Below are 57,671 nucleotides of genomic sequence, written 5' to 3' on the forward strand. Positions count from 1 at the left end.
CTAATTTATTTTCCTTTTGGAAATTGCTATTTACAAGATAGATGCCAATGATGATAAACAGTCCGCCAATTAAGAGTGAAGTGTATATCTGTTCACCTAATAGTGCCCACCCTGATAATACACCGAAGAAAGGTGCCAAAAATAAAAAGGCACTTGTTTTTCCGGGATCACTCTTTTGTAAAAGGTAATACCAAACAGCAAATTGCACGATCGATGACATGATACTTAACCATAATAAAATGAACAACGAATTGCCATTCAGTATGAAAAATGGTTTTTCAAGAATAAAGCTGCCAAGTAAAAGCAGTAAACCGCCAAAAAGCATCTGATAGGCAGATAATACCCATGTATCGGAAATCGCCCCCCATTTTTTCGCCAATAAAGTGGAAATCGCCCAGAAAACAGAAGAAAGAATGCCGAAAAGAATACCAACCTTAAATTCAAGTTGCGCTCCCATCGTTATAATTACTCCGACTAATCCTAATAAAACACCAATCCATTGATATAGTTTATAGCGTGTTTGTGAAAAGATCGTACCGAAAACAACAACAAGCAACGGGTTCGTGAATGTAAGAATGGAGGATTCACTTGCTGTAATCGTGCGTAAACTCAGGAAAATGCACCCCATTACTCCGGCTGTTTGAAAAGTGCCGATAATGAGCATTTTTATCCAATCCCCTTTAGAGTTTGGATGCGGTCTTTTTAAAAAGATCACGATCATCGCCATTATGAGTCCGGCAAGTGTGAAGCGTAATGCTGCTAATAATAATGGGGATGAATAAGGTAGACCAATTTTAACTACTGCAAAAGAAGAACCCATCAAAAATGTCGTTAAAAGTATCAACACTGTAAATTTGTAAACATTCATTTTTTTATCTCCTGACATATTTAAATGACCAATCTACAGATATTATAGCCGGTGATTATTTCAGCTCTCATCGAAATATGGAATACAAGTGGATCAAACTTAATGATATCGACATATCATAGGGAATCTTCATAGTTTAATTGATATAAGTAACCTCTTTAAATCATCGTATTCATCTTTGAAATCAACTTAAAAAATAGAGGTAACCTCATCCTATTTTTCATATATTTCTAGAGGCAAATCATCCGGATCACAAAAAAAAGTGAACCTTTTTCCTGTTAACTCATCAACACGGATTGGTTCGACTGGAATGTTTTCTTTTTCTAAATCTTCGATCGCTTGATTAATATCTTCCACTTCAAAAGCAAGATGTCTAAGCCCCCTAGCTTCAGGAAAACTAGGACGATGCGGGGGATCAGGAAATGAGAACAATTCCAGCTGATATTCCCCTCCGACGATTAAGTCCAATTTATACGATTTCCTTTCTGACCGATATGTTTCCTTCTCGATATCACACCCTAAAATATTTACATAGAAGTTCTTTGACTTTTCATAATCGGAACAAATTATTGCTACATGATGAATTTTTTTAACCTTCATTTGTGTCCTCCCTAAGAACATTGATTATTTTTATAAACTAATTTTACCAAAGTTATACATTAATAAAAACTTAGATTTCAGTGCTTCCTTCGGACTCCACTGCACGATACTGGTACATCCATTTTCCTTTCATCGGATATAGGTCTAAACACTACTCCAAATAGATTAATTGCAGCACATAGAAAAATTGTATATTTTAATCATGAAAAATACCCTGACCTTACAGTATGAATATATTGATAATATCGTATAAAAAAATAAAAAGCCCTGTTAACTGAAATTCAGTAACATCAGGCTTGTCAAGATAGTAGCAGAAGACTTTTATCACTCTCTATATACCATTTCGAACAAACTTTTATAAATCTGAACCCCCACTTTTGCCTTCATTTATATCAATCTATTTTACAGCAGGAATTGTTTGTGGATTTTCTGATATGAAATTTTCCCTACCCGATTTCAAGGTCATAAAAGCGATAAAACAAACGACCCCGAATGAAACCAATAACCAAACAGCCCCATTAAACGATCCATCGAAAGCGTCTATGACAAAACCGATCGTTAAAGGAGCGATGAAGCCAGCCACTTGCATCCCTAAATTGACCACTCCCACTGCAGATCCTCCGATTGCTTCCGGTAAATACTTTAGCGGCAGACTAAAAATGATAGTGGATAAGGCTGCGGAAAATATAGGTATAATGGATTGATAGATGATAACTCCCGTTACCGTTTCTGCATGAAACATGAGATACACGAATAACATATGTCCAATCGCTAACAGTTTCTTATCATCCATGATGATGAAGATGGAAAGTGATGAAATATAACCAAACCCGAGAAAAAATGTTCGTTGTATACGAAACATTTTGTAAAGCGCTTTAAAACATCGCGTTTATTACCGTTCTTATGAAAAATATCTATATATCCTTTCTCATCTTTTATAAAACGACCTTATCTAACCAGTTCATAAAGAAGGTACAAAAAGGCATATGTTGGTACATGCAAGGGCTCGATTGCAATAACTCTCCCATTTTCCAATGTGGAGTTATGTCAACATTGGTAGCAGTCTTAAATCTTTATCCCCTATAATAAAGAAAAGCATACCCGAAGGGATATGCTTTTCTTCACCAGTTATCCGTTTTATCTAATAATTGATCAATATCAAATGCATCGAGATGAAATGGAATTGACTCTTCAGCAAGTTCTTCGGTAGCTAAAAGCAATTGGTCAATATCTATTATAGTCAAAAACAATTCGCCTCCCTTTTAATACCTTTACCCTCAAACATTAATAGTTGATGCTTTTGCGGGTATCATAACTACATTTAACATTCATTTAAGGGGCAGCAGTTCACAGGAACTGACAACGCTCTTTGTCTCCAAAGGCTCTCCAGACTAGCCAAAAAAGTAGGTTTTGTTCAAAGGACGAACAAGTACCAAGCTAAGTTTTAAAAGCCTTGTAGGTTAAGCCAAAAAGCAGGAGTACTTCACCATAGTTATATGGCTGTCGATTTTTAACTCGAGTCTTGATAAGTCTGAAGGATTGCAATGGTTGTACTTATATCGTAGATTCTATTATTCATAGCCTTCAGGCTTATTAGTTTGGAACACGCTGCATCTTTCGCCTTTCTATTGGCGTTATACTGCACCAAATCATTTTTAGAATACATTCGGGTAAGGGGGACCTTCCTTGTATTCCAGGAATCAAACTTCCTGGGGACGTTAGAGCGTCCTTATGATGATCTTTTTAAATTCTAGAATTTTGAAGAAATGAATAGCTCCCCTATTTGTAAATATTCATGCACCATAATACATTTCTAATAATTCCCATTATACCGAAAATGAAACTGTATAATTTTACAATTGTATAACAATTATAAGTTAGTATTTAAAGTGGATGTATTGAATCTTCAGTTAATTCAAAATACCTTATGGGTCTTTTTATTTTTGTAAGAATGCTAATAAAATGGAAGGTGCAATTGGATTTATTATTTTTATGGAGCCTTAAATAAAATAACTCACCCGTAAGTTCTATAAGTAAAGTGATTTTTGACCGCTCCCTATTGTGGAAAAAGAACCGGTTGACATAAAACTAATTTCAGGAAGTTTCAACCATATTCTTTTCTGTTTATTACTGGTATAATATGGATGAATTCATTAATGAGAGGAGAGAGGAAAAGATGAATCAACTTGTATTTAAGCAATTTGAGATGACAAGAGAATACTTCATCAAGAATGTAGAATCCGTTCCTAAGGAACAAACCGATAAGCAGCCAGAAGGTTTTAATAACACAATTCATTGGCATACTGGCCACGTTTTGACAATTACAGAACAAACTATGTTTGGTTTCCCGCATGTAACCACTCATCTGCCCACGAATTATATAGAATTGTTTGGGAATGGCACAAAACCAGCTGATTGGCCAGGGAATATACCTGCTATGGATGAGCTGGTTGTACAGTTGAAAGATCAATTAACTCGTTTAAAGCAAATTCCTCCTGAACAGCTAGATCAAGATTTGGATACACCATTCCTAGGTTGTAAGACTGTTAGAGAACTTGCAGGTTTAACATTAATGCATGAAGCAACTCATATGGGGCAAATTCAGGCAATGAAGCGTATGATTGAACATGTAAGTCTTAAAAACTAATTTAACAAAGTGTTATATTAAGATGAAAAAACCAGTCTAATATAGCTGGTTTTTTCTTTTGATATATTTTATACATCATTAGTCTCCATAACATTCTCTATTTTCATTTACTCCACAAACTATGGAACACCCTTATACCCATTTTTATTGAGCTATTCTGCCCCGTTAGCAATCCTGTAGAGCATTAATTATCGGATTTAAAAAACAGAGCCCCTCAGTATGATGAGAGTACACATAAACCAAAACTCATCTAGATAATTATTACTTCAATTAACCTGTCATAAAGTGAAAACTTTTAAAAACGCTCTCACCATAAACGTTCGTTAATGGTGCCTCCTTCTTCAACTAAAGAAGAAGATCAAACACAAATCCCGTATTCAATAAAGTATACGGGATTTTGTTTAAGGTTAACCTTAAGTGAATAATATGACTAGAAAATTCAAATAGTCTAACCCTCTCGTGGCTATCTTAGTCCATATTGACTTGGACTTGCCCAAAACTTTCGAACTTCTGAGTAAAATAACTTGTTGTAAGATCAGAAATATGAACTCCAGTATTCCTTGTTGTATGAATAAAGCGGCCATCCCCTAGATAAATACCGACGTGGGTTATCTCTCGACTTAAGTCTGTATCTCTAAAAAATACTAGGTCCCCTGCCTTTGGTTCTCTGAGTTTCGGCAGCAAGGAATAATAGTCCGCTGCCGAACCACGTTTAAGGGAAATGCCCTGCTCCTTCATGGCCCAATAGATAAATCCGCTGCAATCCATTCCAATCATAGGATCATATTCTCCGAAAACATAGGTAAATCCACGTAGAGTATAGGCATACTTTATGACATCATAAGCTTTATCATAGGAAGCCTCTTGATTTACATAAAATGGATACAGGGGACTGCTGTATATTTGAAGATACTGTCCCTGCATCAAGCTATCAGTTGGTAAAGCGTTACGCTTTTTGATTGTATCCACAGATACACCGTAATTATCCGAGATACTTTTAAGTGTCTCATTATTTTGAACGACATGCTCCCCTTTTGGTGTATACGTTTTATACTCGACTTGGTATTGTGCAAAATATTTTTCTGTAGTAGATCTCACCTGAACTGTCTCTGCTCCGTATCCAGAATTAACGAACTGATTTCCCCCCAGAAAGATCCCTGCGGTCACGGCTTTTGAACTTCCCTTTTCCAGAAAAAATATAATATCTCCAGCCTTAGGTGCATTTGTATCCATTCCTTGCTTATAATAGCCTTCAACTGACAAACGGTCGATAGGCACCTTTTGTCGGGAGAGCACCCAATGAATCAATCCGCTAGAATCAAATCCTTTGATAGGTGTCTCTTCTCCAGCCGTTTTTTTAAATCCTGTAAAAGATTTAGCATAATTCCCAATTTGTTTCCCTCTCTCTGACCACTGATAGTTCGAAGGAGTATAAGCAGTCTGAATGGTTAACTTCTGGCCAATATATAACTTACCATCCGGTAAACCATTCATATTCATTAATTGCTCTGTCGATATATCATAGATCGCTGCAATCGATTCTACCGTTTCTTGAGAGGATACAGTATGCACTCGATCTGCTGCTTCAACTTTTAAGCCAGATAAAAAAGAAAAACTAACCATGCCTAGTAATAAAATCAACATACTACCTAATATTCTTTTCGCCATTAAACCCTTCCTTTATCAACAGATTTTGTTCCTTCTTAAGGAAATCATGTAATAAAATATCAACTTTACAACTTTAACATAAAAATACTATTAATTGGATTTACTTACCCTATTATTATTGAACTAAATATAATTTATATAAAAGGAAGGAAATGGTGTATACACCTACTAAAAGATACCCGGACGTATATAAAAGTTATAGAGAGCTATTAAGCGATATAGATCGTAATCTAATAATACGATTGGCCTTATTTATCTTCTCCCCTGCAACTGCTTGTATCGTTCCTTCTTCCCAAGGAAATGTTTTTAGCATTCCCGGGAATTTTTTCATTATATGCAATAAAAGAGCCCTCCAGTAGAGTTGAGTAATCTAAACCACTCATCTTACAGAAGAAGCTCTATTAATTGGCACCTCAAACCTAATTTGACTGATTGAGAGACCGAGCGAATAATCCTTAAAATTTATACTGCCGTATAACCGCCGTCGACAATTAGGCTAGTGCCAGTAACAAATGATGCATCGTCACTTGCGAGGAAGAGAACGGCTTTCGCCACTTCTTCCGCTCTGCCTAAACGGCCGATTGGATGTAAATCGATCAAACCTTGTCTTATTTCACCTTGTGCTTCGGCAATAAGTGGTGTATCAATATATCCAGGGCAAACTGCATTGACGCGAATGCCATCTTTCGCATAAGTTGCACCTAATGTTTGTGTTAATAGTTTGACCCCTCCTTTAGCAGCAGAATAGGCTGTTACCCCCGGTTTCCCTGCATGGCTATGGATGGAGCCTGTATTGACAATGGCGCCGCCAGTAGATTGTTTTTGCATTTGCTCTATCGCATATTTATCGGATAGGAAGACACCGGATAAATTAATATCAATTGTTTTTTGCCATTGTTCATAACTTAACTCATGGATGTTTCCGTCTCTGGCAATTCCTGCGTTTGCGAACATGATATCCAGTTTTCCATATTTGTTAACCGTCTCTTCGATCATATTCTTTACGTCATTTTCATTCGTCACGTCAGTTTTAACAAAAAGAGTATCATACCCTTTTCCATTTAACTCTTCTGACACCGCTTGTCCATGATCAGCAAAATCGGCAATGACCACCTTTGCTCCTTCTTCTGCAAATAATTGAGCCGTACTTGCTCCAATCCCACTTGCTCCCCCTGTTACGATTGCCACTTTGTTTTCAAGCCTCATCATATTACCAGATCTCCTTTTCTTATTTCTTACAGATTCCTTGAGCACCAGAAATCTCCATCCCTAGAGGTCCTCCCTGGACGACCATTCTTATACAAACAAAAAGCTGATGACAATGTTGAAATAAAATGGCCATCAAATAGCTTCATTCTGTGTTCATACATTTATTTTACTCCTTACAATTTGAATTACTATCCTATAAAGTGCTGTATAATAATAGGGTTAGTTCCCCCTTTTTATAGGGTATTTTGTTTTTAGGAGAAGAAATTCACATGGCTCATCCCTTTCATGCATATGAAGAAATGACATTGCAGCAATTCATATTATTCATTAAAAGTCATAACAAACGGATTGAAGAAAATATTAATATTCATTTGAATCTAGAGCCCTTCATATTAGAACCTGAACGTAAGATGATACAAACATTACTGGAATCATTTTTACTATTTTTATCCGCTCCAAATATCGACGACATAAAAGACACATACGAAGAGCATTTGGATACTTGGCTTCAATCACATTTACCCCTTTTAAAGGATAATCATTTCAGCATGTTCCGATTGATCTTTGAAAAGGCCATCGTTACCTCATTGGTAAACCTGAAACATGCCCAAACCCTTTCCATCCTTATGTTCTTATTATCCATTTTCTCTCATCTCATCCATAGCTATAACAAGTGGACAGGCGACGAACCGGAGCAACACCACAAAACCAAACAAGAGAATGCAGAACTTAAGAGACTGCAGCTACTGGACCAATTAGATGAACTTTTAATTATCTCAGCAGGATTTAAGGATTTTGCTTTTATCCTAAAAAAATGTGAAGAGTTCTTTAACTATAAAAGATGTGTTTTTTATGCTTATATTCCTTGGTCCAATCAATTATACGGCACCATTGGATCCGAGCTGCCAAAAGTTCAAAGCATGAGGGGGCAGCTCAGCTCCAAGCAATCCATGGTGTTCAATTCAAAAAAGCCGGTATTTTTAAAGAATCCCCATAATTACATTAAAGGGGAACATATACAGCTATTTAATCTTTCATCTGTCATCTTTGTACCGATTGTTCATGACCAGCAAGTGTTCGGCTGGCTGACCTTTGATCAATTAGGGGAGGAATTCGATTATTCAATGGATGAACTGACTTTACTTGAACAGGTAGGAAAACGGCTCGGTTTATATTTATCAAGAAAGGATGATGAGGTATCAATAGGTACCGACATACAATTGACGGAACGTGAATCCATGATTTTATATTTGCTGGCTGAGGGCTATAACAATAAAAAAATGGCCGAATTGCTGCAATTAAGCGAGCATACAGTTAGAGATTATGTAAGCAGTTTAATGACAAAGTTTAAAGCTAAGAACCGTACACAGGCAGTCGTTTATGGTTTTCGGTTAGGCCTACTGAAGTAAAGTTGAATTAGTGATGACGATTTGTCTACATTACAGAATCTATAAAGAACCAAAAAAAGACCGAAAAATTTTTTTCGGTCTTTGATCTACTTGAAATTTTCATTTATTACAAAAGAATATTCTTATTTACCTTCACCTTTTTTTTCTGTTTTTCCAGATAAAAACCATCCGCCTATTGCAATAAGAAGCATGACTGACCAAAAGATTATATTCCAAATCGGTCCCTCAACAAAATCGTGAGAAATAATGTGCACGGCTGGATGTGCTAGGGTATGCATTAATAACTTAACCCCTACCCAACCAACGATCAACATGGCTGCCGTTTCGAGGCTAGGCCGCTCCGTCAGTATCTTAACGAAGTATCCTGCAGCAAACCGGATGACGATTAAACCTGCAATGGCTCCTAACAAAATAACAATGAATTTAGCCCCATCCATACCTCCTATATCACCCATTGGTGTATCTGGCAAGGCAATGACAAGAGCGACTGCAGCTAAAATCGAATCAATAGCAAAAGCAATATCAGCTAATGCAATTTGCGCAACGGTCATACGGTAGCTTTTCCCTTTTTTTTCTTTGTCACCGTGGTCCCTTTTTAGTAAATGCTTTAATGAGATGAAAATCAAATATGCTGCCCCAATTGCTTGAACTTGCCATACGTGGAAAAGGTACGAAATGATGAAGATTGCACCAATCCTAAATATAAAAGCCAAAAGCAACCCAATATTAATCGCTTTTTTTTGCTGTTCTTTTGGTAAATGCTTTGACATTATGGCTAAAACCAATGCATTATCTGCAGATAATAAACCTTCTAAAAAAATTAGAATAATTAACACCCATCCATATTCCAATAATAACGATAGTTCCATGATATCCCCCTAAAAGCATGTATAAGAATGCGTATATGACTTCAAACCAACAACACTTTCTCCTCCAATATTGTCCCATCTTATCTACTTCCTTATTCAACCCTTCCGTCCAATTAGCTTCATTAAAATAAGGTACCGAAGCCACTCCCTATTTAAAGCATCCGTCAGCTCTATAATATTCTTTTATGCTTAGACTTCATTCCAATTAGGAAAAGTTAGGATTTACATCTTCGCACTCCGGAAAGAACCAACTCACTTCCTATTCTGCCATTAAATGATATTTCTGTAAAATGTCTTTCGTGATGTTCCTGGCGTCTGCCGATGTACCGGAGATATTCGTTACAAAAACATAGTCACATTCCTTTGTTTCAATAAAACCAACATACCAGCCAATGTTTGGACCCCCTGCCCCGTTTGTCCGTAAAGTGTATAGCTGTCCCCTTCAGTCTGGATCATCATCCTTTTAACGGTTTTCATGACATCCTTATCAAAAGGGAGATTTTCTATGTATAAATTTTCCATAAAGTCCTCTTGTTCAATAGGAGAAATTTTGAGTGAGCTGCTCAGCCAAAACTGAGCAATCCCTCCTCTAATATCTTGGTTGCCATAAGAAATCTTATGAATCCATTCCTCCATTCGACTCTCTCCAATGTCGCGGGCCATTGCTTGATAATACCAAACACCGGAGTTCCTTAAACCGGACCCAAGCGTATGATCCTGGTTCCATATCTCAATTTCCCTTTTCACACCATCCCAATATTTAATGTCATATTCATCCTCGAAGCACCGACCTGCAATCCGATACGTGCATTAGGCACCTTAAAAGTTGATTGCGGCACCAATCTTTGTTCGGCCCGTTCATTATTATAGATAAAAGTCTTACCTTTTTTCACTTCACGTAATATAAAAGTACCTTCACGTTCAGCAAAAAATTCATCGACGTCGAGCTTCTAAATATTGAGTTTATCTTTGGCGGCATTGGCCCCGCTTGGCTGCTGCATGTAAGTAAATAAAACGGAGGCGCCATTAAGTATTAAAAGGGCTGTCAGAAGCCTGCGTTTTTTCAATTTCATCACCTCAAAAAATTTATTTACAATCCTATCCATTCTAGCAGATAAACCCAATAATTTTAAGATTAAGAATTCTCATCTTTACATGCTTAATTTCAAAAAAAGTCACCGCGGATAAATGGAAGGTTGGGAAGAATCATTGTGCCTTATATGATTTAGTTGCAATATTAATCAAATGAATAAAATTAAGGTTTTTCCCAAATAATAGGTAGACTAATTAACAAGGAGGGATTTATATGGATGCTAAGCGTGTAAAGCAGATTCTTTCTTCATCAGCTGACATTGAGGTTAGATATAATGGCACTTCAGTATGGATTGATAATTTAAATGAAGATGGAAGAACGGCTACAGTACATCTAAGAGGCCCATTAGAGGAAAGATCAGACGTAGCAATAGACGAACTTAAAGAAATATAATATCCATTAAAATAAGCTCCTCTGTAATGAGAAGAGCCGAGTTTGTCTACAGTAAATTAAGGATTTGTACAATTTGAACGTTGATTTACTCTCCAGGCATTCGCTTTCCGCGGGCGTTCCGGGAAGCCTCTTCGGCGCCTTTGCGCCTGTGGGGTCTCCCTGAACTCGCTTTTCCCGCAGGAGTCTCACACCCGCTCCAATCCACTTTGTTTTGACCTTTGAAAGAACCCCGTACCTCGTACCTCTTGTATTGAAAAGATCCTTTACTTATTTCAACCTTAATTTTTGACCAATATAAATTTTGTCGGGGTCTTTAATTCCGTTAAGACTAACAAGGGATTTCACCGTTGTTTTATGATTTTTTGCAATGAAGCTAAGTGTGTCGCCTTTTGTTACAGTATAAGTTGAGGTTGTTTCAGTTTTCCATGCACGGGAGTTTTGCGTCCTAAAAGTATTTATTGTATTTGTAAAATCCCTATAGGCTATATTCAAATCCACCTTTGTGCTGATCCCGCTTACCTTACCTGAATCAGAATGCTGCCAAATATCCGTGCTACGTCCCAACGTGCTGTTGTATCTGGCAATCCACAAAGCATAGTTCACCAACCTTGATTCATCTAGGGTATTTTCGAGAAAGTATTTACCAGTATACAGCATAGCCGTATATCCAGCTTCTTCAATAGCCTCCAAAAAAGCGATTGCTGCATCGGTCAGCGTTTTTTTATTTGCCTTTTTTTTATTTTCCTCCAGATCAAGGACAACAGGGTAATTTAAAGCAAAAGAGCTGATAGAATCTAAAAAATAAGCAGCCTCAGCCTTTGCTTCTGAAACAGTTGCAAACTTTGCATAGTGATAGGCCCCGACTTTCAATCCCGCTGCCAATGCTTGTGGTGCATTTTCTTTGAAATAGGATAGCTTGGAATAACTTGTTCCCTCTGTTGCTTTAATGAACACGAACTTCACGTCTGCCTTTGCAACTTCCTCCCAATTAATAGCACCTTGCCAATGTGAAACATCGATTCCCTTTATATATTCCATATTAATGACCTCCTCAAGGAACAACCCTATGGTGGTAAATGTTTATGATTTTCACAGGAAATATTCAGTCCTATTGCCTACCTTATAATAAAATGATTAATTGAGTTAAAACAATTATAAATCTTTTAGTATTATGCCGCTTCCTTTTGTTTTCAATGATCATATTATGCTATACTGATTTTATTAATATCAGAAGGGATGATGGGTGGCCGATGATTAACTAATCTTATTTTTAAAATTTGAAATCACATATTTCAAATCATACGAAATAGGATTAGTCTGCCCATTTTCTATAAATTGTAGAGCTATCATGAAAATAGCTCTTATTTGATAATGCACAGGTACGGCTAATCCTTCCATATGAACTGGGAGGATTTTTTTATTCTCCCTTTAAGGAGAGGATTGATCATAATGAAAGAATTATTAAAATTAACCAATATCAGCTATGAAGTATTGGACCATAACATTTTTGAAAATGTTAATGCTAGTGTTCAACAAGGGGAGATCATCGGTATCATTGGCAAAAATGGTGCCGGTAAATCTACGTTGCTGCAATTAATTAACAATGATTTAGTGCCTGCACAAGGACGAATCCAATGGCTGCAGCAAGACTTGAAAGTTTTTATGGTTGAACAAGAAGTCGAGTCGCATTCTTCAGAAGATAAGACGCCTACCGAAGTTAAATTACTGGATAAAATGCATGTACCAAGCCATGACTTCCTACAATTAAGCGGAGGAGAAAAACTCAAAGCCCGGCTAGCAAAAGGACTTTCTAAAGGTGCAGACCTTTTACTATTAGATGAACCGACGAACCATCTTGATGAGGCCAGTTTAGGATTCCTCAAAGGACAAATTAAAAATTATAGAGGTACCATTATTTTTGTTTCGCACGATCGTTATTTTTTGGATGCTGTTGCAACGAAAATTTGGTCGATTGAAGATAAAAAGCTAATTGAGCACAGAGGGAATTATTCTAGTTATATGGAGGTTCGCAAACAGAAAAGACTTACACAACAACGTGAATATGAAAAACAGCAAAAAATGGTTGAACGGATCGAGGGACAAATGAATGAAATCACTTCTTGGTCAAAAAAAGCCCATTCACAATCGACGAAAAAGGAAGGAGTTAAGGAATACTATCGCGTGAAAGCGAAGCGAATGGATGCACAGGTAAAATCCAAACAAAAGCGTCTTGAAAAAGAGCTTGAAAAAGCAAAAGCTGAACCTGTTGAATCAGAATATACTGTACGCTTTTCAATTAAAACAAAAAACAAGACGGGAAAACGTTTTTTGGAAGTTAAGAATTTAACTAAGACTTTTAGCGGGCGAACACTGTTTAATAACGTCAATTTCACGATTCAGCATGGTGAGAAGATTTCTATTATAGGTAACAACGGCAGCGGAAAGACGACATTATTAAAAATAATTCTTGAACATGAAACTTTTGCGGGCGATGTATGGATTTCACCAGCGGCAAAAATAGGCTATTTGACGCAAGAAGTGTTTGATTTACCACTTGAACTAACACCCGCCCAGCTTTTTCATAAAGATACATTCGAGTCGAGAGGGAACGTTCAAACTTTAATGAAGCATTTAGGCTTCACTGCGTCTCATTGGACAGAACCCATTAAGAATATGAGTATGGGTGAACGGGTGAAGTGTAAGTTAATGGAGTATATATTACAAGAAAAAGATGTGCTTATTTTGGATGAGCCGACAAATCATCTGGACTTAGCTTCACGGGAACAACTTGAAGAAACCTTAGCACAGTATACCGGCACGCTAATCGTCGTTTCGCATGATCGATATTTTCTCGAAAAAACCACAAGCAGCAAACTTGTCATTTCGAATAATCGCATACAAAAGCAATTGTATGAATCATCATCCTCAAAAAGAGATGATTTGGAAGAACTGCGATTAACACTTGAAACAGAAAGACAGGAAGTTTTGGGAAAGCTTAGCTTTATGACGCCAAACGATAAGGCGTACACAGAACTCGATAAGAAGTTTAATGAGCTTACGAAAAAAATAAATGAACTTGGTGACAAATGACTATCAACTGTAACTTAATGTGCTGGATGATAACCCTTAGAATGAATTAGTTCTAAGGGTTTTTAAGATATTACCCTGGCGTCCTGCCAAAGAAGAAAGTACAGTCCCCGAACGTTCAGGAATTTTTCACACCCCTTGGCCATCAAGAACCAGTTGGTTTGAGGTGTTAAAAAGATAATAGTAAATGATTTGATTACAAATTGAGCAGAATACTAATGCCCCTTTGTTAATAAGATTTAATGATGGTTATGTTTTAAGAGGGGGGCTTAGTTATGAGTGAGGACACACAGGAAGATATGAGGAATAAATCAGGAATGTTTGTAGTGCGCTCTTTAGATGAGATTCGTTTTTGGTCTAGAATAATGAAGGAACACTCGTTATTTCTAAGACTAGGTTTTAGATGTGAAGATACACAGCTAATTGAGGAAGCTAATCAGTTTTATCATTTATTTGAACGGATAGAACAGCAATCCCATTCATTTACAAATCAAACTGATCCAGAACAGATCAGGAGATTTAACGCGGAGGTGCACCAAGCTGCTACAGGCATATTTTTATTCAAAAGGAAGGTATTAGGATTGATACTCACCTGTAAATTGCCTGGAGCAAACAACTTCCCACTTTTAGTCGACCATACAAGCAGAGAAGCCAATTATTTTAGAAAACGATTAAAAGAATTAAATGAGGGTAAATTGAAACCACTTGCAGATGCCATCATCAAAGAAAATGTTTTCTTTTTAAGAATAATGGCGGATCATGCAAAATTCATTGGACATCTCCTTGATCCATCGGAAAGAAAGCTGGTGGATATGGCGCGAAACTTTAGTAATGATTTTGATCAATTAGTCTTTCAAGCCGTAGACTTAGAGTCCATGAAACCGCAATCTCAAACGGCCCCTCTTCTGGATCAATTTCTAGATCAGAACCGTGTTTCCGTCGTATCACTTCGAGACTTTAAGAAAACCGCCAGGGATTTAATCGAAGAATGCAAAATCAAGAGCATCATTCATCCACTATTGGCTGATCACGTTTTCCGTGAGGCCGAACGTTTCCTTGAAATCATCGATATGTTTGAATCCCATCTTACAGGTTAAAAAATACAATTAATTAGAGGTTTTTATATTATTGCTATTATGGATTAATAAATTCAAATAAAAATTGGCCCTTCTCGATATAGAGAAGGGCTTTGATATGTAAAAAGTTAAGATTGGGAGTTCACCAATGTTTCAAGTTTCTCTTTATCAGATACAGAAATCCATGGTAATTCCAAATTATCATCATTAATACCAGGTTGGATAACGCGGCTATTTAATAGATCACAAATACAATCATTTATGAATTGGATATCTTGGTCAGATATTTTCCGGTTATATGTTATGGAAGCGGCTCCTGTTTGTTTGGTCATCCCCCCTATCAAGCCTCTTTGATTTAATGAACTCCTGATCACTTCTCTGATAGCCTCTAGACTAGTCAACGGAAATACATCAAGGTGCTTAACAATCATTCTAAAAATATCCTCTCTAGATAAATCCTGTTCAAAATGTTGTCTCAAATAATCCACCCCCATTGGTCAAAACATTCTCCAAATGAAACGTAAAATCCTTCTTTATCCTTAAAAAGGACGATTCACAAGCCCTTTTGAGTGCGCCGCACTGATTCCGAATATAAAAATTAACACAAAAAACCCCGCTCGATTAAGAGAAGGGCTTTTAACAATGGAGGAGTACCACTTAGGGGGTAGTACAATAATATAATTATCGCCAAACGAATACATTTATATTCATTGTTATGCAGCAACAATCTTACCTTTTTTCTTTTAGCATATTTCTACTTTTTCAAGGATGCCAATCATTGTTTGAAATTTGTAATTTTAATTTACAATGGCTAATCTCAATACCAAAATTGCAGGGCGGGCACATGGTGTTATTTCCATTATTCAGAAACCGGAATGAATGGTGCACCTGATATGATATCTTTCCTCCTGCCTCGCCTACACCAGTTCATTCATTTCAGACTGGGCTAATTCACCAGCTGCTTTTACACGAATACGAGTTGCATTCCCAGGCATATAAGCTAAAGGTACATCTTCTATGTCAACAATAACAAGCGTTTGTGGATCGGCTCCTGCACTGATCGCTTCTGACATCGCTATTTCCTTTGCCTGTTCCAATGCTGTTTCCCTTCCTATTTCAGCTAGTGCATATACTTTTTCAATCTGCCCGCTAACCTGGGAGATAGCCGACCCAATGGCATTTGCTACACCTGAATGTAATGGGCGTATGACTTCAGATGAACCTTTTAATTCCTCAGGTAAAAGGATGCTTCCACCTCCAACAAGAATGACAGGCACTGGTGCAGCACTAGTTTTCATCTTGTCAATAGCTTCTTCGACCAGATTGACCATATTTAAATAAACTCTATTTAATAGATCCTTATCAAGGTGAGCCACTTTTGAAGCATCCCCAAGTTCCACTTTTCCAAGAGCCACAGCAACATCCGTTGTTGTTAAAGTATCGCCTCCGAAAATCAAGGATTTTTCTGGCAGTCGGTAACCGACACTGTCTGGTCCAATCGTGAACTCTCCATTCTCTTCTATGCGGATTATTGTGCCTCCTCCAAGTCCAATCGAGATTAAATCAGGCATCCGGAAGTTTGTTCTGGCTCCTCCAATCTCTACTGCCAAAGAAGATTCCCTTGGAAACGATTGAACGAGAACACCAATATCCGTTGTTGTTCCCCCAACATCTAAAACGATTGCATCGGTTAATTCACTCAAATAGGATGCTCCCCTTAATGAGTTAGTCGGACCGCAAGCAACAGTGAAGATTGGGTATTTGACTGCATATTCAATTGACATTAATGTCCCATCATTTTGGCAAAAGAATACTTTTGCCTCAATTCCTTCATTCTTCAGTGCATTGATGAATCCGTCCGCAGTGGTTTTAGCAACATTTACGACAGCAGCATTAAGGATCGTCGCATTTTCCCTTTCCAGTAAACCGACTGAACCAATTTCTGAAGATAAAGAAATGGAGATTTCTTCTCCCAGTACTTCTTTGAAAATTTCGCTTGCTCTTTGTTCGTGTGTTTGCGATACAGGTGAAAAGACAGAAGTTATCGCGATGGAATCCACTTTCCCTTGGATATCTTCGGCAATTTGATACAAATGCGCTTCATCTAATTCAACAATCTCCCGGCCATCAAATTCATGTCCGCCGCGGATTAGGTATACGTGTTTTCCGAGTACTGCGCGGAGGTCTTCAGGTACGCCGATAAGCGGTTTAACCGCTAATGTAGCCGGAGCACCAATACGGATTACTGCGATATTGTTTAATCTCTTTCGTTCAACGATAGCATTTGTACAATGGGTCGTACCCAGCATTGCATATTTAATTTGCTCCCGAGGAACCTTTGCGTCATCGATTATTTTTCTCATTGCTGTATAGATGCCTATGGAAACATCCTCAGTTGTAGGTGATTTCGTTTCCGAAATGACCTGATTATATTGATCTAAAAGAACTGCATCTGTGTGGGTTCCCCCGACATCAATTCCTATTCGATAAACACCCATTAAACTAGCCCTCCTTTTTTCACTAATTCTTCAACAGGAACATAACCGACTTCATAGCCAAAGTATTTTGGACCAACTGCCTCTATTCCCTTTTCCGTTCGCCACTTTGGATGGCATGGCATTCCGATTACCACGCATCTTGCTCCATATCTGATCCCTTCAGTAGTGATCGGCAAGCCTGTTTCCGCATCAAGCACGGCAATCAAATCTGGAGTGACACAAAGCAAGCGTTCCTCTGTCTGTGCAATTAAATGCTCATTTTGGAATCGCACCTCGAGTTTTTCTCCCTTATACTCATTGATTCCCTCAAATGTTGCCACGCCTCTAGCAAATCCCGCCTCTGTCTTGCGGTTGATATCACTCACTTTTCCACGGAACAATTCAAACCCGTCTGCCTTATTCAACACTTCTTTTATTGGATCAACATTATTTTGCTTTGCAAGCCTGATTGTCTTACCAATTTGTTCTTCTAAGCTCAGTATATTTCTAATTCCGCTTTCCTTTATATTCTTTCCTGTCATTGGATAGATGGCTGTCATTGTTGAACCACCCATTTCAATTGTTGCTGCACGGGCAATCCTTTCTGTCCAGACATTGTTTATGGTTGAGAGCAGTGAAGTATTGCCTTTTTCATCAGCAAGAACCATCGGAGTAGCAGCAATTCCATCCAAATAAAAAGTGACCATTTGCAATTCCGGGAATGCTCTTCCCATCCCATCAACATCCACCACAGGCAAGCCAAGCTTTGCAGCAAGTGCAAGGGGCACCATCGAATTCACTCCGCCTGCTTCAATCGGCATCGTTGCAAAAATCTTTTTTCCTAAATAAGATTCGAGGTTTTTAAAAGCGGCTGTTGCTTCTTCACCACTCGGAGCTTTTTCCAACATAACCGTCGGTGCTCCCATCATCGCGGAAGGAACCACTAATGCGTCATCAGGAACTTCATCCACATCCAACAATGTGATTTCCCCGTACTCTTCAATTGCCTGTAAAGCCATTAGCTTACCAATGTAAGGATCTCCTCCTCCGCCCGTTCCGAGTAAAGCCGCACCTACTGCTATATCTTCAATTTCCTGTTTACCTAATCTCCTCATTTTCTTAAAACCCCCATTTTCAAAAAATTATGATGCGATATGATCACTGTTCACTTTTTTCCCTTTAATAGATTTTATAAATAACACACCTGCGTAATAGATAATGCCGCTTATTAAAAGGGAATTGATAGATGGTATGCCAACTGTAATAAAATAACCGCTTGCAAATCCTGCTGCCCAGGCAACTAATGTTACTGGATTCATTTTTTCAGGCTCAGATGGCAATGTTCCTTTTTCCCTGCTCTCATCAAGAGCTTTTCGATACGTCTTCAGTACGAAGTAATCAACCACAATAATTCCGGCTATTGGAGGTATCATGATTCCAAGTAAAACAAGGAAATCTACAAATCTATCGAGAATGCCCATAATGGATAGTAAAGTTCCGATAGCACCAATTACAAGTGTAACGAGTCCTCGATTCATCTTGACCTTAAAAACAGAATCGAAAATATTAGTAAAGCCAAGAGAAGAGGAATATAAATTTACGTTATTAATTTTCACTGTGGAAAAAACGACAACTGCTGCGCCAAGCCAGCCAGACGTTTGTAGCATGATGCTGACAACATCGCTTGTTTTTGCCGCATGGGCCATTAACACAGCGATCATTCCTACACCAAGTTCGCCCACTAGGGTACCAATGGTAGTCATCCAAAAAACATCCTTGCCATTTCGGGCAAACCGACTGAAGTCGGGTGTGATTACGGCACCAATAATGAATCCTCCAGCAACCATTGTTGCACCCACGCCCAGAGAAAGACTCTCTCCCGGAGGCGACGTTCCCATTAAACTGAAAATGGAATGATCACTGAGAACTTGATAGATGCCAATCCCCACCACCAATAGAAAGGCAGGAACGGTAATTTTGGCTGTCATGCTTAATAGTTTAAAACCAAATATAACCAGTACAGTTACGCCTAATCCGGTAATAGCAGCTGCAATGGGAAGGATCAATTTCCCGTCGGTAGCTTCCACCAAACCATTAGCAAAAACAGTGTTCTGCACTCCAAACCAGCCTATTGTACAAAAAGCAATGACCGCGCCAATGATACTCGAACCATATCTGCCGAATCCTGTCCAACGCGACAAAAGACTAGTTGAAAGGCCTTCACGCGCACCGGCATAACCGATTAGAAAACTTATAACTTGTAAAATGACACTTCCAAACATCATGGCCCAAAACGCCTGCCAAAAAGTCATTCCGTATCCTAATGCGGCCCCAAGCATAAATTGAGAAAGTGTAGCTAGGGCACCAACTCTGACAATCATGATATCCCACATTGGCAATCTCGCATTTTGCGGCACTCTGGATAGAGAGTAATCGTCCCCCAACTTTGTATTATCTTCCATAAATTCACCCCTATGAATTATCCTCAGTTTTAGCAACAAACTGGAGATTCCTCTTGCCTCTTTTAAGCTGATGAATAATAATTAACCGAATATTCCGTTAATTTTATTTTGCAGGATTTAACTTATTTCTTTTTCTTAAAAAGTTTATGAACTTTTTACTCTCTGTTTAGAAGGTGGAGTCATGTAGGTCAAGCGGCTTTGTTTAACCCCCATAGCAATTAAAATTTCCAGCATTTTTGTGGCTGCAAATGCGGGATCGATAACCGGAACATCATAACCTTTTTGTCTTAATCGTTCTTGAAGCTCCGCTGCAACACCTATAAAGCCTGTACACCCTAACACTAAAGCATGGGCATTGTCATATTCAATCGCCTTTATCATTTCTTCAAATAACGCACTTTTTAACTTATCCTTGTCTTGAACTTCCAAAACAGGAATATTTACATATCTAATTGAGGCAACATTCCTATCTACACCTAGAGTTTTGCTAATGTTTTCAATCATAGGCACAACATTAGGCAGCACCGTTACAATAGAAAAGGATTTTGCTAATGAGCTCGCAACAAGCATGGATGACTCACATGGTCCAACAACTGGAATATCCAATATTTCTCTTGCAGGCTTCACACCTGGATCTCCAAAACAATCACTGATTACACCCTCATACCCCTCTTCTTCAGCCTGCTTTGCTTTTTCCAGGAAATTAGGTATACAAAGTGCTTCATCATATTCGCTTTCAATTGATTCAGGTCCATAATCAAGGTTGCAAACTCCTACTTCAGTGTTTTCAGAAGCATAAGATTTAATCTCTCTTCTAATTTCTTCATTAAAAATGTCCGATATAACCGGCATGATCACTTTAATTTTAATTGGAATACACTCCTTTGTTTTTATTAGACTGCTGAACCAATTTTATTTCTTTTACATGTTTTTTATTATTTATATCACCCCCTTTTAGGAAACCACTCCATTTATAAATGACTTCACATTTTTATTATTCAAACGGGGGAAATCTACTTCGTTTTATCCCCTCATTGAAAACCATATTTGAAAGATGCTCCTTTTCTCGCCTGTTCATAATAGAGATGAATTCCATATATTCCCTTTACATATTAACCTCCTTTTGGTTATTCACTTTTGGACAGAGGCCCATATTTCCTCCCTATATCACTAAACATGGAACCGATGAATCGATCTGCAATATGAACTTGCTCCATTAAATCTTGTCCCTCATACAAGTTGATGCCCCAGAATAATCCATTCCCGAGTAAAACAAATTGCTTAATGATTTGGTCCACTTCGTCAGTAGAAAGGCTCGGGTAGCTCTGCCTCAATAGGTCCTCAAGTGAACTAACCATCCAATCATTAAAATGCAACAAATACTTTTGTAAATATAATTTAATTTCCGGAATGGGTGACGTAACCAACGATATATACGCCATAGTCCCTTGCTCATCATCTTTGTGATACTTAACAATCCCGTGAAGCATTTCACTAAAAATTTGATCCACAGATCGTGAACTTGTTTCAGCTAAAATTCGTTTCATTTCAGCTAAATGGTTATCAAGTAAATGTTGAAAAGCAGCGATAAATAATTCCTCTTTGTTTTTATAAAAAAAATAAATGGATGCTGGTTTTATTCCCACTTCATCCGCAATTTTCTTCATGGTAGCTCCTTGATATCCATGTAGTGAATAATGCAAAAGAGCTGCATCTATTAATTCTTGCCTTTTCAATTCATCCCCACCTAACGTTTATTAGGTAAATTATAAAGTGTATATTTCAGAAAAACAATAATTTTCTGATTTTTTCTCCTTTGAATAACTAATATTGTGATTACAGTAGTTATAAAGAAAACAACACATTGACCTTTAGAAGGCCTTTAAGTACAAAACTTAGAGTAGCCCAACACTCGTTTTTTTTGTATTACTGGACAAGTTATCCATAATAGCAGTCTGTAGATGGTATCCCATTTCCTCCCTAACCTCTAGATATAAAGCGGATCTCTTAAAAACCCTAATTTTTGAATGATTTACGGTTTTTCTTATGCCTCAAGAGATTCGGCACTGGTCAAAAGAATCCAATCCTTTGGCAACATCGGCACTAGTATGTACTTTTTGTTGTATCTAGATAGCCGATTCATGTTCAAAAATCATTTTGTTTATATTTCCTAATAAAACAAAAAATCCACTTATCATTTAATAATGAAAAATGGATTTTAATAAACTTTTATAAGATTATAGTTATACACCCACATAGTTCGTTTAATGAATTTTTGGAAAAAACTATTTTTCTAATTCAAATAACGAAGCATTTGGCCACAATTTCTTGTCTAAATCATCCAGATAAGGAACCTCTTTTCGCACCTCGGATATAATTGAAAAATCTACATCATGAATTAGAATACTCTGTTCCGATCTTGATGCTTCACATAGGACCTCACCAGTCGGAGCAATAAGTTTACTCTTTCCGCAGCTTCCCTCATTTACCGTGTTTACGCCAAGAATATAAACCGTATTATCGAGTGCGCGCGCAGGAAGTTGAATATCCCATCTTGTTTCTGCTCCGTAACTCCATACTGAAGGAACAATAATAAGTTCTGCACCTTGAAGAGCTAGAATTCGGCTTGGTTCAGGAAATTCAATATCAGCACAAATAAGAACACCTATTTTTCCTTTTGATGTATCAATTGCATGATAGACTTTCTCACCAGGAGTGAATATTTCCTTCTCCCTTCCCCATAAAAATGATTTTCGGTAAGTGGCAATGACTTCCCCTGTTGACTCAATTACAGCTAAGGATATATAAAGGTCTCCATTTTCTCCCTCAACAAATGGTACGATGAGCATTACTTTTAACTCTATTGCGAGCTTTTGAAATAATGAAACGGTTTCTCCAGTCGGAACCTCTTGCAACGATTGGAATTGTTCCTTCGATAAATAGTAACCACTCACCCAAAGTTCAGGTAATACGATTAATTCAGCTCCTTGTTTAGCCGCCTCTTCAACCATTCCTATACAATTTTCAATATTTTTATCCCTTTCTCCAGAGATAGATTGTAATTGGACTGCAGCAACCTTAACCATCAAAAGCACCTCCCTTTTCTACAAATGAAAAACTATCAGATTATTTAGAAACCTGTGTTTAATATCATAATATTTTATTTTTTAAAATTACGCAAATATTATTTCTTTTTACATATTATTTTGAATCTTTTATTTCAAAAAATCTAAAAATTGTGTAAACTATAATCAATCCAGTTTCGGTTTGGGTATATGTAAACTTTTACACAAAATTTTTCAGGGAGGTCTTACATGAAAAAACAACAGAATGAATTAGAACAATCACTCAGTTCTCGTCACATGTCAATGATAGCTATCGGAGGTGTCATTGGTGCAGGTCTTTTTGTAGGTAGTGGTGCTGCTATACATAAGGTGGGGCCTGGCATCCTGGTTTCTTATGTAGTTGCCGGTGTTTTAGTTTTCTTGATCATGAAGAGCCTTGGTGAAATGGCCACTTCCAATCCTTCAAGCGGTTCATTTTCAGAATATGCCCGAGACGCAATTGGCCCTTGGGCTGGAACAACAGTTGGATGGCTTTATTGGTTTCAATGGGTTGTCGTCATTGCCATTGAAGCCATTGCAGGAGCAGCTATCATCAATATGTGGTATCCAGGCATTCCTTTATGGATTCTTGCTTTGGCCTTGACAATCGCACTGACTTTGACAAATATCTATTCAGTGAAGTCCTTTGGAGAATTCGAATATTGGTTTGCCATGATTAAAGTAGCGAGCATTATCGCCTTTTTAATTTTGGGGGTATCTTATATATTTGGATTTTCAGGGGGAACATCGGCGGTTGGAGTATCAAACCTTGTGCAAAACGGGGGATTTTTCCCTAATGGAATAAGTTCCGTTTTTGTGGGAGTCATCACTGTATTTTTCTCTTTTGCCGGTACAGAAGTAGCCACTATTGCAGCAGCAGAATCAAAGGATCCTGTTAAGTCCGTCTCTAAAGCTATCAATAGTACAATATGGCGTGTCCTGATATTTTATGTAGGCTCAATAGCCATAGTCGTGATATTGCTTCCTTGGAATTCTGCTAATGTATTACAGAGTCCATTTGTTGCGGTTTTAGATAACCTAGGTATCCCTTTTGCAGCACACCTCATGAATTTCATCGTATTAACAGCTGTTTTATCATGTCTAAACGCTGGATTATATACTACATCCCGAATGCTCTTTTCTTTAGCAAAAAAAGGGGATGCCCCTAAATATTTTAGCAAGTTGAATAATAAAGGCGTTCCTGCCAGAGCCGTTTTTGCAGCTACCATATTTTCTTATATTGCTGTAGTGATGAGTTATGTTTCCCCTGAATTAGTTTTTCTGTTTCTAGTTAATTCATCAGGAGCGATTATTTTACTAGTTTATTTGGTTATATCCATTTCTCAGTTAAGGATGAGAAAAAAATTAGAAAGAGAAAATCCTGATGCTCTAAAAGTGAAGATGTGGTTGTTCCCATATTTGACATATGCTACAATCCTGGGGATTTCCATCATATTAATTTCCATGGCATTTATCGATTCTACAAGAAGCCAGCTTTATTCAACACTATTACTAACTGGGGTAATCATTGTGTTGACTCATTTTTTTGGAAAAAAGAAAATCAGCAGCGCAGAGGAGAAAAGTAAATTATCCAGTAATTTGCCTCCATTGAAATAAGCTAAGGCAGAGTATTATTGGGGATCAATAAGAAGCCTTACTCTTCCACATTGGAAAAGTAAGGCTTCTTTCTATTGCATTTTCTTTCTTTGAAAAACATCAAAATGACTCCAGATGTCTTCTAAGACTTCCAATCGATCGTGGATATCATCCTGCTTCTCTTTTCCGACAAACATTATTAAAGCATTGATCAAGCTTAATGGTGCAACAAAAGAGTCAATAAAGCTGGGCATTTGACTGGATGCTGTCAACGGAATGTCCGCATGAGGAATAAGCGGTGAGAGTAAATTATCAGTAATGGCAATTGTTGTCGCATTTTTTTCCTTTGCAAATGAAAACATTTGAATGGTACTTTTCGTATATCGATCAAAACTGACACCAATCACTACATCTTTTTCACTTAAATTATATAACTTTTCCGATGAATTCTCTAATGACTGCAGGAGTTCCACATTATTGAGAACTATTTGAAGATAATACTCCAAAAACACACCCAGTGAAGTGGCACTACGGTTTGCGATTACATATACTCTTCTCGCCTGTAATAAGCATTTCACCGCTTCATGGAATGCATCTTCATCCAATTTCTCCATAGTGGATTTTATGTTTGCGATATCATCTTGGAAAACTTCGTATACCCCTGAAGACTCTTTATTGTATACTTTTTGGGACATCTTTAATCGCTCTGTCGTTGTTAGCTGCTGCTTAACAGAATTCTGCATATACTGCTGCATCTCTGGATAGCCTGAATAGCCAAGCGAGGTTGCAAACCGCACAACAGTGGCATCACTGACCCCAGCCATTTTTGCTAATTTTCCAACTGTTAAAAAAGGAACGGTCGTTTGATTCTCTAATATATATGTAGCTATTTTCACGTGGGACTTGCTCATTTCCCCTATTTGTCCAGCGATGTTTTGATAGACGTTTGACATTAAAAAGAGCGCCCCTTTATTTATATTTATGTATTGCAGGAGTATCGTGTATCCCTTTTCTGTATGTTTTATATTTTAACAATAGGTTTTTTCATCCTTTGTTGTCAAGTTAATTGCAAGTATTATCGTGGGATAAAAAAGACCAGATCAATTAAAATCGCTTTGATCAGGCCTTGTAATTCACTTTTCATCTAGGACTTAGTTGAGCTGAATTATTTGAGGATCCGCCCAATAGCTTCGTCATGTGCTTCCACAGTTCGACGTATATCTTCATCCGTGTGTACAACAGACATCGAATAACGATTAAGCGGCTTTGTATAAATACCTAATTTTAATAACTCATAGTCAATTTCTTTTCTTAATTTCGTATTTGCCCTGCTCATATCACGATAATTTTTAATCGGACCTTCGGCTAAGATAATGTTAAAGATACTGCCCATACCGACTGTTTGCATGTTTAAGCCATGTTTTTTATAAACATTCTCAAGTTCCTTACGTAAAGAGTGCGTCTTAGCAAACAATTCTTCCATTGTTCCTTCTTGTTCTAATAAGTCAATAGTTGCTAAACCGGCAGCCAATATGGTTGGATGACCATTGTATGTTCCACTGTGATATAAAGGATTTTGTTTATTTGCATTATCTGCTCCAGCTGTTAAAATATCCCGTCCACCTCTAGCTGAGGTAATCATCATTATTTCTTTTTTACCGCCGATGGCCCCTACTGGGAATCCGCCGCCCAGTACTTTACCTAAGGCAGTAATATCCGGTTTAATGCCATATACTTTTTGAGCTCCCCCAATTGATATCCTGAATCCTGTTTTTACTTCATCGAAAATAAGCACTATATTAAGTTCTTCTGTTATTCTACGAAGTCCTACCATAAATTCTTGTTCAGCAGGAATGAACCCTCCTTGAATTGGCTCTAAAATAACACCTGCTAATTCATGAGCATAGGCACGTAAAATCTTTTCGGTGGATTCTAAATCATTGAATGGAAGAATGATGGTATTTTCAATATAGTAATCTGGTATACCTCTTGATTCTCCTACCGCTTTTGGAGCTGTTGCGTTTCCTGCTTGATCCATATCAGGGTTAACACTCACCAATACTTGATCATATCCTCCATGATAATGTCCTTCAAACTTCGCCAATTTCGGTTTTCCGGTATAAGCCACTGCGGTACGAATCGCAAGAAGTGTAGCTTCTAAGCCCGAATTCGTATAACGAACCATTTCAATACCAGGATATAACTCTACCAATTTTTCCGCCATTGTTGTTTCCATCTTGTGAGGCGTACCGAATATGGTAGTTCCAGACTCTATCATTTGTTTTGTCACAGCATCAAATACCTGTTGATGACCATGACCTAAAATAAGAGCTCCATAACATAATAAATAATCGATATATTCATTACCATCTACATCATATAACTTACTGCCTTTTCCTTTTTCCATCATTAGTGGATGTGGCGGAAAGTATTTAATATGTGCTGTAACACCGCCTGGAATCACTTCACAGGCTTTTTCAAATAATTCAGCTGATTTTTTTGTGTTTTCTGATAGTAAAGTGTTGTTTTGCAGGATCATAATTAATTTCCCCTTTAATAAATTATTATTTTCATTTTAAACAACCATACTTTAAGAAGATGAAGGACAAATAAGGTACACAAATGAAAATGCCCGCCAACAACATACTTTCCAGTAACTTTGATTCCATTTCATTCATTCTAAATAAAAAAACCACAACTCCTGCTTTTCGCTAATTCATCTGGAACCGCAATGTTTATATGATCATTAGCAGCAAACCCCTCAAAAAGTAAACCCATGATCACCCCACGTTTATAAGTGTTTTTTAATCCAATTAAAAAATTATACAAAGAATGGATTTAATATTTATTTCATTATATACAATGATATGAAATAAATATTTCAAAGTCAAGAATAATAAAGGCATTTTTATTGCAAAATTTCATAGAAATATAAGATGCTATATACATAAAGGTGAAGTAGATTCAACGACTATTTAAAAACCCAAAAATTCCAGATCAATCAATAATTTTGACTAAATTATTGTTCAAGATAAAGACTTTAATGAATAAACGCGAATTAAGCGCTCCCAAAAATTGAGCGCTTAATTCGCGTTTATTTACCAGGCACTTCAATCATAATTGCATCTCCTTGGCAACTACCCAAGATAAGGGCTGAAATTCCTATAGCACCGCAGCTATTTGGAGTTGTTGTATTGATTATATATTCTATCGTTGTCTATTTCAAAATATTCAAAATCCTTATTTTATCCTTCCGACCGTGCGCAGAAACCTACTAGAAAGGTTAAATAAAACGATATTTCAAACTTTAATAGGCTCTTTGAAGACAAAGATATTGCTTGATTAATTATGCCCATTTTCTTTATTCCAATCACCACACCTACTGAATATCTGCAAGATCTTAAATTTCCTCTCTCCTTACATTTACATTTATTAATATAAGGAGGAGGCTCATTTTAGGTTTTCTTTATTTATTTTCACTTTTAAACTTTATGAATTTCGTTCTATTGAAGAAGAAAATTTTAGAATACGTAACATTCGATTAATCTCTCAAAGGATGCAATTACATTGTTTCATAGTTTTTTATTTCAAATTCATTTACAGGCCGATTAATCGACTTACTCAATTTTTTAATAAGCTCTTGGTAATCCTTAGTATCATTTGGATCTATACCTTCTCTGACGTTTAGTATCTCGTATCGGTCATACTGTTCTGGAATAAGTTTTCCGTCTACATGGATATAAAGCCTATATTTGATCCTCAGATTCATATTACCATCTCCTTTACTATCAGTTCGATATAGGGAGCTATTTTCCTGCAAGAAAAAATGCCTAAATGTGATGCTCCATTATCTATTCATTTTATAATCAGAATGTTCGTGGTTCGTATTATTATATATATTAGAGAACAATATATTTATGAATATACTTATACTGTATTGAATTCACCTGAATTTTTTTGTTCTTCCTGCATAAATTGTTCAATACGAAAAAACTAGTATACATGGAGGTTTTTTAAGTGAATCATCCCAATCCAGTATTAGAAATGTATAACTATCACGCGTGGGCAAATGGAGTCATCATCGATCGGCTAAATGAACTTCCACAGCACATTTACCATAAGGAAATTCAGACTGGTTTTTCGTCGGTATCCAAAGTGCTGTCTCACATTTATCTCACAGATTATGCGTGGTTTGACATTATCTCAGGTAAAAGTATGAATGAAGCAATGGCATCTTCTAATCAATTAAGAGAAGGGGTGGAAAAGAAAAGTATTGGGGAAATGAAAAAAATATTTTTAGACCTATCCGAAAGAAACAAAGAACTTCTGAGTACAGAGGATATGGAAAAGGTAATTGTCGTGGATAACCCATATGCAGGGTTGCTTGAAACTTCCATTTCCGAATCGGTATTACACGTTGTCACTCACGGATCATATCACCGTGGCAATATAGCAACCATGCTGCGGCAAATGGGGCACACTTCCGTTATGCAAGATTTTGGCCTTTACCTTTATTCAAAATAGAACACCAAACTATACCCGATTCCTGATTAAGGAGATTAATAGATGGATGAACTAGTTGGCCCTTGTGTTCGCTGTGCACGTGATGTATATTGTACGGCTGGTTTTCTGAAAGGCATTCTGTTAGATAACAAGAAAATCTTATGTTTTAATTGTAAGGATATTTTATATGCGATGACCGAAGAAGAAAGATTGGGGGAGGAAAATCAAAACTAGATATTTAAATAGGTCATGCCAAATTATTGGCATGACCTATTTTGCCCGATGAACAGTCAGATTGACCTTGTTGGTTTCACACATGAACGTTGAGAGATGCACAGGTTGGTCGTTTGCATCGAAAGCAATCTTCACTATCCTAAATAAATTTGCGCCAATATCGCATTCCAAATATTTAGCATAGATTTTTGTAGCACCAATCACGTCGATAATTTTATCGTTACTGACTATTTCTGTATGGTAATCTTCCAAAAGGATTTTATAAGTCGATTCATCCCTTGCAATCTTCTTTTCTAAATCCGGAAAACGAAGTAACGAATAATGAGCGGTATCGTAGAAAAGCGGACGCTCATCTACATACATGAGTCGCTCAAGTTCAAGAACGGGGCTACCTTCTTCAATGAGGAGATGACCTGCAACATCTTTTGGTGCGGCTATGACCTCACTTCTTAAAATCCGGGAATTCGGTATCTTCCCAAGCTGATGACTAAACTCCGAAAATCCACTTATGGATAACAACTCATTATGAAACTTATTAGATGCAACAAAGGTACCCCTGCGCGGAATACGTGTCAGTGTTCCTTCCTTCACCAATTCCTCTATTGCTTTTCGTATGGTAATGCGGCTAACGTTATAAGTTTCACACAGCTCTGCTTCGGTTGGGATCTGTTCATCTGGTTTGTATTTACCGTTCTGAATATCATTCTTCAACATTTGCCTTATTTGCATATATAGTGGCTGGGGGGTTGAAGGATTTAAATTCATATTAGATTCATCCTTATCCGTCTAAATTTATTATTTACTACCTATTATACATTATTTCCAGTCCCAGTCACCACGCACCGAAATAGCTAATTGTTTTCGCAGCAGACTCAGTGCCCAATTCTAAACAATTGCCGATGGATTGGCCTTTCAATATTCCATAAATAAAACCGGAAATGAACGAATCCCCCGCCCCCATCGTATCGACCACATTCGCTTCAACGACACCGCATTGATAATATTGAATGCCATCATAGGCAAGTGAACCATTTTCACCTAAAGTGGCGACCGCAATTTTAGATCCTTGACTTTTTACATCCTTTAAAAATTTGCGGATAAAAGCATCATCCTTCGTATAAGAGAAAAAAGGATAATCAACAAACTGAGGTAAAGTCTTCACCAGATCATGATCTAGCTGATCAGAGAAATCAAAAGACGTGAGCATTCCTTTTTCTTTAAAAAAGGAATAGTACTTATCCGCATGTCCCCAAATCCCTGAATGTATAAGCTGATATGTTTGAATGTAATGGAGTTCTTCCGTCGTTAAACAGAAATGTTCCATGACACCTTCGTCGTATTCTCCAAACCTGCGGTCATTTCCTACCATTTCAACAAAAGTAACAGCTGTTTTTCCTTCTTTCCGCGAAAGATGAGAAATATCAACACCTTTTTCCTGAATCGCTTTAACCATTTTTTCACTGTATTGATCGGATCCCACCCAGCCAATATAAGCAGATTCAGCACCTAACCCTCTTAAATAGACAGCCACATTTAAAGGATTACCGCCAGGATAGACCTCCCCGCTCTTTTGATAGACATCCATACAGTTATCTCCGACTGTAACCGTTCTCATCATTTTCCCCCGCTTTCTTTAAACTTAAGAGCACTACTATGTAGTGCTCCACATATCTTAATATTCCATTTGGCGATAGTATCTTCTAAGTGATAATGGATGATTTCTTTCACGCTCAAGGTAAACGCTGATTCGACTTAATACTGACCAGTTAATACTAACAGAAAAGTGTTTTCTGAATTCCTCGCTGATACCTTCCATTTCAAAGCTTTTGGTATCAATAACCGTTAAATTTTTCGAGATATTTTCTACAAATCTCTCTACACGGTCCATCAGCGGTCTAGTTTCATCTTCTCCTTTTAGTAAAATCACACTTGTATCTTCAACAACAAGTTCAAGCGTACCATGGAAAAACTCTGCAGCGTGGATGGATTTCGCCTGGATCCACTGCATTTCCTCTAAAATGCACATGGCATATGAGTAAGTGTTTCCCCATAGGTTACCAGAACCGACCATCATGTGGTAATCCGTGTCTTTATGTGTAATGGCAAATTCCTCTGCTTTTTTGTCAAAAGATTTAACGGCATCTAGAATTGCACGCGGAAGTAGAGAAACCTCCTTCTTGAATTGTTCATATTGCGGGAATTCATTGTTGTTATGCATGAAACGGAAGACGACCATGTACAACAGCATAAAGAAAGTATCAAAAGAGTGCGTTTCAGAACCTGTCGTTATACAGTAATCCGCAATTTGTGTTAACGGAGTATTTGGCTCTGCAACTAAAGCGATTGTAGTGGCCCCTTTTTCTTTACAATACTCAGCCGCCGCAACAGTTTCTTGAGTAGTCCCGGATACAGATGTAAAAATACAGACTGAATCTTTGCTGAAATGCTTATGATTCATCACCATGAACTCAGCAGCAATTTCTGCATGGACATCGATGGTAGAATTTGATTTTAAAATGTATTCATATGGATACATCATGGCTATGGTGCCACCAGCGCCGATCAGAAAAATATTGCTGTAGCCCCTTTTTGTGATTCCATCTACGATTTCTTCAATCTGGCCTCTAAAAGCAAGGCCCTCTTTTTCAACAAGATTTAGAAATAACTCCTCATCAAACTTTAGCATTAACAGCTTCCTCCCTTACCTCTGTTTATTTGTTATGTCTTGTATTATATCTAAACATGATATTTTATACAATTACTTTATTTTAAATTTCAGTGTGTTTGTTAAAAGAAGGCCTAACTTCCCTTAACATTCTGCTAAGCCACGATATCGCTGTCGTTATTTTTCTTGGATCCATATTTCTTTTCCCAATAATAGTAAACCGGCAGACCTGTTGCGATGACGATCAATGCTGCAATCACTCCTTGGATAGGCGCCCAAGTAAATGTTCCCCAAGCCAGCCATGATGCTCCAAGAATAGCTAAAACCGTCGTTAATCTCCACATTGGCATACGATAGATTGGGTTATAATCATCCCTTTTACGACATTTATAAACAGCTGCAAAGTCCATAATGTTAATAACCAATTGAATCAGTGTGAAATAGCCAAGTAACACTGTTAAATTACTGAAACACACAAGAATGCATGCATACGTAACCTGAACGATGATGGAGAAGCTTGGAGTTTCATATTTAGGATGAACCTTTGCAAAGCGTTGAAAGAATAGTCCGTCCTTTGCCATTGCATACTCAAGGCGGGGCTGAAACATTATGCAAGAGCTCAGCGAACCCAAGATAACAATAATCGCCGTAATGGCCACAAATGATGATGCAATATCCGATAATCCCGGAATATATTTTACAGCTTCGGAAACAGCCGCATTGGAGTTGATTAATTCTTCAAATGGCATCAATCCGATGACACAAATGGCTAGCAGCGTATATAAAGCCAACACGATGAATACCGAACTAATAAGAGCTCGGGGAAGTATTTTCCCTGGATTTTTGAACTCCCCAGCCATGAAACAAATCGCAGCCATTCCCGTATATGCCCATGTGGTTGCAGATACACCGCCTATTAAACTTGACTTTTGGGCACCAGGTCCTGGAGTATAAGCAAAGTTTTCAGGGTTCATATACATTATTCCCAGCACAATGACGATCAGGAAAGGAATAATCTTGATAGCCGTGATAATGACTTGGAAAAGACCTCCTTCTTTCACACTTCGATAATGAATCGATGTGATGAGCAGGATGATCGCAATACCCAATAATTTCCCGGCAACTCCTGAGAAAAATGGGAAAAAGGTTGCTAAATAAGAAACAATCGCTAAAGCCATTATCGATATGGATGGAGGATCCAACGCCCAGAAAGTGGCCCATCCATATAAAAATGCCATAGGCCTCCACCCAGCTTTATTTAAATAAACGTAACCGCTTCCATTTTGGGGGTATGCTGTCGATAACTCGGCCAGCACCATTACTTGCGGTATGGCAATCACCCCGCCTATTATCCAGGCTAGAATAGAAATGGAAGGAGTACCCGCAGCCCTTGCAACATCACCAGATGAGACAAAAATACCCGATCCTATAGTAGTTCCAACAGCAATAGCTAGAGCAGACCAAAAACCCAGTTTTCGTGTAAGTGTGCCATTACTCATAAAGAGTTCCTCCAAATTAGATGATTAAATTCCCAATTCCCTTACTTTTTCAATAGATTTCATGATTGCATCACTTGGATTTTGATAATAATTTGATCCCATAATCTCTAGAGTACAACTTCCTTTGTAACGATGGCTTTTAAGGCTTGCTAAATATTCTCCCCAATTTAAAACACCATCATCTAGTGCCAAATGGGTATCTGATTGACCATCTCCATCCATTAGGTGAAAATGGCTTAATTCGGGAAGAAAGGAAAAGTACTCATCAGGTGTATCACCTGCCAGTTGCATGGAAACTGTATCTATCATTCCTTTTAGCGAAGGAGATTGGATTTCCTCTACCATTTTCTTTAGCCCCTTAGAGTCAATTACCAGATTGGATTCATATTTTGTCAATGGCTCTAAAGCAAGAATCAAACCTTCCTTCTCAGCTACTTTGGTTAATTGAAAGATTGAGTCACTTGCATACTTCCATGATTCCTCTTGTGAAACAGAAAAGTCTCCTATTCCAGAAGTGATAAGCATCATGTTTGTGTCTAACTCCAGCGCGGCGTAAAGATTTTCCATAAAATATTCAATGCTTTTTTTTCGCCAATGAGCATCCGAGGATGCAATGTTATAAGGATAAATACATTGTTCTGGAGTATAGCAGATGATTTTCATATTTCTAGATTTAATTTCCCTTCTCAAACTCCTTATATTTCCTAGTATGTTGCGATAAACATACAAATGCGGCTCCCCACCCCATAATTCAATGCTTTTAATCTCAAGGTTGTCCATGCAATCCAAAAAATAATGAAAAGGGAAATGCCTAAAAGTGATATTCATCCCTGCAATATTCAATTCTTTCACCCCCTTAAAACGACTTTTTATTTGTTATGTTTTGTATTATAATTAAACAATACATTGATTGCAATGATTATTTTGAATATTTAAAAAATATTAATTCGCAAAATACGGAAATGTCGTGATTTTATTGTTCATCACACCTTTTTATCAATTAACTATTTTTTAGTGACTACGAATGATAGAATGTTAAAGTATTTAAACCTAGTGCAAAAATTTCACTGGTACATTGTAAGTATTATATTGGTGATTATTGTTTGAAATATGATATACCTGTAGAATGGATGTTAACCTGGGGGATTTCCAAGAGAATGTATCCTGAATTATTGTCAAGTGAGTGGTTAATAAAGAATAAACACCTCAAAAAAGCCGTAAATTGAGATGAATCTCCTTAAATGGTGTATACTATTGGAAAATATAGGTTATTTTACACTAATACTTCGTGAGACGAATTAGTTTCTATTACTTAAAAAAATCGCAGGCAGTAGAATTTGTACTATCCTAGCGGAAAGGACGTGCCATAATGAATCACGACAAAACAGCCATCACTAAAATTCGTACAGGCCCCATGTTTGCGGTGATGCTGGCTGGTGCTCTAGTCGCTTTCTTAAATCAGACTTTAATCAATATCGCATTGCCTCAATTAATGACTCATTTTGACATATCAGCTGCAACAGCTAATTGGCTTACTACAATCTTCCTATTGGTCAATGGGATTGTCATCCCGATTACCGCTTTCTTAATGGAACGATTCAATACAAGACAATTATATCTTGCTTCGATGGGACTCTTTGCATTAGGAACTTTTTTATGCGGAATTGCCCCCAGCTTCTCCGTCTTATTGATCGGACGTGTGGTTCAAGCTGCAGGTGCGGGGATTTTGTTCCCATTGATTACAAATGTAATTTTCACTTTATTTCCGCCTAACAGACGCGGTTTCGCAATGGGCATATTTGGTATCGCGATGAATTTTGCCCCAGCTGTAGGACCGACATTATCAGGATGGATTATCCAAAACTATTCATGGCGGGTTCTGTTTTTTATCATTTTCCCATTCGCCCTGCTTGACTTCATCTTTGCCATTTTCATCATTAAAAAAGTAGGGAAAACCAGCCGGCCTAAACTCGATAAACTGGGTGTAATTCTATCCACTATCGGATTCGGCGGAGTTCTATATGGATTTGCCACAGGCGGTACCAAGGGCTGGGGCAGTCCCGAAGTACTGACGATGTTCCTTGTTGGAGGAATCAGTTTAGCTTTATTTGTCTGGAGGCAATTCACTGTATCTCATCCTATTTTGGAATTTAGAATTTTTCGGTATCGGATGTTCACTTTAACGACAATCATCAACATCATCGCAACTATGGGTATGTTCTCCGGAATGATCATCATGCCAATCTATATGCAGAATATCCGTGGATTTACTCCGATGGAATCCGGTCTCATGCTATTGCCTGGCGGGATTTTAATGGGGATCATGTCTCCTATCACCGGAAAGCTTTTTGATCGATTTGGTGCAAGATGGCTTGCGGTGAGCGGACTTGCCATCACTATCATTACAACCTATCTTTTAACGCGGCTTCAAACAGATACGTCCTATTCTTATGTGGTGTGGGTCTATACCATTAGAATGTTCGGAATGTCGATACTGATGATGCCTATCTTCACAGCTGGATTAAATGAATTGGCACTTAGCCTAAATAAATATGGAACAGCAATGGTCAATACATTGAGAATGGTGGCAGGTGCTGTTGGCATGGCATTCTTTGTGTCCATCATGACAAACCAGGGAACGAAACATGTACAGGAAATCTTATCTCAAAGGAATATATCACCAGATAATACATCACAAATGGCGATGGCCATTAAACAAGGCAGCGTAATGGGAGTGGATGATGCATTCATGATCGCAACAGGTTTGACCATAGTTGCATTCATACTGGCCTTTTATATACGGCAAACATCACCACAAGAAGATACCATTACAAATCGCCTATCAAAAAAAAGCAGCTTGAATAATCAAGGCTAAATTCAACCTATTTTCCAAGGTGAAAAAATTCTTATATTATTAAACTGACTTGCCCCTTGAAGACATATAAATGCAAAAAAAGAGACACTTTTTATGAGTGTCTCTTTTTTTGCCCAAATTACTTCCTGGCCCCAGGTATTTTGATCCTGCCGCTCTCATACGGCTAAATTTCAGAACATCATTTAAAGAAAAGCCAACAATTCACAAATTGCACTGGTACTTCCAATATGCTGTTATATATTTACATTCCTCTCATATATTTTAAGATAATGATTTGGACAAGGGGAATGTAATGAAAAAGTTAGTTACCCTGCTTTTTTCAAGTTTTTGCATTGGAATTGGGATTAACCTGTTTATCGTTCCCATTCATCTAATAAATGGCGGGATATTTGGAATAAGTTTGTTAATCAAATATGTTTGGGGAATCCAGGTTGGGCATACCATGATCATGATCAATATTCCCATATACCTTCTATCTCTTCTATACGATAAGTCTTATTTCTTTAATGCCATCCTTGGGTTAGCTTTTACATCAACCATTATTGATTGGCTAACACCACTAAACGGTTTGGTTCATCTACAGATCATAACAAGTGCCATTATCGGCGGAATGACGATTGGGATTGGTGTCGGTTTTATGCTGAGACAACATATTAGCCCCGGTGGAGTGGATTTGCTAGCACTATTAATCTCTAAAGCTACAGCAACTAACTGGAATTATTATTTTTATCATTGATTCTCTCATAGTAATTGCCGGAATTATTATATTGAAAGACTTAAAGTTAATGTATTCCCTCATCACGATTTCCTGTGTCGGGTTATGCGTCATATTAATCAATTCTTTTAAATCAATAAACTTTTTTACAAGATAAAGGCATACTTACAAGTGCTGTAACAGGGTCAAATACAGTGTTCGCAATGTTACATATGGATAAATCCCACACTAGATTGAAGAAAATTTGCGACACTCCTGCCGAAAAACTGGTTAGCCGAGTCCCCGAAGACGCTTGCTTGATGCGGCTTGGCAGACAGTGGCACGTTTACTCGTGAATTTTGCTGTTTTACTCGTGAGTTTGGACTCTTTACTCGTGATATTCAGCATATTTACTCGTGAATTCGTGTTGCACCCCATGATTTCGCGAAGTTTACTCGTGAATTTTGCTATTTTACTCGTGAGTTTGGACTTTTTACTCGTGAATTCGTGCTGCAACCATGATTTCGTGCATTTACTCGTGAGTTTTACTGTTTTACTCGTGAGTTTTGGCTATTTACTCGTGAATTTGTACCGCACTCGTGATTTCGCGCCGTTTACTCGTGAATTTTGCTGTTTTACTCGTGAGTTTGGACTCTTTACTCGTGAATTCAGCATGTTTACTCGTAAATTCGTGCTGCAACCATGATTTCGCACGTTTACTCGTGGGAGCGGATTTTTACCGGTTGACCCTTTATTACGAATGCACCTATTCGATTTGTGACGAAATGTACTCATATATTAAATTCGTTGATTTGTACTAAAGCAGCAATATTGCGATAGGTGCTGTAAACAATGGCAACCAATTTCTTCGGCGCGTACCATGTCATCCGTTCTTTTCCCTACTCGGTCCCCGACTTTATACTTTGTAACCTTAGCTCCAACATCAGTGACAATTCCCGCAATGGTGCATTCTTTTAGTAGTGATGTAATTCTTACTAAAAGGGGCAAATCTTCTAATGGGAAAGAAATTATGAAAGTTATGGATTTAAATGTGAACAATGGAGATGAAATCACCTTGTTAGTAAACGGGGCTTATAAACAGGTTGCCATCATTAAAGAATTTCCTTTTAAACGTGGGTTTTAAGTCATTTTGTTGGCAATATCCCTAAAAAATATTGAAGAATAGAGGGTTAAAAATGTCACAGACAAATAACTATATTTTTGAGTTAAGCGATAAAGTAACAAGGAAATCAATTTCATACAAAAACAGGTTTGGAATAAAAATTGCGGCAGACCTAGCGAAAAAAAAGCGGATTTCCAAGTTTGAGAATAGACCTTTGTCGGTCCCAAGATGCAATAATTTCTTATAGAATGCATTAATAAAAGGAAAGTGGAATATGATTAGAATGTCAATCTAAGGGAGGGAATGAGAATAGATGAAAAAAACAAAAATTATATATTGGATTTTCACAGGACTTTTAGTGGCACTAATGGTTTTGGGCTCTATTCCGGATATAATGTCTGTTCCCGATGCAGTCGCTTTATTTAATCATTTAGGTTATCCTACCTACCTCCTACCCTTTATTGGAATTGCCAAATTATTAGGTGTCGTGGCAATACTTATTCCTGGCTTTCCGAGAATCAAGGAATGGGCTTATGCAGGTTTTGTATTTGATTTGACGGGTGCTATGTATTCAAGCATATCAGTGGGCGACCCTGCCAGTGGATGGCTGCTTTTCATTATCGGATATATTTTGATAGCCGGCTCTTATATTTATCATCATAAAATACTAAAATCTGCTACATCGAACACTTCGAGCAATAAGGATAGCTTAACAATATAAATAAATTACAATGAAAAAACACCGATATCGGTGTTTTTTCATTTGGTTAAAGTGACTTTCACCTTCGCTTTCCTTTCTAAATAGAATTAAAATTAAAAGAGTCCCAATAGGGTTTCCTTATTGGGACTCTTTTAATTGAGCATTAGATGATTAACTTACTGTTTTTGAAGTCAAATAAGCGACAAGTATATAGCGTTCAGGTGCTGACCCGATATAATCAAAGGGGTAACAGGTACTGACGGTTAGCGTTGCCCGTGGCTTTGGTACGATTACGGTTCGATCATCCTCATCCACAATTCGAACTTTGTTGACTTTGTATGTGAACTCTCCTGCCGAAGTTCTTACTATCAACAAATCTCCTTCTCCAACTTGCCCGAGTTTACGGAATACCGTATCTCTATGACCGGAAAGTACGGAATTGTCATTTTCACCAGGTAGCACACTTCCTGCAAAGTGACCAACTCCTTTTTCCAATTCATCCTCGTTTGTGCCATGGAAAATAGGGAGTTTTGTTTTTAGTTTGGGTATATACAATTCCCCGATTTCTTCACCCGTTTCAGGGCGGACGGGATATAGCTCTTTCTTTGTTGTTTTATTACTTGCTGGTTTATCACTTGGTGTTTTCTGTACTGTTTCATTTACTTGGCTACTTGGAGCATGAGTCTTGTAAAGAAAGTAGCCTTTTGCAAACTTATACATATTGGATGTGGAAAACCAAATTCCAAATAAAATGATGGCAATTGTACAAGAAAGCAGCAGCAACCGCTTTTTCTTTAATTGTTTCATATTAAGCTTTCCTGATTTTTCGATACATCAAGCTTCCGAACAAGACAAGAAATAGTCCTAAAAGGGCGCTAGGCACATAATCGGAAGCGGTATTTGGCAGTTTAGCCCCTTTTACGGTTTGATGTTCTGAATTTGTATGAGTACTGATCTTTTGTTTTACTGGTTTAGCAACTGGTGCCTTTTCAATGGTTTTTTGCACCTCTTTTGCAGATTCCTTTATTTGCCCGCCTGCATTAGTAAGAGTGTCAGAATCGACCATTTCACCTGTTATTAAAAGATCAGCCAAGAACTTCCCGTCAGTATTATATATCGCTATTTTCAGGTTAGCACCCTTCAATTCTTCCAATTTCATTAAATCCATAAGGGATACAGGTGATTCCGAGCCACTTTTCACAAGAGAATAGGATACATTAAGCTTAAAGATGGAAAGTAATTCTTCATAAATTGATGCCATTTCAGCTATCTGCTCAGCTGTAAGTTCTGTTGTTACATCAAATTCCTCGAAAGCCATCATGCGGTTGCCCAATTCTTCTAGTTGCTTGACTGTTTCCGGATTGGAAAGATGCTCTTCCAAAGACATTAAGTGGTCTTCAAGCCGCTGTAGTTCCTCTTCCGTTAAACCGAGTTCTTCCTCGAAAATGGGAAGCAGATCATCGGCAACCTCACCATCCATCCCGCCACCAGTAAGGTTCCAAACAGTTTCTTCAAGATTATCTATGTATATATAATCGTTAATATCTTCACCATTTTCTTCCAACATTTGAAGCAAGGCTTGTTTATCCAATCCATAATTCTCATTAAAATAATCTAAGTTGCTTAGATCTGCCTTTATGACGTCACCCAAGAATTCGCTAAGTTCTTCGACAGATTCAAATTCTTCCGTGCTAAAATCATAAAGTTCCAATGACGCTTCGATATCTTCTTTTGTTACTTCGAAGCCTCTTTCCTTGCTAACTTTGGCTAAATAATTGACGAATTCTTTGTCAAAGTTTGGATCGCGTTCAAAATCGCCCTCTTCTGTATAGAAATAAACAGCTTCATCGAGGTCCCAGATAAAGATATAATCGTCTAGTTCTTCGCCATTTTCGTGTAATAGATTAATTAGGCTCTCATTGGTTAGATTATAATCTTCATAAATGGTATCTAAATTACTTAAATCTGCCTTAATGACTTCGCCCAAGGCTTCTTTTAAATCACCAATAGATTCAAAGTTATTAATACTTTCGTCGTAAAAAGAAAGAGATGTTTCAATATCATCCTTCGTCACTTCAAAACCCCTTACAAGGCTTACCTGTTTTAAATACTTTGTAAGTTCTTGCTCAAAATTTTTGCTTGGTGCTGCCGATGCTAATTGCGGGAATAAGCTAATTAACAACGTAAATGAAACTAAAATCGTCCACAGTTTTTTCATACTTTTCTCCTATTCATAACATTTCATATGTTTCTAGAAAATTATAAGGTAATAACAATAATTTAACAATGAAGTTATTTTTTCCAATAAGGAAAAATTGCTATTTTACTTACTTTGCAAACAAGGATTTGCAGCATTTATTTCTTATAAAGACGTATTTCTTCCTATTAATATAGCGATTACAACAAACCCTCCCATTGTTTCTCCAGATAAAAGAATTATTAATATTGTATTCCTACTAAATTTAACTAAAGCGAAAAATTAATAACAAATTGACCGCCGGGCTAACCATCTATTCAGCCATCAATTCTTCCATATCAAGTAAAGTAATCAGTCTAAAAGTATCGGAATTCACATCCTATAAATATGCGTTTAGACATAGCGAAAAAAGACATAATCCATCTTCATGCTCCCTCTTCTACAACAAGATGCAACTCCCCATTTCCTGTAAGTGTATCCTTACACTTTTTCAAACAAAAAAAGAGACTGTAAATGACAATCTCTAGTGATGTATGTTTAAAAGAAAATGAAAAGTTATTTATTGACGCGTTTCTTCTATATATATAAAAGATGAACCTAGACTCAAAAAGTCAAACCCAACTGCCGAAACTCTTACAATTTTTAGTAGTATCCATGCGATCTAACGACATCTGATATCCACCATTACTCCCATAATTCAATAGTTTATTAACTCTTGAAATAGTAGCTGAAGCGGCACCAGTTTCTGCCTCGATTCCTTCATATGTAAAGCCATCCCGAAGCATTCTGGCAACTTCTAGTCTTTGGGTAAAAGCTTTTATTTCATTCATTGTGCACAAATCATCAAAAAAAGCCCTACACTCTTCATGGATACAAACATGAATCACCACACCATATCCTACGATTTACATCGCTTGAACTTAAAAGTACAAGATGCTGTATTAAACTTTTCCGAATCTATTTTCGGCACTTTTGTACCTCTTGGCGTTGGAACATTTGTAGTTTTCTCCACGAGAGGTTCCATCATAGAAACCGGGCAACAAATTGGAGATCTTTTGGAAAAATTAGCTCTAATTTCAGAATTACCATCGAACGTTGGAATCGGCTATGGAGAAACTGCATTGGCTGCAGAGGAAAACGCACGACTTGCTTTGAATCATGCACAAAATTACGATTCTTTTTGTGCATTCCTTGTTGATGATAGAGGGATTATTGAAGGTCCTCTTAAAGAACAAGAAAGCATTTCTTTTGGCTATCGAACGGAGAATAAGGAAATCAGTGAAAAACTTAAACAGTGTGGCGTCACGATTACAACACTTAACAAGATTTTGTCTGTACAAAAAAGAACGGGGAACCACTCTATAACAGCATCAATTCTTGCAGAATGGTTAAAAATGACACCCCGGAACGCACGGCGAATACTTAATGGTTTAGTCGAGCAAGAGATTGCCGAAATAATTGGTGAAGAAGCACCGACAGCTAAAGGAAGACCTAGAAAGATATATCGAGTTAATGGTGAATTGGAGACTAAAACGGAATTGTCCGATTAAAAACCCAGGGCACTCAATTTCTAAGTGTGGAATTCTCACATCTCACCTTTTAAGTTAGATTAGGAGCAGAATGCTCCTTTTTTTGTTCAAATGGTAATCGGTAGTTTTATGTGTTGCATGTTTTCATGTTAACCTCATCGGGGTAACTCCATTTAAAATTTTCTATACATTTTCACATTTAAATTCCTTTACTTTACTATTTGGAGACAAGAGAATTCTATACTGCTTTTAGCCTCAGTCCGTTGCACCACTACACTTCTTGAACCTACCCTGCCGTTAGTCAGGAATAATCTCCAAATGGAACCACACCTCTCAACTAACCAGCTAAACAGGCTGACACTTCTCTTATACAGTACTTAATTGGTCATGGCAAATAGCCCTCCAAAACTCTTTTGGAAGGTTGTTTCCCTGTAACACAAAACCGCTATTTGGCCAAATCCAGGAACGATTTTTCTCATTTTCTTAACGCTATATGAGGAGTTTCTTGTTACGGAAGCGAGCGACTCTTTTTCATACGCTCCTGGTAATTTTCAACGATTAACTAAATTGATTTACAAAGATAATCACGGCTGATTTTTTTCCAATAATCGATTGGATCACTTATATTCTTCTTCAATAATTTATTCTCCCGTTTCTTTCCCTAAAAATAAATGGATAGTCATTCTACCTTAACTTTAATTTGATCAATGGCATTATACCCATAACCTTTTTTATTCCAAAAAGGAAAATTCGGTTGAATTTGACCAAATGAATCTGTTGCTCTGGATTTAATCGTATACTCACCTTTTTCTAATATAGTCCATTCATATGACCAACTAACCCATCCATAACCAATATTCTGACGACGTAATATATCGGCGTTTCTCCATGTATAGCCACCATCAAGACTAATTTCCATCTTTGTAATTACTCCTTTTCCTGTCCATGCAATTCCTTTTATTAAATGCTTACCAGTATTTATAATTTCCATATCCAGCGGTTTTTGGATAGTCGAATTGATATTTATTGTAGTAACTGGAAATGCACCTTTATCATTGTCTTGATTTGGATAATACACATAATCAATTGTTTGAAACGGCCCATTGAATGTAGAATCAATAACACTTATCTGCTTTATCCACTTAACTGATGCCATTGCATACCACTGCGGAACTATTAACCTCAGTGGATAACCATGTTTAAAAGGAATTGGCTGGTTATTATATTCATATGCAATAATGGTATCTGGATGCAATGCTTTCTCGATAGGTAAACTCCTGGTGTAGGTGTAAACCTCATCTAGATCAGTCCTATTTCCATAATCATAACCCTCCACGACAACTTCTTTTGCCCCTTCCCCTATTCCAGATAATTCAAGTAATGTCCGTAATGGTACACCTTTCCACCTACCTTGGCTAATAGCTCCCTTTCCCCATTGTTCCCCAAATATTTTAGGTTCGAAGAGATTACGCTTGTTTCCCGAGCATTCAAGGACAACTTCCACTGTTTTTGATGGGTATTGAAGAATGTCTTGCATGGACAGTAGTAAAGGAGCGGATACTAACCCATTTATAGGGAGCCAATAGTTCGAATAGGAAAGAGTCGGATAAGAAAAGTGGTTCCTTCTATAAAATAATTGGTTTTCCATGCTATCATTATTGATGAAATGAATCGGTGTCTCCTGATTTTCCGGCTGCAAACTACGTGTCAATAAATAGGGTTTCACTTTATGTGGATTTGTCATAATTCCCCCCTAATTAATATGAATCATTATAGATGTATACGTTCGGTACAGCCTAATTAATTAGGTTATTGAATTTTAACTTCAAATACTGGCGAGCTTTATGCCGGCTAAAAATAGCCGCTTCTCGAGAAAGTTATTGTAAGTATATTTTTTATTTGAAACAATTATAATTGGACTAACTGGCTATTCAGGACAGAACAACAGTGATGAGAGGCTGCCTATCATATTTTAAGAAGGAGTGTTTCTAATGGATAGTACTATACAAACTTCTTTTGAAAATTTACATTCTCAAGATAAGGACTTACAATACGAAGCCTACAATCATATCCTTGCTTCTACCAAAGAAGAGGTGGACTGGGCTTATGATGTATGGGACCAATTGAAGGAGGATTTGACTCATTCTGATAACCACCGAAGATCAAGGGCGGCACAATTTCTTAGCAGTTTGGCGAAAAGTGATCCTGAGAAAAGAATGCTAAAGGATTTCCCATTGGTTTGGGAAGTGACAAAAGATAAAAAATTCGTCACCGCAAGACATAGCCTACAATCTATATGGAAAATAGGTCTAGCTGGCACTGAGCAAAAAGAAATGGTAATAAGAAGTCTTGTTGATCGGTATTTAAATTGCGTTCATGAAAAAAACTACACGTTAATTCGTTTTGATATTATTCAAGGACTTAGGAACTTGTTTAATGAAATAAAAGATGAAGAAATAAAGCAAATCGCACTGAATTTAGTTGAAAAAGAAGAGGATGCAAAATATCAAAAGAAGTATGCAACTGTATGGAAAAATACGTAGAGAACGCCAACGTTGTGTCATTATAAAAAGGAGAATACATATCGGACGTTTATAATATGTATTCTCTTCTTGTTAACAAAGCCCCATTCCGTGGAATGCTTAATCCTTTAGGATATTAAACCAATTGCATTTTTTAGAACTTTCGGAGCCTTTTTAATTCCTTCCGTTCCTACAAAACTGCTCGCGCTCGCTATTAATATGCTGGAAGAAATGAATTTGACTACATAAAAAATTCCAGATCCAATAATTAGATCTAGGATTAGAAACCTTTTAATTGTTGAGCCTTTTATTATATAAAAAACGATTTGGTTGTTTTTCTTCCTAATCAGCATTGTCACACCCTTATCTTTTTATAAAGGGTATGACAAAGAGGGGTTGTCATATTCTTCGTTATCATGCCTTTCCTATTTAATGTAACTGCTTTCCGTCAACTGGAACTGAATGAGTTTCAAGAGGTAACCCTCTTCTTCTAAAACATATAGAATCACTTAAATTTTTCCGAAATTATGTTTTTAGCTGAATGCATATGAGGAACCTTCCTACCCTTGTATGATAGCCTCAAGTCACATTATTTCCCAAAGTAAAGAGCACCCAATGAATGGATGCTCCAAGGAAAGGGGGTCTAACCCTTAATGGTGTTAGCAATTGTTTCTGTTTTTACTGCAATCAAAACATCATTTTTTATCCTCTTTTTTCTTGCTGCCATTTTTATCTTTACTCTTACAACATTTTTTATCCTCTTTATTACTGCATTTCTCTAGTTTAAAACTATATTCCAATTTAAAACCGCATTTTTCTTCTTTAGACTTATTGTCTTTCTTACTATTATTTTTATCTTTATTACTATAATATTTATCTTTCTTACTATTATTTTTTTCCTCTTTTTCTTTTCCCATGTAATTCACCTCCATATCATGCTGTGCTTCATATTATGGTAATTATTAAATTTCGCTTGTGCTTGTCCCCATAATAATTAAATTACACATTTTAAAGAACCCAGACAATGAGTGCCTTTCGATGATTTATAAAAACATCCAGAAGGTTTTAGGCACACACTTATTAAATGCATATTTCTAATAACATAAAAAAACGCCTGCCCCATGGATAGACGGTTACGTTATATTCTAGGAATGATGTTATATTACTATTGTAAAAAAATACTTTATTTATGCCAACTGCCATTCATCTCCCCCCTTTCAGTTGGGGTCTACGCTTGAAGAGGGGTGGAAAAGATTTAGCCCTTTTTTCGCCTAATGATTTCACTGTTTTTACGCAACAGCTTATGGACCATGCTTTTAACTATCATTGGTTCTATTTATATTGTCATTTTTGCCCCTTATCATTCGAGGAAACTAAAATTATCGATGTCCGTATTACTGATATAGCCGAAATTTTCATGAACATTATGCTTATCCATTATTTTATAAAGGCTTATTATTAAAAAGCACACTTTAGGTGCTTTCAGACTGAAGATATAGAGAGAACCTGTTTATTTTCAATTTTTTCTTTTAATAAGTTTCAGTTGATTTCGGAAATCCACTCCCTTTCCGCCGAATGTCTGCCAAGCGTCTGTGGGGTATCGGCTAGCCAGTTGTTCGGCAGGAGTGTCGCAAATTTCTTCAATCTAGTGAGGGTTTCATTCGTATAATCCAATATAAGAACATGAATGATAATCATTTTTTCTTAAAAATCCTGGTTCTGGGTGGGAGCATTCCGAACCTCCTTTTGCCGTCAACCTGAAAGCACCCTTTAGGTGTTTTTTTAATTTTCCCACTTCCCCTAACAGCTCCATTTGATATCACGATTCATCCCTATTATCAATTAAAAGAGAATCAGAAATGAAAAAATTTTGCCTATTAACAGCTTCTTAGTACTAATCTCTTTTTCTCCTAATAAACTTTATAAACTAACTATTTAGGAGGGGTGCAATGTTTAATCAAAAACTGGATAGTAATAGTCCACTTATTTGTAAAATTAATGACATCACTTACCAAAAATACAAACTATATAAGAAGTCATATGAGGGGGAAGTATTCGTCATAAAAGATTACGGTGATAACCGCGGTGTTACCAATAAAAGTATTGCGTTATTCGAAGCAGTTAAAGATCATTTTGATCGTTTTAAAATTGCAAAAATTGTTAAAGAAATTAATAAAGATAATAATTTGCTTGATAGCGATCTCATCCTTATAGACAAAAAAGGAAATGAGCTACACCTATCAGGTTGTAGTTGCGGGTATGCTGGCACTGGTTCGCATGGAACTATTGAAATTTTGAATAAGGCTGGATTCGAGATAGATAGAAGGTTTGTATTTTGTTCAAAAGGATTCACTCTTTTTCATCCAATTGAAGAAAAAGAACTTTATGGCGAACGTTTATAAATTATCTACACTCACTACCTCAACTCATGCAGTTTTGCAGATGGAAGCCGGTAAAGAGGACACAGTAGTATGCTAATTACAAGAGAAAAGTGTAATGGTTATTCAAATACATGGATTATGCAAGATAGAATATGGAAATCTATGAAATGGATCAGCCAGTTGGCTCCCTTTCATTAAATAATAAATAAAAAAAGCCTTGGTAACTGAGAAATCAGTAATACCAAGGCTTTAAAGCTATTAATACATTGACATTAATTGAAAATCGGGATATATCTCCGAAAACAGCAATATATCGACGAAAGACGAAAATCGAGGTATATCTGTCCCTATTCCTTACAAAACCTGTTATTCCTCAAGCATGCCCTTCACTCGCTTTACTTTGTCTTCCATCCTGCGTTCTTTATCACGACGGTCATCGATTCGGATATTCGTACAGACTCTAGCAAGACCTTTTTCAAAAGGTACTTCGTGCATCGCTTGGATCACTTCAAACAATTTAGGCAGGTCGCCTTCAATGATTGTATTCATGGGTGTCAGTTGAAAACGGATTTCTCCCTTATCTTCATATTGCTTTAATACTCTTTGAATATCTGCCACATAGCTGCTAACACTTGGAGTTTGTGTACCGACAGGAATAACTGTTACATCAACAATTGCCATTTTTATTCACCAATCCTTTTTATGTATTAATCAAGAAGCTTACTTACATCCATCCTATATAGACGGATGTTTTTTACTATTATAACTCAAACTTCGCACCTGGGAAATTTGATATAGCTTTGGAGCGTGGAATTCGAAAATCAAAGCACTTCTACTGGCAAGGAAATTACTGTAGAATCGGGCAAATAAAAAAGGAATCATTGATTTTTAACACTTGTCCTGCTGACTAGGTCATTAGCTGCTTTTTTTATACATCCCTTATATGTGTACGAGTAGAACTAGATGCATTCCAGTTATAGTCGTATTAAAGCATGAATGCATCTTCCATTCAGGTTGGTCTAGTAACATCAGCAGGCAAAATAGGAAGCAACATTTCAAACCCAATAAAAACTAAAAAGTTGCTTATAAATAAAAAAAGAAATGATTTATTAAAGATTCTTTGATTTTTCATATAATTATTCCTCGCTTCTAAATTATTTTCTAAGTTAGAAGCGTTTGGAACACCGAAACGTTTTTCAATTGTCTAAGGTTTTTAGTCAATTGACTCACCCTCTTTAAACCCTTTAAAAAATTTATCAAACAATCTTATCAAAACCTCCCCTTATAAACAAGCTCTTTTTTTAAGGGAGGGACAAGTTAAAATCATTTAAGGAAATATACATTATTCTAAATAACTATTGTGGTTACATTTCATTGAAGTACGTTGTGACGGGAAAAACCCGACATTTCTAAATGAGTAAAAAGTTATTTGGAGTATGATTTTTTCTACTGCCAATTAAAGCAATACAGTGAGCCAATCGCTCTACCCCTGGTTTAATTTGAATCTCGTTCACTTGAGAGATACTTAATCGAATGAGGTTTTCCTTTTTATATTCAGCTAAAAACATTCTAGAGGCATCATCAACATATATATGCTGCTCGTTTAGCATATGAACCACCTGTTTTGCTTTCACATTCTCAGGCAAACTGATGGATAGGTAGAATCCTGAGGTCGGTTTAGAAAAAGAAGTATTAGCCGGCAGCAATAATTCACATGCTTCTTGAAGGATTTGCATTTTAGTACGATATACCTCTTTAACTTTTTTGAGATGGCTATTAAACATACCGCTTTTTAAATAGATTTCTAGCGCACCTTGAGAAAGTGCTGAACTATTAAAATCCGAACTAAATTTATAGCGTAAAAAATTGTTTATCATTAATGCAGGAAGAACGACAGTACCAATCCTTAACCCTGGGAGAAAAATTTTTGAAAGGCTTTTAATATAAATCACTCTCCCAGAAGAATCAAAAGAAAATAAAGGATCTGATTTTGGATTTGGATCAAGGTCTCCTAAAATATCATCCTCCACTATATATACATCGTATTTTCCAGCTAACTCAACGATTTTTTTCTTTTCGCTATTGGTGTAACAATGTCCAAGTGGATTGTGAAATCTCGGGATAATATAGAAAAATTTTATATCATTATTTCGAAAGATGTATTCCAGACGCTCAAGATCAATCCCTTCCATTGATAATTCAATTCCAAAAGTAGTAGCTTGATGCAGATTGATGGACTCAATGATTCCGAAATAAGTGGGCTGTTCAATTAGAATATTGTTTTTTCCATTTGGAAATGGCATAGAAACTAATAAATTAAGGGCTTGCTGCGAACCAGAAACAACCACTAATCTCTCCGGTTGAGTGAACACCTGTAAATTTTGCAAATATTTCACCAACTGTACTCGCAGTGAGTAAAGCCCTTGTTGATCTGAGTATGTAAAAAGCTCTTCTTTATAATGGTCGATTGCTTGATTCATACAATGTTGAAATTCCACATAAGGCATAACATTTTTATCTGGACCGGCAGACAAAAAATCAATCACCTCATTTTCTACCGTCTCTTTTTGATATTCATTCACAACATAGTAGCCGCTTTTAGGAACAGAATAAATTAAATGCTCTTTTTCAAGTTCTACGTATGCTTTAATGACCGTATTTTTGCTACATGAAAAATACTCGGATAACTGACGAACCGAAGGAAGCTTACTGCCTGCAATTAGCGAACCATCTTCAAGTCGAAGCTTAATGTCTTCCATTATTTTTATATATTTTGAGTTCAATATATTGCCCCCTCTTCATCTGTACCAGGACAGATAGGTAAAAAAATGGTTTATTTTTATTAAATGTACTCATAGTATGTTAATTATACCAAAACTGTTTTTAAGATAAGTAAAAAATGGTACAGATGTGGTACAAAGTATAAAGATTGGAGTTGGAAGAGATGCAGGGAGTAACCAGGGAGAAATTAGGATTATTGTTGGGATTAGTGGGCGTCATTTGTTTTAGCTTAACGCTCCCCGCTACAAGTATTGCTGTAGAGTATTTTGGGACTACGGTCGTCGGTTTAGGAAGAACGGTTGTTGCTGCTATTTTAGTAGCTGTGGTATTGATCGTTCGAAAGGAAAAACTGCCTTCTCCAAGCCAATTCAAAAGTCTACTTATTGTTGCTTTTGGTGCAGTTTTAGGATTTCCGCTCCTCACTTCCTGGGCAATGGAATCCTTGCCTGTTTCTCATGGAGCTGTGGAAGTAGCTCTGTTGCCGTTAGCGACAGCTGGATTTGCTATGTTTAGAGCGGGGGAAATCCCTTCAATCAAATTCTGGGCTTCAAGTATAATCGGCTCTTTAGCTGTCATTATGTATGCACTCCATCTTGGGTTCGGTCAATTGCAATTTGCCGATTTAGCTTTACTAACGGCAGTGATCATACTGGGACTTAGTTACGCAGAAGGGGGGAAATTAGCGAAAGAATTAGGCAGCTGGCAAGTGATTGCTTGGGCAATAATGATCGGTGCTCCATTTTTCATTATTCCAGTTGGACTAAACCTCACGACTGAAATGCTTCATGCCCCATTACAAGCTTGGATCAGTTTCATTTATCTCGCAGTCGTTAGTCAATTTCTAGCATATGTTGCTTGGTATAGCGGAATGGCTATGGGCGGGATAGCAAGAGTTAGCCAGATTCAATACTTACAACCATTTTTGATGATTCTATTTGCAACAGTATTTCTTGATGAATCCATCACAATTTTCACTCTTATAATAGCAGTGATTGTTGTCTTTTCTGTTATATTAGGCAAGAATGCTCCTGTATCAAAAAACGGAGCTGTATCAGGAAAAACCTAACTGCATGTTCACAATTGAGATTTCTGTATAATTAATGATAAATTATATTTCTGCACAATTTATCAGTAAAAACCCAAGACTTGCCTTCGACATTATGAAGAACTTAGTTTTGCGACCCTTTTTTCTTAAACATAAAGGATGTCTTACGGGACTCATTTACCGTTAATATTGAACATGAACATTTGAAGCGAAAGCAGAGATATGTAAAAATCATCCATTCCAAAGACAAAAGTTAATTGTTTAACAACTGGAAAAAATTCCAAATTCTGAATGGGTAACAGATTTCATTATTAATGAAATCAAACCTAAAAATTAAAGTGAATGCTACTGCACGAACGGGAGTGTTGATCAAAAAAGGATTAACACTTTTTCCTTCTCATTGAGTGGTGCGTTGAAATTCTATTTAGTAATTCTATATTTTTTTAAGGATCTTCTGGCTCTTTAATATTTCCAATTTATTGTAGGCGCAGTGATATTTCCACCTCTTTATTTGTAAATCATGCCTTTTTCAATTCATCTAACATCATCACGCCATCTTTAATTTTTCTAGTTTATCTTTTCCCATAGTTCTATGTAGAATTGCTACTTCAACAAACCTTCCCCGATCGTGTCATTAAAAAGGCTGTCTTAAAGACAGCTCTGATATTAAGCTATTCCCCGTTTCCAATTGGGTGACCCCGGATTTGCGGAGTCCCATGAGTACAATTTATTTCTTATTGGAAAATATTATTATCTGGATTTCGCATTTTAATATTGGTCATAGGCGACTCCGCAGGAGCAACGATTTTTCCCGAATAACAAGTGATAAGATGCGGGGAATTCCTGATTGACTCGTTGAACTTCATGTGCAAATTCCTTACTATCCTTCGGTACTGGCGAAAGTGCATCCGCTTTTTCTTGAGAATCAATATTAGCCCCAGGCGGTACAAACCTATCAGGTGGTATTCGAACGCCATTTGTTACTACTGCATTATAAGAAATAAATGCGCCTTTCCCTACAATTGCGGTATAAACAATGGCATTAAAGCCAACAAATACTTTGTCTGCAATATAACAAGGACCATGGACAAGGGCACCATGAGCGATGGTCACTTCATTTCCAATGAATATTGAATACCTTTTTGTTCCAACTGCAATTTTTTTAGTTAATAAACCATGTAAAATTACTCCATCCTGTATATTTGAATTGGAACCTATATAAAAAGGAGTTCCTTCATCCGCACGTATACTTACATTTGGCGCTACATAGACATTGTCACTAATGGTAACATCACCTATGACACTGGAAAACTGACTTATAAATGCTGTTTCATTAATTTTAGGAAAGCGTTGAACAGGATTAAATGAAGTAATAGGGTTTGGACTTATGAATGGATCAAAACAGTGAGAATGGTTGTTTGATCCTTGTTTTTCTCCCAAGTAATTACCTCCTTCTCAATTTATTGGCTTAAAATTATTTTATGCAATAAGATTGGGTGAGGAATGGGCTTTCATTAAAACAGTAATAATATCTGGTACCCATCCATTTCAATACAGCAGACAGATTTAGTGTATTTAAGCAAAGATGAAGATTTTCAGATGCTGCTGCAGAAGAAACCAAAGTGTGAACGGATATTCAAAATACATGGATTATGCCCAATTAAATATGAGATTTAAAAAAAGCCGTGGCAACTGAGAAACTCAGTAACACCAAGGCTTTACAGCTATTAATACATTGACATATATTGTTCGCGTTTCCGTTCTATTTTATAGTCTCTTTTATTGCATCCTAAAACTGTTACTTTAATTACACTCCTTAACAATCCTTTCAATATTAAATAATAATGCATGTTAGGAGTTAAGAGATTCAGACTGTAGACAAACTCTATGAAAGAACATTGATTTCCTCTATAGGTACTCGCTTTCCGCGGGCGGTCCGGGAGCCTCCTCGGCGCCTTTGCTCCTGCGGGGTCTCCCCTGGACTCGCTTTTCCTGCAGGAGTCTCACACACCTGTTCCAATCAACTTTTTTAAACTTTTGGTAGAACCCTTTTGTCTACAAACTGAAGAGATTATCCGATTCTATTGGCTTAACCTTATATCTCAAAACAGTTTTTAATTTTGCAGGTTCGACTTTTCTAAAATCTGAAAGATATATTTCTCTGTGTTGTAATGAAGCTCTTTCTAGATTATTATTTTTTATGAATTCATTCATTAATTTAAAACTTTGAGGTTCATCATCATAAGGACCTACATGAAGGATTTGGACAGATAATCCATCATGAAATGTACCGAACTTTATATCATTTAGGAATGGATGTGGTTTCTTTTTGCCTACATGTTCAAATGCTCTCTCCACTACTTCTTTTGGACAAAATCTGGTTGTCTAATCATGATCGTATATAATAATTCATCTTTATTTAAGTTTCTTTTTTTCTTCCCTCTTCTGTTAAATCCCATATTCCTTCCAATGGATATACGGTATATTCAAAATATCCATCTGGAGTGTATCCTTGCTTCGGCATCATTCTGACCGCATAAGCCAATGAATACAGAACACCTATCTTTTCAGCGAATTCGTGCTCATTGGGATTTCCTTTCCCCTTTATCGAAAAGAATTTCTGTTCTGGAATTGTCACGATTATTTCCCCGCCAAGAAAGGGTGGTACATATTTGTACCACCCTTCTACTTCTCGTTCCACAATCGTGCCCTTTAATTTTATTGAACAAGAAAAGCTTCAATCTTATATACCAATTAATTCCATTTCATCATAAAGTTACTGCTGCATTATCTGAATAAGGTTGCCGCATGTATCGTCGAAGACAGCTATTGTGACTTCGCCCATTTTTGTCGGCTCCATAGTAAACTTCACGTCGTTTTCCAATAATCGTTCGTACTCTTTACGAATATCTGCAACGCCAAACATTGTTGCTGGGATGCCTTCGGAAAATATCGTCCTTTGATACTCCTTTGCGGCAGGATGCTCATTCGGTTCAAGTAAAAGCTCGGTACCGTCATGATCATCGGGAGAAACAAGCGTAATCCACCTGAATTTCCCCATGGGAACGTCATGCTTTTTTTCAAATCCCAGCTTTTCTGAATAAAATTCCAGTGCCTTGTCTTGGTCTTGTACGAATATACTGGTAACAATGATTTTCATAATGTTTTGCCCCCTTTGATATTTGCGACGTATGGTGATCTGCTAACAATCTGGCTGCAAGCAAAACAACCTACATTCGTCAGAAGTGCTGTTCCGAAAAGATTACTCTATCCATCCTTTCAACAAGTTTTTAAGTGGTTCGTTGTTGAACATAAGTACTCGATATTTTCCCTTTCGTTTTGATTTTACGAGCCCTGCATCTTCCAATGCAGAAAGATGTTTAGCTATCGCCTGTCTCGAAATGGAAAGGTCGTGCTTCATAATGAGACGTACCGTAAGTTCATACAACGTCAGCTCGTTGCGTTCGGAAAGTTCGTCTAATATAAGTCGCCGAGTCGAATCGCCTAGTGCTTTGAATATAGCGTCTTTGTCCCAATTCATATATCGATTATAAGCAACTCCACGGTTGCTTGTCAATCATAAGCAACTGTATGGTTGCGTGACAAAGGAACCGTATCATGCAACCTTAACAAGTTAAATCTACATATTAGTAGTTTGAACCATTATAGAAATTTAAATTGTTTTTCAACAAAAAAGTAACACACTAGTTAAAATTATTAGCACCTTGTATGTTTTTTTTAATACGTTTCTTATTCAACTCCAGTTAGTCTAATTCCATACAATTTAAGATATCCATCTCATATGAAGAGTTACTCCATTGTAGTGTTTTTAAATCAATTACAATCATTTAACATAGAAAAAAATCCCTGATTTCGATCAAAAAGCAGGGATTTTTGGCATTTTAATGGACTTAGAGAACACAAAAATGATTATTCGATAAGAATTTCAATATAACATCCTTTATACTGTAAGGTATTCAGCAATTACAATATTTCGATATACCCCTCTGTCCCATGCACTCGAATTCGTTGCCCATCTTTTATCAGTTCGGTCGCATGTTCCACCCCAACAACTGCTGGTAAGCCATATTCACGTGCGATAACTGCTCCATGGGTCATCAGCCCACCAACTTCGGTGACTAAGCCTTTTATGGAAACAAACAATGGTGTCCAGCTAGGGTCAGTAAAGGAAGTGACTAATATATCTCCATCTTCTAGATTAGCTTCTTCCATGTTTAAGATGACACGTGCTCTTCCCTCAATAACACCGGAAGAAACAGGCAGACCTACAATAGCTTCGGCTGGGAGATTTTCTCGTTTGTACTCACCTACAATGATTTCACCATCAGACGTGATAACACGCGGTGGAGTTAGTTTTTCATATAATTTGTACTCGTCTTTTCGTTTGCTGATGATCTGGTAATCCAGTTTGTTTGTGCGTACTACTTCGCCAAGTTCTTCAAAAGTGAGATAGTATATATCTTCTTTTTCATGAATGACGCCTATTTGTACGAGTTGGTCGGCTTCTTTCAGTAAAGCCTGCTTATAAACAAAGTAGCGATTAACCATGCCGTATTTTGGATATTCCCGATAACCGATGAAATTCCGGATTAGGTCGATCATTCGTTTTGTTTCTTTGGCTTTTTGTTCACCATCCGGTAATTGCTTCAATCGATCTAATAACACTTGTTCTTTTATCAAAGCTTCCTGTCGCCCTTGCTCAAATTTCCGATTGCTAGCATTAGGCTCAAAGTTTTTGATGTTACCCAGAATCAACGGGACAAGTGTAATTGGTTTTTCACTCCAACGAGTTCTAGTAATATCGATTTCTCCGGCACATCGCATGCCGTATTTGCCGAGATAAGCATAGATCGCGTCTTGGGTTTCCTGTCCACCATCAAACTTAACCAGTTCATCCAAAAAGTTATCATCTTTTACACGTTGTAAATAATCAATGACTTCCGGATAAGGACGAATCACATCTGCGACATCCAATAGCGCCAGACCCATTTCCGAAGTAATATTGTTTGGTACAGATTGAGAAAGCGTATCTGCTGCGTTTTTTTCACCTAACCACTCGTTCATGTTTTCATTGATCCATGATGAAGCATCTATAGCAGCCATAAACACAGCTGAACTTTGTGGGTCAAATAAAATCTTCTTTAATATCTGGATATCTTCCAGAATAAAATCAAATAAATCCGATCCTAATTTCGTTTGGATGTTTTGTTTTAACTCTTCTATCGATGTTTGACTGTTCTTAATCAAATCAGAAACGATTGTCGGGTCGTTTTCGATTTGTGCCCTAGAATCCGCAGACGACACACTTTTATTGCTTTTACCGGAACTCTGTTCTTGCTTATCATTTGGTAAAGATTTTATGAAATCTCCTCGCTCTATTATGGTAATGAGTGCGTCTTTCATGAGCGGATCATGTTGTCCCATTGCATCTAATAACATTTTTCTGCTGTCAAGTGAAGCCAGCATATGTGTGACATCAACAAACAGCCTTCCACCAGCTTTACGCATAGGTGCAGGAGTCGTTAACAGGAAAAAAGACAATCCCAATGGTTTCATGGGGTCGGTCATCATTTGTTGATGACCAACAGATACATAGACGTGATTTTCTTGATCATTCGCTTCAGGGATGGGGTATAAAGTAGTGATTGGACGACTCTGGACGATATAAAATGTATCATCAACTAAACACCATTCTATATCTTGTGGGCAAACAAAATAAGCTTCGATCTTTCTTCCGATGCGTGCCAATTGTAAAATCTGTTGATCAGTAAGTGTTTGTGTCTTTTGCTGATCCGGATCGATCTGTTGTTTCACTGTTCCGCCTTCTTTTCGTCCATAGATAGCCAATTTCTTGGTTGCTATCATCTTATCGACGATTTCCTCTTCCTGTACTTTATAACAATCGGCAGATACCAAGCCAGAAACCAGTGCTTCTCCAAGTCCAAAACTGGCATCGATTGATAGCAGCTTTCGGTTAGAATTAATCGGATCAGCTGTAAATAAAATCCCTGAAGCTTGTGGGAACACCATCCTTTGAACGATAACGGATAAATACACTTGGCTGTGGTCAAATCCGTTTTGCATTCGATAGATTACCGCACGGTCCGTAAATAGGGAAGCCCAACATTTGCTGATATGCTGCATGATTGCTTCTTTGCCGATGATATTTAAATAGGTATCCTGTTGACCAGCAAAAGAGGCATATGGCAAATCTTCAGCAGTCGCACTGGAACGCACTGCATATGCATGTTCATCACCAAACTGGGAGAGATAGTGAGTAACTGCTTTCACAGCATCGGAAGGAATTTCTACATCCATAATGATTTGTCGAATCTTCCTGCTGA

Annotated in this window: 53 protein-coding genes and 2 pseudogenes (2 of these 55 cut by a window edge); 17 read left to right on the forward strand and 38 right to left on the reverse strand. The window is 37.2% G+C overall.

The genetic code is table 11. The features are described from left to right. From ACIQZD_RS14050 to ACIQZD_RS14065, 4 genes are all read right to left on the reverse strand, one after another. A protein-coding gene (locus tag ACIQZD_RS14050; protein ID WP_252269360.1) for a DMT family transporter crosses the window boundary here: on the reverse strand, positions 1–868 show its 5' portion. It extends 17 nt beyond the left edge of the window; the window shows 868 of its 885 coding nt (coding positions 1–868); the start codon lies at positions 866–868; its stop codon lies off the left edge, out of view. A gap of 213 nt (positions 869–1,081) precedes the next feature. Next, complete coding sequence (gene gloA2, locus ACIQZD_RS14055) at positions 1,082–1,468, reverse strand: SMU1112c/YaeR family gloxylase I-like metalloprotein (protein WP_402903541.1); 387 nt, start codon at positions 1,466–1,468, stop codon at positions 1,082–1,084. Between the two features lie 397 nt (positions 1,469–1,865). Beyond that, a complete protein-coding gene (locus ACIQZD_RS14060; RefSeq protein ID WP_402903544.1) occupies positions 1,866–2,330 on the reverse strand; it encodes an MFS transporter in 465 nt (154 codons plus the stop codon). Positions 2,331–2,589: 259 nt separating this feature from the next. Continuing rightward, positions 2,590–2,712 (reverse strand): hypothetical protein, encoded by a 123-nt coding sequence (locus tag ACIQZD_RS14065; protein WP_260320863.1) that lies wholly within the window; start codon positions 2,710–2,712, stop codon positions 2,590–2,592. Between the two features lie 932 nt (positions 2,713–3,644). On the opposite strand from ACIQZD_RS14065, the gene ACIQZD_RS14070 reads away from it, so the two are divergent. Then, on the forward strand, positions 3,645–4,115 hold the full coding sequence (locus tag ACIQZD_RS14070; RefSeq protein ID WP_402903549.1) for a DinB family protein: 471 nt from the start codon (positions 3,645–3,647) through the stop codon (positions 4,113–4,115). A 468-nt stretch (positions 4,116–4,583) separates the two neighbouring features. Here the strand turns inward: ACIQZD_RS14070 and ACIQZD_RS14075 are convergent, their stop codons facing one another. After that, positions 4,584–5,783, reverse strand: coding sequence for a C40 family peptidase (locus tag ACIQZD_RS14075; protein WP_402903552.1), 1,200 nt, complete (start codon positions 5,781–5,783; stop codon positions 4,584–4,586). A gap of 462 nt (positions 5,784–6,245) precedes the next feature. Then, positions 6,246–6,989 carry an SDR family NAD(P)-dependent oxidoreductase gene (locus ACIQZD_RS14080; protein WP_054396643.1) on the reverse strand — a complete coding sequence of 248 codons (744 nt, stop codon included), beginning with the start codon at positions 6,987–6,989 and terminating at the stop codon, positions 6,246–6,248. A 272-nt stretch (positions 6,990–7,261) separates the two neighbouring features. Here ACIQZD_RS14080 and ACIQZD_RS14085 point away from each other — a divergent pair, with 272 nt between their 5' ends. Next, positions 7,262–8,401 carry a LuxR C-terminal-related transcriptional regulator gene (locus tag ACIQZD_RS14085; protein ID WP_402903555.1) on the forward strand — a complete coding sequence of 380 codons (1,140 nt, stop codon included), beginning with the start codon at positions 7,262–7,264 and terminating at the stop codon, positions 8,399–8,401. A gap of 122 nt (positions 8,402–8,523) precedes the next feature. Here the strand turns inward: ACIQZD_RS14085 and ACIQZD_RS14090 are convergent, their stop codons facing one another. Both ACIQZD_RS14090 and blaOXA read right to left on the reverse strand, forming a co-directional pair. Continuing rightward, positions 8,524–9,270, reverse strand: coding sequence for a TerC family protein (locus ACIQZD_RS14090; RefSeq protein ID WP_402903558.1), 747 nt, complete (start codon positions 9,268–9,270; stop codon positions 8,524–8,526). Positions 9,271–9,529: 259 nt separating this feature from the next. Then, positions 9,530–10,220, reverse strand: a pseudogene (blaOXA, locus tag ACIQZD_RS14095) (class D beta-lactamase); the annotation flags it as partial. 356 nt (positions 10,221–10,576) lie between these two features. Here blaOXA and ACIQZD_RS14100 point away from each other — a divergent pair. After that, complete coding sequence (locus ACIQZD_RS14100) at positions 10,577–10,756, forward strand: small, acid-soluble spore protein, H family (protein WP_402842273.1); 180 nt, start codon at positions 10,577–10,579, stop codon at positions 10,754–10,756. 267 nt (positions 10,757–11,023) lie between these two features. Here the strand turns inward: ACIQZD_RS14100 and ACIQZD_RS14105 are convergent, their stop codons facing one another. Then, entirely contained in the window at positions 11,024–11,794 is a 771-nt protein-coding gene (locus ACIQZD_RS14105; RefSeq protein ID WP_402903561.1) for a GH25 family lysozyme, read from the reverse strand. 411 nt (positions 11,795–12,205) lie between these two features. Here ACIQZD_RS14105 and abc-f point away from each other — a divergent pair, with 411 nt between their 5' ends. Continuing rightward, positions 12,206–13,846: a ribosomal protection-like ABC-F family protein gene (abc-f, locus tag ACIQZD_RS14110; protein ID WP_402903564.1), complete on the forward strand. Its 1,641-nt coding sequence runs from the start codon at positions 12,206–12,208 to the stop codon at positions 13,844–13,846. 272 nt (positions 13,847–14,118) lie between these two features. Beyond that, on the forward strand, positions 14,119–14,940 hold the full coding sequence (locus tag ACIQZD_RS14115; protein WP_402903567.1) for a DUF2935 domain-containing protein: 822 nt from the start codon (positions 14,119–14,121) through the stop codon (positions 14,938–14,940). A gap of 107 nt (positions 14,941–15,047) precedes the next feature. On the opposite strand, the gene ACIQZD_RS14120 is transcribed toward ACIQZD_RS14115, so the two are convergent. From ACIQZD_RS14120 to ACIQZD_RS14150, 7 genes are all read right to left on the reverse strand, one after another. Then, positions 15,048–15,398 carry a hypothetical protein gene (locus tag ACIQZD_RS14120; protein WP_402903570.1) on the reverse strand — a complete coding sequence of 117 codons (351 nt, stop codon included), beginning with the start codon at positions 15,396–15,398 and terminating at the stop codon, positions 15,048–15,050. A gap of 438 nt (positions 15,399–15,836) precedes the next feature. Continuing rightward, a complete protein-coding gene (locus ACIQZD_RS14125) occupies positions 15,837–17,417 on the reverse strand; it encodes a hydantoinase/oxoprolinase N-terminal domain-containing protein (RefSeq protein WP_402903573.1) in 1,581 nt (526 codons plus the stop codon). Beyond that, the gene (locus ACIQZD_RS14130; protein WP_402903576.1) at positions 17,417–18,511 is read right to left on the reverse strand and encodes an S-methyl thiohydantoin desulfurase family protein; all 1,095 of its coding nucleotides are present in this window, start codon (positions 18,509–18,511) and stop codon (positions 17,417–17,419) included. The genes ACIQZD_RS14125 and ACIQZD_RS14130 overlap by 1 nt, the downstream gene beginning before the upstream one ends. 27 nt (positions 18,512–18,538) lie before the next feature. Then, positions 18,539–19,858, reverse strand: coding sequence for a purine-cytosine permease family protein (locus ACIQZD_RS14135; RefSeq protein ID WP_402903579.1), 1,320 nt, complete (start codon positions 19,856–19,858; stop codon positions 18,539–18,541). Positions 19,859–20,002: 144 nt separating this feature from the next. Beyond that, a complete protein-coding gene (locus ACIQZD_RS14140) occupies positions 20,003–20,710 on the reverse strand; it encodes an aspartate/glutamate racemase family protein (protein ID WP_402903582.1) in 708 nt (235 codons plus the stop codon). Between the two features lie 275 nt (positions 20,711–20,985). Then, a complete protein-coding gene (locus tag ACIQZD_RS14145; RefSeq protein WP_402903585.1) occupies positions 20,986–21,594 on the reverse strand; it encodes a TetR/AcrR family transcriptional regulator in 609 nt (202 codons plus the stop codon). Between the two features lie 549 nt (positions 21,595–22,143). After that, positions 22,144–22,944, reverse strand: a complete 801-nt coding sequence (locus ACIQZD_RS14150) for a nitrilase-related carbon-nitrogen hydrolase (RefSeq protein ID WP_402903588.1) — start codon at positions 22,942–22,944, stop codon at positions 22,144–22,146. A gap of 228 nt (positions 22,945–23,172) precedes the next feature. On the opposite strand from ACIQZD_RS14150, the gene ACIQZD_RS14155 reads away from it, so the two are divergent. Then, complete coding sequence (locus ACIQZD_RS14155) at positions 23,173–24,579, forward strand: amino acid permease (RefSeq protein WP_402903591.1); 1,407 nt, start codon at positions 23,173–23,175, stop codon at positions 24,577–24,579. Between the two features lie 71 nt (positions 24,580–24,650). Here ACIQZD_RS14155 and ACIQZD_RS14160 read toward each other — a convergent pair whose 3' ends face one another. From ACIQZD_RS14160 to ACIQZD_RS14170, 3 genes are all read right to left on the reverse strand, one after another. Next, positions 24,651–25,511, reverse strand: coding sequence for a MurR/RpiR family transcriptional regulator (locus ACIQZD_RS14160; protein WP_402903594.1), 861 nt, complete (start codon positions 25,509–25,511; stop codon positions 24,651–24,653). Between the two features lie 212 nt (positions 25,512–25,723). Further along, positions 25,724–27,097 (reverse strand): aspartate aminotransferase family protein, encoded by a 1,374-nt coding sequence (locus tag ACIQZD_RS14165; protein WP_402903597.1) that lies wholly within the window; start codon positions 27,095–27,097, stop codon positions 25,724–25,726. A 1,023-nt stretch (positions 27,098–28,120) separates the two neighbouring features. Next, the gene (locus tag ACIQZD_RS14170; RefSeq protein ID WP_214745349.1) at positions 28,121–28,327 is read right to left on the reverse strand and encodes a hypothetical protein; all 207 of its coding nucleotides are present in this window, start codon (positions 28,325–28,327) and stop codon (positions 28,121–28,123) included. A 275-nt stretch (positions 28,328–28,602) separates the two neighbouring features. On the opposite strand from ACIQZD_RS14170, the gene ACIQZD_RS14175 reads away from it, so the two are divergent. Then, positions 28,603–29,082 carry a DinB family protein gene (locus ACIQZD_RS14175; protein ID WP_402903759.1) on the forward strand — a complete coding sequence of 160 codons (480 nt, stop codon included), beginning with the start codon at positions 28,603–28,605 and terminating at the stop codon, positions 29,080–29,082. Between the two features lie 42 nt (positions 29,083–29,124). Continuing rightward, positions 29,125–29,295: a hypothetical protein gene (locus ACIQZD_RS14180; protein ID WP_402903601.1), complete on the forward strand. Its 171-nt coding sequence runs from the start codon at positions 29,125–29,127 to the stop codon at positions 29,293–29,295. A gap of 36 nt (positions 29,296–29,331) precedes the next feature. Here the strand turns inward: ACIQZD_RS14180 and ACIQZD_RS14185 are convergent, their stop codons facing one another. The 5 genes from ACIQZD_RS14185 to ACIQZD_RS14205 form a co-directional block, all read right to left on the reverse strand. Beyond that, the gene (locus ACIQZD_RS14185; RefSeq protein ID WP_101221531.1) at positions 29,332–30,060 is read right to left on the reverse strand and encodes a GntR family transcriptional regulator; all 729 of its coding nucleotides are present in this window, start codon (positions 30,058–30,060) and stop codon (positions 29,332–29,334) included. A gap of 67 nt (positions 30,061–30,127) precedes the next feature. Further along, positions 30,128–30,910, reverse strand: a complete 783-nt coding sequence (frlD, locus tag ACIQZD_RS14190; protein WP_402903604.1) for a fructoselysine 6-kinase — start codon at positions 30,908–30,910, stop codon at positions 30,128–30,130. A 57-nt stretch (positions 30,911–30,967) separates the two neighbouring features. After that, positions 30,968–31,981 carry an SIS domain-containing protein gene (locus tag ACIQZD_RS14195; protein WP_402903607.1) on the reverse strand — a complete coding sequence of 338 codons (1,014 nt, stop codon included), beginning with the start codon at positions 31,979–31,981 and terminating at the stop codon, positions 30,968–30,970. 134 nt (positions 31,982–32,115) lie between these two features. Continuing rightward, a complete protein-coding gene (locus ACIQZD_RS14200) occupies positions 32,116–33,459 on the reverse strand; it encodes an amino acid permease (protein ID WP_402903610.1) in 1,344 nt (447 codons plus the stop codon). Between the two features lie 24 nt (positions 33,460–33,483). Continuing rightward, positions 33,484–34,302 (reverse strand): TIM barrel protein, encoded by an 819-nt coding sequence (locus ACIQZD_RS14205; RefSeq protein ID WP_402903613.1) that lies wholly within the window; start codon positions 34,300–34,302, stop codon positions 33,484–33,486. Between the two features lie 526 nt (positions 34,303–34,828). Between ACIQZD_RS14205 and ACIQZD_RS14210 the strand changes: the two genes are divergently transcribed. The 5 genes from ACIQZD_RS14210 to ACIQZD_RS14230 all read left to right on the forward strand — a co-directional run bounded on the left by ACIQZD_RS14210 (position 34,829) and on the right by ACIQZD_RS14230 (position 38,872). Then, on the forward strand, positions 34,829–36,334 hold the full coding sequence (locus ACIQZD_RS14210) for a DHA2 family efflux MFS transporter permease subunit (protein WP_402903615.1): 1,506 nt from the start codon (positions 34,829–34,831) through the stop codon (positions 36,332–36,334). A gap of 292 nt (positions 36,335–36,626) precedes the next feature. Then, complete coding sequence (locus tag ACIQZD_RS14215; RefSeq protein ID WP_402903618.1) at positions 36,627–37,070, forward strand: YitT family protein; 444 nt, start codon at positions 36,627–36,629, stop codon at positions 37,068–37,070. A gap of 295 nt (positions 37,071–37,365) precedes the next feature. Then, positions 37,366–37,734: a hypothetical protein gene (locus ACIQZD_RS14220; protein WP_402903621.1), complete on the forward strand. Its 369-nt coding sequence runs from the start codon at positions 37,366–37,368 to the stop codon at positions 37,732–37,734. A gap of 255 nt (positions 37,735–37,989) precedes the next feature. Continuing rightward, the gene (locus tag ACIQZD_RS14225) at positions 37,990–38,172 is read left to right on the forward strand and encodes an HPr family phosphocarrier protein (protein WP_402903762.1); all 183 of its coding nucleotides are present in this window, start codon (positions 37,990–37,992) and stop codon (positions 38,170–38,172) included. A gap of 292 nt (positions 38,173–38,464) precedes the next feature. Continuing rightward, complete coding sequence (locus tag ACIQZD_RS14230; protein WP_402903624.1) at positions 38,465–38,872, forward strand: DoxX family protein; 408 nt, start codon at positions 38,465–38,467, stop codon at positions 38,870–38,872. Between the two features lie 150 nt (positions 38,873–39,022). Here the strand turns inward: ACIQZD_RS14230 and ACIQZD_RS14235 are convergent, their stop codons facing one another. The 3 genes and pseudogenes from ACIQZD_RS14235 to ACIQZD_RS14245 all read right to left on the reverse strand — a co-directional run. After that, entirely contained in the window at positions 39,023–39,658 is a 636-nt protein-coding gene (locus tag ACIQZD_RS14235; RefSeq protein WP_402903627.1) for a class D sortase, read from the reverse strand. 1 nt (position 39,659) lies between these two features. Beyond that, on the reverse strand, positions 39,660–41,069 hold the full coding sequence (locus tag ACIQZD_RS14240; protein ID WP_402903629.1) for a processed acidic surface protein: 1,410 nt from the start codon (positions 41,067–41,069) through the stop codon (positions 39,660–39,662). A gap of 590 nt (positions 41,070–41,659) precedes the next feature. Continuing rightward, positions 41,660–41,914, reverse strand: a pseudogene (locus tag ACIQZD_RS14245) (YerC/YecD family TrpR-related protein); the annotation flags it as partial. Between the two features lie 12 nt (positions 41,915–41,926). Between ACIQZD_RS14245 and ACIQZD_RS14250 the strand changes: the two are divergent. After that, positions 41,927–42,598 (forward strand): helix-turn-helix domain-containing protein, encoded by a 672-nt coding sequence (locus tag ACIQZD_RS14250; RefSeq protein ID WP_402903632.1) that lies wholly within the window; start codon positions 41,927–41,929, stop codon positions 42,596–42,598. A 658-nt stretch (positions 42,599–43,256) separates the two neighbouring features. Here the strand turns inward: ACIQZD_RS14250 and ACIQZD_RS14255 are convergent. Then, the gene (locus tag ACIQZD_RS14255; protein ID WP_402903635.1) at positions 43,257–44,321 is read right to left on the reverse strand and encodes a sulfite oxidase; all 1,065 of its coding nucleotides are present in this window, start codon (positions 44,319–44,321) and stop codon (positions 43,257–43,259) included. A 247-nt stretch (positions 44,322–44,568) separates the two neighbouring features. Here ACIQZD_RS14255 and ACIQZD_RS14260 point away from each other — a divergent pair, with 247 nt between their 5' ends. Then, positions 44,569–45,120: a hypothetical protein gene (locus ACIQZD_RS14260; RefSeq protein ID WP_402903638.1), complete on the forward strand. Its 552-nt coding sequence runs from the start codon at positions 44,569–44,571 to the stop codon at positions 45,118–45,120. Positions 45,121–45,794: 674 nt separating this feature from the next. On the opposite strand, the gene ACIQZD_RS14265 is transcribed toward ACIQZD_RS14260, so the two are convergent. Together ACIQZD_RS14265 and ACIQZD_RS14270 are read right to left on the reverse strand one after the other, a co-directional pair. Continuing rightward, complete coding sequence (locus ACIQZD_RS14265; RefSeq protein ID WP_402903641.1) at positions 45,795–46,016, reverse strand: hypothetical protein; 222 nt, start codon at positions 46,014–46,016, stop codon at positions 45,795–45,797. A 622-nt stretch (positions 46,017–46,638) separates the two neighbouring features. Further along, positions 46,639–46,797: a hypothetical protein gene (locus ACIQZD_RS14270; protein ID WP_402903644.1), complete on the reverse strand. Its 159-nt coding sequence runs from the start codon at positions 46,795–46,797 to the stop codon at positions 46,639–46,641. A gap of 251 nt (positions 46,798–47,048) precedes the next feature. On the opposite strand from ACIQZD_RS14270, the gene ACIQZD_RS14275 reads away from it, so the two are divergent. Continuing rightward, positions 47,049–47,501, forward strand: coding sequence for a hypothetical protein (locus tag ACIQZD_RS14275; RefSeq protein ID WP_402903647.1), 453 nt, complete (start codon positions 47,049–47,051; stop codon positions 47,499–47,501). A gap of 345 nt (positions 47,502–47,846) precedes the next feature. Here ACIQZD_RS14275 and ACIQZD_RS14280 read toward each other — a convergent pair whose 3' ends face one another. After that, the gene (locus ACIQZD_RS14280) at positions 47,847–48,161 is read right to left on the reverse strand and encodes an MTH1187 family thiamine-binding protein (protein ID WP_053534483.1); all 315 of its coding nucleotides are present in this window, start codon (positions 48,159–48,161) and stop codon (positions 47,847–47,849) included. Positions 48,162–48,889: 728 nt separating this feature from the next. Beyond that, positions 48,890–50,263 carry an aminotransferase-like domain-containing protein gene (locus ACIQZD_RS14285; protein ID WP_402903651.1) on the reverse strand — a complete coding sequence of 458 codons (1,374 nt, stop codon included), beginning with the start codon at positions 50,261–50,263 and terminating at the stop codon, positions 48,890–48,892. Between the two features lie 161 nt (positions 50,264–50,424). Between ACIQZD_RS14285 and ACIQZD_RS14290 the strand changes: the two genes are divergently transcribed. Continuing rightward, the gene (locus ACIQZD_RS14290) at positions 50,425–51,327 is read left to right on the forward strand and encodes a DMT family transporter (protein ID WP_402903654.1); all 903 of its coding nucleotides are present in this window, start codon (positions 50,425–50,427) and stop codon (positions 51,325–51,327) included. A gap of 747 nt (positions 51,328–52,074) precedes the next feature. Here ACIQZD_RS14290 and ACIQZD_RS14295 read toward each other — a convergent pair. The 6 genes from ACIQZD_RS14295 to ppsA form a co-directional block, all read right to left on the reverse strand. Next, entirely contained in the window at positions 52,075–52,746 is a 672-nt protein-coding gene (locus ACIQZD_RS14295) for an LbetaH domain-containing protein (RefSeq protein ID WP_402903656.1), read from the reverse strand. Between the two features lie 615 nt (positions 52,747–53,361). Next, the gene (locus tag ACIQZD_RS14300) at positions 53,362–53,664 is read right to left on the reverse strand and encodes a GyrI-like domain-containing protein (protein WP_402903659.1); all 303 of its coding nucleotides are present in this window, start codon (positions 53,662–53,664) and stop codon (positions 53,362–53,364) included. Positions 53,665–53,725: 61 nt separating this feature from the next. Next, positions 53,726–54,007 carry a hypothetical protein gene (locus ACIQZD_RS14305; RefSeq protein ID WP_402903662.1) on the reverse strand — a complete coding sequence of 94 codons (282 nt, stop codon included), beginning with the start codon at positions 54,005–54,007 and terminating at the stop codon, positions 53,726–53,728. Positions 54,008–54,082: 75 nt separating this feature from the next. Further along, positions 54,083–54,466, reverse strand: a complete 384-nt coding sequence (locus ACIQZD_RS14310; protein WP_402903665.1) for a VOC family protein — start codon at positions 54,464–54,466, stop codon at positions 54,083–54,085. A gap of 102 nt (positions 54,467–54,568) precedes the next feature. Next, positions 54,569–54,847 carry an ArsR/SmtB family transcription factor gene (locus tag ACIQZD_RS14315; RefSeq protein WP_101221498.1) on the reverse strand — a complete coding sequence of 93 codons (279 nt, stop codon included), beginning with the start codon at positions 54,845–54,847 and terminating at the stop codon, positions 54,569–54,571. Between the two features lie 443 nt (positions 54,848–55,290). Continuing rightward, positions 55,291–57,671, reverse strand: partial view of a phosphoenolpyruvate synthase gene (gene ppsA, locus ACIQZD_RS14320; protein WP_402903668.1) — the 3' portion only. It continues 235 nt past the right edge of the window; only the last 2,381 of its 2,616 coding nucleotides appear in the window; the start codon falls outside the window, past its right edge — the gene reads right to left on this strand; the stop codon is at positions 55,291–55,293.

Source organism: Peribacillus sp. NPDC096447 (assembly GCF_044762725.1).
GTDB lineage: Bacteria > Bacillota > Bacilli > Bacillales > DSM-1321 > Peribacillus.

Bases quoted from the DNA above. Each gene is read 5' to 3' on its own strand.
- gloA2 (WP_402903541.1), bottom strand. From the start codon at position 1,468: ATGAAGGTTAAAAAAATTCATCATGTAGCAATAATTTGTTCCGATTAT.
- ACIQZD_RS14060 (WP_402903544.1), bottom strand. From the start codon at position 2,330: ATGTTTCGTATACAACGAACATTTTTTCTCGGGTTTGGTTATATTTCA.
- ACIQZD_RS14070 (WP_402903549.1), top strand. From the start codon at position 3,645: ATGAATCAACTTGTATTTAAGCAATTTGAGATGACAAGAGAATACTTC.
- ACIQZD_RS14075 (WP_402903552.1), bottom strand. From the start codon at position 5,783: ATGGCGAAAAGAATATTAGGTAGTATGTTGATTTTATTACTAGGCATG.
- ACIQZD_RS14080 (WP_054396643.1), bottom strand. From the start codon at position 6,989: ATGAGGCTTGAAAACAAAGTGGCAATCGTAACAGGGGGAGCAAGTGGG.
- ACIQZD_RS14085 (WP_402903555.1), top strand. From the start codon at position 7,262: ATGGCTCATCCCTTTCATGCATATGAAGAAATGACATTGCAGCAATTC.
- ACIQZD_RS14090 (WP_402903558.1), bottom strand. From the start codon at position 9,270: ATGGAACTATCGTTATTATTGGAATATGGATGGGTGTTAATTATTCTA.
- ACIQZD_RS14100 (WP_402842273.1), top strand. From the start codon at position 10,577: ATGGATGCTAAGCGTGTAAAGCAGATTCTTTCTTCATCAGCTGACATT.
- ACIQZD_RS14105 (WP_402903561.1), bottom strand. From the start codon at position 11,794: ATGGAATATATAAAGGGAATCGATGTTTCACATTGGCAAGGTGCTATT.
- abc-f (WP_402903564.1), top strand. From the start codon at position 12,206: ATGAAAGAATTATTAAAATTAACCAATATCAGCTATGAAGTATTGGAC.
- ACIQZD_RS14115 (WP_402903567.1), top strand. From the start codon at position 14,119: ATGAGTGAGGACACACAGGAAGATATGAGGAATAAATCAGGAATGTTT.
- ACIQZD_RS14125 (WP_402903573.1), bottom strand. From the start codon at position 17,417: ATGGGTGTTTATCGAATAGGAATTGATGTCGGGGGAACCCACACAGAT.
- ACIQZD_RS14130 (WP_402903576.1), bottom strand. From the start codon at position 18,511: ATGAGGAGATTAGGTAAACAGGAAATTGAAGATATAGCAGTAGGTGCG.
- ACIQZD_RS14135 (WP_402903579.1), bottom strand. From the start codon at position 19,858: ATGGAAGATAATACAAAGTTGGGGGACGATTACTCTCTATCCAGAGTG.
- ACIQZD_RS14140 (WP_402903582.1), bottom strand. From the start codon at position 20,710: ATGCCGGTTATATCGGACATTTTTAATGAAGAAATTAGAAGAGAGATT.
- ACIQZD_RS14150 (WP_402903588.1), bottom strand. From the start codon at position 22,944: ATGGTTAAGGTTGCTGCAGTCCAATTACAATCTATCTCTGGAGAAAGG.
- ACIQZD_RS14155 (WP_402903591.1), top strand. From the start codon at position 23,173: ATGAAAAAACAACAGAATGAATTAGAACAATCACTCAGTTCTCGTCAC.
- ACIQZD_RS14160 (WP_402903594.1), bottom strand. From the start codon at position 25,511: ATGTCAAACGTCTATCAAAACATCGCTGGACAAATAGGGGAAATGAGC.
- ACIQZD_RS14165 (WP_402903597.1), bottom strand. From the start codon at position 27,097: ATGATCCTGCAAAACAACACTTTACTATCAGAAAACACAAAAAAATCA.
- ACIQZD_RS14170 (WP_214745349.1), bottom strand. From the start codon at position 28,327: ATGAATCTGAGGATCAAATATAGGCTTTATATCCATGTAGACGGAAAA.
- ACIQZD_RS14175 (WP_402903759.1), top strand. From the start codon at position 28,603: ATGTATAACTATCACGCGTGGGCAAATGGAGTCATCATCGATCGGCTA.
- ACIQZD_RS14180 (WP_402903601.1), top strand. From the start codon at position 29,125: ATGGATGAACTAGTTGGCCCTTGTGTTCGCTGTGCACGTGATGTATAT.
- ACIQZD_RS14185 (WP_101221531.1), bottom strand. From the start codon at position 30,060: ATGAATTTAAATCCTTCAACCCCCCAGCCACTATATATGCAAATAAGG.
- frlD (WP_402903604.1), bottom strand. From the start codon at position 30,910: ATGAGAACGGTTACAGTCGGAGATAACTGTATGGATGTCTATCAAAAG.
- ACIQZD_RS14195 (WP_402903607.1), bottom strand. From the start codon at position 31,981: ATGCTAAAGTTTGATGAGGAGTTATTTCTAAATCTTGTTGAAAAAGAG.
- ACIQZD_RS14200 (WP_402903610.1), bottom strand. From the start codon at position 33,459: ATGAGTAATGGCACACTTACACGAAAACTGGGTTTTTGGTCTGCTCTA.
- ACIQZD_RS14210 (WP_402903615.1), top strand. From the start codon at position 34,829: ATGAATCACGACAAAACAGCCATCACTAAAATTCGTACAGGCCCCATG.
- ACIQZD_RS14215 (WP_402903618.1), top strand. From the start codon at position 36,627: ATGAAAAAGTTAGTTACCCTGCTTTTTTCAAGTTTTTGCATTGGAATT.
- ACIQZD_RS14225 (WP_402903762.1), top strand. From the start codon at position 37,990: ATGGTGCATTCTTTTAGTAGTGATGTAATTCTTACTAAAAGGGGCAAA.
- ACIQZD_RS14230 (WP_402903624.1), top strand. From the start codon at position 38,465: ATGAAAAAAACAAAAATTATATATTGGATTTTCACAGGACTTTTAGTG.
- ACIQZD_RS14235 (WP_402903627.1), bottom strand. From the start codon at position 39,658: ATGAAACAATTAAAGAAAAAGCGGTTGCTGCTGCTTTCTTGTACAATT.
- ACIQZD_RS14240 (WP_402903629.1), bottom strand. From the start codon at position 41,069: ATGAAAAAACTGTGGACGATTTTAGTTTCATTTACGTTGTTAATTAGC.
- ACIQZD_RS14250 (WP_402903632.1), top strand. From the start codon at position 41,927: ATGAATCACCACACCATATCCTACGATTTACATCGCTTGAACTTAAAA.
- ACIQZD_RS14255 (WP_402903635.1), bottom strand. From the start codon at position 44,321: ATGACAAATCCACATAAAGTGAAACCCTATTTATTGACACGTAGTTTG.
- ACIQZD_RS14260 (WP_402903638.1), top strand. From the start codon at position 44,569: ATGGATAGTACTATACAAACTTCTTTTGAAAATTTACATTCTCAAGAT.
- ACIQZD_RS14265 (WP_402903641.1), bottom strand. From the start codon at position 46,016: ATGGGAAAAGAAAAAGAGGAAAAAAATAATAGTAAGAAAGATAAATAT.
- ACIQZD_RS14270 (WP_402903644.1), bottom strand. From the start codon at position 46,797: ATGATTATCATTCATGTTCTTATATTGGATTATACGAATGAAACCCTC.
- ACIQZD_RS14275 (WP_402903647.1), top strand. From the start codon at position 47,049: ATGTTTAATCAAAAACTGGATAGTAATAGTCCACTTATTTGTAAAATT.
- ACIQZD_RS14280 (WP_053534483.1), bottom strand. From the start codon at position 48,161: ATGGCAATTGTTGATGTAACAGTTATTCCTGTCGGTACACAAACTCCA.
- ACIQZD_RS14290 (WP_402903654.1), top strand. From the start codon at position 50,425: ATGCAGGGAGTAACCAGGGAGAAATTAGGATTATTGTTGGGATTAGTG.
- ACIQZD_RS14310 (WP_402903665.1), bottom strand. From the start codon at position 54,466: ATGAAAATCATTGTTACCAGTATATTCGTACAAGACCAAGACAAGGCA.
- ACIQZD_RS14315 (WP_101221498.1), bottom strand. From the start codon at position 54,847: ATGAATTGGGACAAAGACGCTATATTCAAAGCACTAGGCGATTCGACT.